Annotated in this window: 59 protein-coding genes (2 of these 59 running past the window's edge); 31 read left to right on the forward strand and 28 right to left on the reverse strand. The window is 64.9% G+C overall.

The window, feature by feature from the left end; translation table 11 throughout:
- The 3 genes from mnmE to hemJ form a co-directional block, all read right to left on the reverse strand.
- On the reverse strand, nt 1–1,050 hold the 5' portion of the coding sequence (gene mnmE / locus JQ580_RS09505; protein WP_212279616.1) for a tRNA uridine-5-carboxymethylaminomethyl(34) synthesis GTPase MnmE. It extends 303 nt beyond the left edge of the window; the window shows 1,050 of its 1,353 coding nt (coding positions 1–1,050); its start codon is at nt 1,048–1,050; its stop codon lies beyond the left edge, outside the window.
- A gap of 315 nt (nt 1,051–1,365) precedes the next feature.
- Nucleotides 1,366–2,631, reverse strand: a complete 1,266-nt coding sequence (rho, locus tag JQ580_RS09510) for a transcription termination factor Rho (protein ID WP_008133567.1) — start codon at nt 2,629–2,631, stop codon at nt 1,366–1,368.
- A 247-nt stretch (nt 2,632–2,878) separates the two neighbouring features.
- The gene (hemJ, locus tag JQ580_RS09515) at nt 2,879–3,313 is read right to left on the reverse strand and encodes a protoporphyrinogen oxidase HemJ (protein WP_212279618.1); all 435 of its coding nucleotides are present in this window, start codon (nt 3,311–3,313) and stop codon (nt 2,879–2,881) included.
- A 457-nt stretch (nt 3,314–3,770) separates the two neighbouring features.
- On the opposite strand from hemJ, the gene JQ580_RS09520 reads away from it, so the two are divergent.
- From JQ580_RS09520 to dnaQ, 4 genes are read left to right on the forward strand one after another with little or no spacing between them, the layout of a single operon-like run.
- A complete protein-coding gene (locus JQ580_RS09520; protein ID WP_212279621.1) occupies nt 3,771–4,610 on the forward strand; it encodes a pyruvate, water dikinase regulatory protein in 840 nt (279 codons plus the stop codon).
- A gap of 8 nt (nt 4,611–4,618) precedes the next feature.
- Nucleotides 4,619–5,227 (forward strand): Maf family nucleotide pyrophosphatase, encoded by a 609-nt coding sequence (locus tag JQ580_RS09525; protein WP_212279622.1) that lies wholly within the window; start codon nt 4,619–4,621, stop codon nt 5,225–5,227.
- Nucleotides 5,228–5,250: 23 nt separating this feature from the next.
- A complete protein-coding gene (gene coaE, locus JQ580_RS09530; protein ID WP_212280222.1) occupies nt 5,251–5,850 on the forward strand; it encodes a dephospho-CoA kinase in 600 nt (199 codons plus the stop codon).
- 27 nt (nt 5,851–5,877) lie between these two features.
- Nucleotides 5,878–6,591: a DNA polymerase III subunit epsilon gene (gene dnaQ / locus JQ580_RS09535; RefSeq protein WP_212279624.1), complete on the forward strand. Its 714-nt coding sequence runs from the start codon at nt 5,878–5,880 to the stop codon at nt 6,589–6,591.
- Here the strand turns inward: dnaQ and secB are convergent.
- Entirely contained in the window at nt 6,588–7,070 is a 483-nt protein-coding gene (secB, locus tag JQ580_RS09540; RefSeq protein ID WP_212279626.1) for a protein-export chaperone SecB, read from the reverse strand. The two genes, dnaQ and secB, sit on opposite strands and share 4 nt — an antisense overlap.
- Before the next feature lie 423 nt (nt 7,071–7,493).
- Here secB and JQ580_RS09545 point away from each other — a divergent pair, with 423 nt between their 5' ends.
- The 3 genes from JQ580_RS09545 to JQ580_RS09555 are packed head-to-tail and all read left to right on the forward strand — an operon-like array spanning nt 7,494 to nt 10,316.
- Nucleotides 7,494–8,201 carry a Tim44/TimA family putative adaptor protein gene (locus JQ580_RS09545; RefSeq protein ID WP_212279628.1) on the forward strand — a complete coding sequence of 236 codons (708 nt, stop codon included), beginning with the start codon at nt 7,494–7,496 and terminating at the stop codon, nt 8,199–8,201.
- Nucleotides 8,179–9,729 (forward strand): murein transglycosylase A, encoded by a 1,551-nt coding sequence (gene mltA / locus JQ580_RS09550; protein WP_212279630.1) that lies wholly within the window; start codon nt 8,179–8,181, stop codon nt 9,727–9,729. The genes JQ580_RS09545 and mltA overlap by 23 nt, the downstream gene beginning before the upstream one ends.
- Nucleotides 9,726–10,316: a Smr/MutS family protein gene (locus JQ580_RS09555; protein WP_212279632.1), complete on the forward strand. Its 591-nt coding sequence runs from the start codon at nt 9,726–9,728 to the stop codon at nt 10,314–10,316. The genes mltA and JQ580_RS09555 overlap by 4 nt, the downstream gene beginning before the upstream one ends.
- On the opposite strand, the gene JQ580_RS09560 is transcribed toward JQ580_RS09555, so the two are convergent.
- From JQ580_RS09560 to hslV, 5 genes are read right to left on the reverse strand one after another with little or no spacing between them, the layout of a single operon-like run.
- Nucleotides 10,313–11,437: a hypothetical protein gene (locus JQ580_RS09560; protein WP_212279634.1), complete on the reverse strand. Its 1,125-nt coding sequence runs from the start codon at nt 11,435–11,437 to the stop codon at nt 10,313–10,315. The genes JQ580_RS09555 and JQ580_RS09560 overlap by 4 nt on opposite strands.
- Before the next feature lie 28 nt (nt 11,438–11,465).
- The gene (gene hslU, locus JQ580_RS09565; RefSeq protein WP_212279636.1) at nt 11,466–12,770 is read right to left on the reverse strand and encodes an ATP-dependent protease ATPase subunit HslU; all 1,305 of its coding nucleotides are present in this window, start codon (nt 12,768–12,770) and stop codon (nt 11,466–11,468) included.
- Nucleotides 12,771–12,819: 49 nt separating this feature from the next.
- On the reverse strand, nt 12,820–13,437 hold the full coding sequence (locus tag JQ580_RS09570; protein WP_212279638.1) for a DUF2585 domain-containing protein: 618 nt from the start codon (nt 13,435–13,437) through the stop codon (nt 12,820–12,822).
- Nucleotides 13,434–13,916, reverse strand: coding sequence for a GNAT family N-acetyltransferase (locus JQ580_RS09575; RefSeq protein ID WP_212279640.1), 483 nt, complete (start codon nt 13,914–13,916; stop codon nt 13,434–13,436). Before JQ580_RS09575 ends, JQ580_RS09570 begins: the two co-directional genes overlap by 4 nt.
- 3 nt (nt 13,917–13,919) lie before the next feature.
- A complete protein-coding gene (gene hslV, locus JQ580_RS09580) occupies nt 13,920–14,480 on the reverse strand; it encodes an ATP-dependent protease subunit HslV (RefSeq protein WP_212279642.1) in 561 nt (186 codons plus the stop codon).
- A 190-nt stretch (nt 14,481–14,670) separates the two neighbouring features.
- Here hslV and hisB point away from each other — a divergent pair, with 190 nt between their 5' ends.
- The 8 genes from hisB (at nt 14,671) to JQ580_RS09620 (ending at nt 19,746) form a co-directional block, all read left to right on the forward strand.
- Complete coding sequence (gene hisB, locus JQ580_RS09585) at nt 14,671–15,264, forward strand: imidazoleglycerol-phosphate dehydratase HisB (protein WP_212279644.1); 594 nt, start codon at nt 14,671–14,673, stop codon at nt 15,262–15,264.
- Nucleotides 15,265–15,329: 65 nt separating this feature from the next.
- The gene (locus JQ580_RS09590) at nt 15,330–15,860 is read left to right on the forward strand and encodes a DUF2628 domain-containing protein (RefSeq protein WP_212279646.1); all 531 of its coding nucleotides are present in this window, start codon (nt 15,330–15,332) and stop codon (nt 15,858–15,860) included.
- Nucleotides 15,857–16,507 carry an imidazole glycerol phosphate synthase subunit HisH gene (gene hisH, locus JQ580_RS09595; protein WP_212279647.1) on the forward strand — a complete coding sequence of 217 codons (651 nt, stop codon included), beginning with the start codon at nt 15,857–15,859 and terminating at the stop codon, nt 16,505–16,507. The genes JQ580_RS09590 and hisH overlap by 4 nt, the downstream gene beginning before the upstream one ends.
- A complete protein-coding gene (gene hisA / locus JQ580_RS09600) occupies nt 16,504–17,247 on the forward strand; it encodes a 1-(5-phosphoribosyl)-5-[(5-phosphoribosylamino)methylideneamino]imidazole-4-carboxamide isomerase (protein WP_212280223.1) in 744 nt (247 codons plus the stop codon). Before hisH ends, hisA begins: the two co-directional genes overlap by 4 nt.
- 2 nt (nt 17,248–17,249) lie before the next feature.
- Nucleotides 17,250–18,026: an imidazole glycerol phosphate synthase subunit HisF gene (gene hisF, locus JQ580_RS09605; RefSeq protein WP_212279649.1), complete on the forward strand. Its 777-nt coding sequence runs from the start codon at nt 17,250–17,252 to the stop codon at nt 18,024–18,026.
- A 76-nt stretch (nt 18,027–18,102) separates the two neighbouring features.
- Nucleotides 18,103–18,423: a phosphoribosyl-ATP diphosphatase gene (locus JQ580_RS09610; RefSeq protein WP_212279651.1), complete on the forward strand. Its 321-nt coding sequence runs from the start codon at nt 18,103–18,105 to the stop codon at nt 18,421–18,423.
- A 28-nt stretch (nt 18,424–18,451) separates the two neighbouring features.
- A complete protein-coding gene (gene coaA / locus JQ580_RS09615; protein WP_063198763.1) occupies nt 18,452–19,408 on the forward strand; it encodes a type I pantothenate kinase in 957 nt (318 codons plus the stop codon).
- A gap of 98 nt (nt 19,409–19,506) precedes the next feature.
- On the forward strand, nt 19,507–19,746 hold the full coding sequence (locus tag JQ580_RS09620) for a hypothetical protein (RefSeq protein WP_212279653.1): 240 nt from the start codon (nt 19,507–19,509) through the stop codon (nt 19,744–19,746).
- A gap of 4 nt (nt 19,747–19,750) precedes the next feature.
- Here the strand turns inward: JQ580_RS09620 and JQ580_RS09625 are convergent, their stop codons facing one another.
- From JQ580_RS09625 to JQ580_RS09645, 5 genes are all read right to left on the reverse strand, one after another.
- Nucleotides 19,751–20,767 carry an AI-2E family transporter gene (locus JQ580_RS09625; RefSeq protein ID WP_249134072.1) on the reverse strand — a complete coding sequence of 339 codons (1,017 nt, stop codon included), beginning with the start codon at nt 20,765–20,767 and terminating at the stop codon, nt 19,751–19,753.
- A gap of 156 nt (nt 20,768–20,923) precedes the next feature.
- A complete protein-coding gene (locus JQ580_RS09630) occupies nt 20,924–21,553 on the reverse strand; it encodes a histidine phosphatase family protein (protein WP_212279657.1) in 630 nt (209 codons plus the stop codon).
- A 108-nt stretch (nt 21,554–21,661) separates the two neighbouring features.
- The gene (locus JQ580_RS09635; RefSeq protein ID WP_249134073.1) at nt 21,662–23,893 is read right to left on the reverse strand and encodes a PAS domain-containing hybrid sensor histidine kinase/response regulator; all 2,232 of its coding nucleotides are present in this window, start codon (nt 23,891–23,893) and stop codon (nt 21,662–21,664) included.
- A 138-nt stretch (nt 23,894–24,031) separates the two neighbouring features.
- Nucleotides 24,032–24,505 carry a hypothetical protein gene (locus JQ580_RS09640; RefSeq protein ID WP_212279659.1) on the reverse strand — a complete coding sequence of 158 codons (474 nt, stop codon included), beginning with the start codon at nt 24,503–24,505 and terminating at the stop codon, nt 24,032–24,034.
- Between the two features lie 98 nt (nt 24,506–24,603).
- Nucleotides 24,604–26,142 carry a YifB family Mg chelatase-like AAA ATPase gene (locus tag JQ580_RS09645; protein WP_212279661.1) on the reverse strand — a complete coding sequence of 513 codons (1,539 nt, stop codon included), beginning with the start codon at nt 26,140–26,142 and terminating at the stop codon, nt 24,604–24,606.
- A gap of 228 nt (nt 26,143–26,370) precedes the next feature.
- Between JQ580_RS09645 and JQ580_RS09650 the strand changes: the two genes are divergently transcribed.
- On the forward strand, nt 26,371–26,616 hold the full coding sequence (locus tag JQ580_RS09650; RefSeq protein ID WP_091965316.1) for a PilZ domain-containing protein: 246 nt from the start codon (nt 26,371–26,373) through the stop codon (nt 26,614–26,616).
- 72 nt (nt 26,617–26,688) lie between these two features.
- Entirely contained in the window at nt 26,689–27,465 is a 777-nt protein-coding gene (locus tag JQ580_RS09655; protein ID WP_212279663.1) for a tetratricopeptide repeat protein, read from the forward strand.
- Nucleotides 27,466–27,486: 21 nt separating this feature from the next.
- Here the strand turns inward: JQ580_RS09655 and JQ580_RS09660 are convergent, their stop codons facing one another.
- The 7 genes from JQ580_RS09660 to rsmI all read right to left on the reverse strand — a co-directional run bounded on the left by JQ580_RS09660 (nt 27,487) and on the right by rsmI (nt 34,510).
- The gene (locus JQ580_RS09660; protein ID WP_212279665.1) at nt 27,487–28,776 is read right to left on the reverse strand and encodes a CpaE/TadZ family protein; all 1,290 of its coding nucleotides are present in this window, start codon (nt 28,774–28,776) and stop codon (nt 27,487–27,489) included.
- The gene (locus JQ580_RS09665; RefSeq protein ID WP_212279667.1) at nt 28,773–29,507 is read right to left on the reverse strand and encodes a CpaD family pilus assembly protein; all 735 of its coding nucleotides are present in this window, start codon (nt 29,505–29,507) and stop codon (nt 28,773–28,775) included. Before JQ580_RS09665 ends, JQ580_RS09660 begins: the two co-directional genes overlap by 4 nt.
- 53 nt (nt 29,508–29,560) lie before the next feature.
- A complete protein-coding gene (locus tag JQ580_RS09670) occupies nt 29,561–31,078 on the reverse strand; it encodes a type II and III secretion system protein family protein (protein WP_212279669.1) in 1,518 nt (505 codons plus the stop codon).
- A gap of 13 nt (nt 31,079–31,091) precedes the next feature.
- Nucleotides 31,092–31,916, reverse strand: coding sequence for a Flp pilus assembly protein CpaB (gene cpaB / locus JQ580_RS09675; protein WP_212279671.1), 825 nt, complete (start codon nt 31,914–31,916; stop codon nt 31,092–31,094).
- A 300-nt stretch (nt 31,917–32,216) separates the two neighbouring features.
- Nucleotides 32,217–33,161: a glutathione synthase gene (gshB, locus tag JQ580_RS09680; RefSeq protein WP_212279673.1), complete on the reverse strand. Its 945-nt coding sequence runs from the start codon at nt 33,159–33,161 to the stop codon at nt 32,217–32,219.
- A gap of 10 nt (nt 33,162–33,171) precedes the next feature.
- On the reverse strand, nt 33,172–33,573 hold the full coding sequence (locus tag JQ580_RS09685; RefSeq protein ID WP_212279675.1) for a YraN family protein: 402 nt from the start codon (nt 33,571–33,573) through the stop codon (nt 33,172–33,174).
- Nucleotides 33,560–34,510, reverse strand: a complete 951-nt coding sequence (gene rsmI, locus JQ580_RS09690) for a 16S rRNA (cytidine(1402)-2'-O)-methyltransferase (RefSeq protein WP_212279677.1) — start codon at nt 34,508–34,510, stop codon at nt 33,560–33,562. Before rsmI ends, JQ580_RS09685 begins: the two co-directional genes overlap by 14 nt.
- A gap of 338 nt (nt 34,511–34,848) precedes the next feature.
- Here rsmI and JQ580_RS09695 point away from each other — a divergent pair, with 338 nt between their 5' ends.
- Nucleotides 34,849–36,081: a penicillin-binding protein activator gene (locus JQ580_RS09695; protein WP_212279679.1), complete on the forward strand. Its 1,233-nt coding sequence runs from the start codon at nt 34,849–34,851 to the stop codon at nt 36,079–36,081.
- Between the two features lie 18 nt (nt 36,082–36,099).
- Here the strand turns inward: JQ580_RS09695 and hemW are convergent, their stop codons facing one another.
- From hemW to rph, 3 genes are read right to left on the reverse strand one after another with little or no spacing between them, the layout of a single operon-like run.
- Complete coding sequence (gene hemW, locus JQ580_RS09700; protein ID WP_212280225.1) at nt 36,100–37,284, reverse strand: radical SAM family heme chaperone HemW; 1,185 nt, start codon at nt 37,282–37,284, stop codon at nt 36,100–36,102.
- 16 nt (nt 37,285–37,300) lie between these two features.
- Nucleotides 37,301–37,936, reverse strand: a complete 636-nt coding sequence (gene rdgB, locus JQ580_RS09705) for an RdgB/HAM1 family non-canonical purine NTP pyrophosphatase (RefSeq protein ID WP_212279681.1) — start codon at nt 37,934–37,936, stop codon at nt 37,301–37,303.
- 10 nt (nt 37,937–37,946) lie between these two features.
- Complete coding sequence (rph, locus tag JQ580_RS09710) at nt 37,947–38,660, reverse strand: ribonuclease PH (protein ID WP_106947322.1); 714 nt, start codon at nt 38,658–38,660, stop codon at nt 37,947–37,949.
- 182 nt (nt 38,661–38,842) lie between these two features.
- Here rph and hrcA point away from each other — a divergent pair, with 182 nt between their 5' ends.
- Nucleotides 38,843–39,931 (forward strand): heat-inducible transcriptional repressor HrcA, encoded by a 1,089-nt coding sequence (gene hrcA / locus JQ580_RS09715; protein WP_094976015.1) that lies wholly within the window; start codon nt 38,843–38,845, stop codon nt 39,929–39,931.
- A 51-nt stretch (nt 39,932–39,982) separates the two neighbouring features.
- On the forward strand, nt 39,983–40,660 hold the full coding sequence (gene grpE / locus JQ580_RS09720; protein WP_311982446.1) for a nucleotide exchange factor GrpE: 678 nt from the start codon (nt 39,983–39,985) through the stop codon (nt 40,658–40,660).
- 134 nt (nt 40,661–40,794) lie between these two features.
- On the opposite strand, the gene pncA is transcribed toward grpE, so the two are convergent.
- Both pncA and JQ580_RS09730 read right to left on the reverse strand, forming a co-directional pair.
- Nucleotides 40,795–41,517: a bifunctional nicotinamidase/pyrazinamidase gene (gene pncA, locus JQ580_RS09725; protein ID WP_212279683.1), complete on the reverse strand. Its 723-nt coding sequence runs from the start codon at nt 41,515–41,517 to the stop codon at nt 40,795–40,797.
- Nucleotides 41,518–41,795: 278 nt separating this feature from the next.
- Nucleotides 41,796–42,737 (reverse strand): hypothetical protein, encoded by a 942-nt coding sequence (locus JQ580_RS09730; RefSeq protein ID WP_212279685.1) that lies wholly within the window; start codon nt 42,735–42,737, stop codon nt 41,796–41,798.
- A gap of 394 nt (nt 42,738–43,131) precedes the next feature.
- Between JQ580_RS09730 and dnaK the strand changes: the two genes are divergently transcribed.
- The 8 genes from dnaK (at nt 43,132) to JQ580_RS09770 (ending at nt 50,536) form a co-directional block, all read left to right on the forward strand.
- Complete coding sequence (gene dnaK, locus JQ580_RS09735) at nt 43,132–45,033, forward strand: molecular chaperone DnaK (protein ID WP_094976019.1); 1,902 nt, start codon at nt 43,132–43,134, stop codon at nt 45,031–45,033.
- A gap of 244 nt (nt 45,034–45,277) precedes the next feature.
- A complete protein-coding gene (gene dnaJ / locus JQ580_RS09740) occupies nt 45,278–46,408 on the forward strand; it encodes a molecular chaperone DnaJ (RefSeq protein WP_106947326.1) in 1,131 nt (376 codons plus the stop codon).
- A gap of 88 nt (nt 46,409–46,496) precedes the next feature.
- The gene (locus tag JQ580_RS09745; RefSeq protein WP_027534962.1) at nt 46,497–47,096 is read left to right on the forward strand and encodes a class I SAM-dependent methyltransferase; all 600 of its coding nucleotides are present in this window, start codon (nt 46,497–46,499) and stop codon (nt 47,094–47,096) included.
- A gap of 57 nt (nt 47,097–47,153) precedes the next feature.
- Nucleotides 47,154–47,732, forward strand: coding sequence for an NADPH-dependent FMN reductase (locus tag JQ580_RS09750; RefSeq protein WP_212279686.1), 579 nt, complete (start codon nt 47,154–47,156; stop codon nt 47,730–47,732).
- Nucleotides 47,733–47,738: 6 nt separating this feature from the next.
- Complete coding sequence (pyrF, locus tag JQ580_RS09755; RefSeq protein ID WP_212279688.1) at nt 47,739–48,449, forward strand: orotidine-5'-phosphate decarboxylase; 711 nt, start codon at nt 47,739–47,741, stop codon at nt 48,447–48,449.
- Between the two features lie 21 nt (nt 48,450–48,470).
- On the forward strand, nt 48,471–48,782 hold the full coding sequence (locus JQ580_RS09760; RefSeq protein WP_106947328.1) for a DUF1330 domain-containing protein: 312 nt from the start codon (nt 48,471–48,473) through the stop codon (nt 48,780–48,782).
- A 234-nt stretch (nt 48,783–49,016) separates the two neighbouring features.
- Complete coding sequence (dapB, locus tag JQ580_RS09765; RefSeq protein ID WP_212279690.1) at nt 49,017–49,832, forward strand: 4-hydroxy-tetrahydrodipicolinate reductase; 816 nt, start codon at nt 49,017–49,019, stop codon at nt 49,830–49,832.
- Nucleotides 49,833–49,912: 80 nt separating this feature from the next.
- The gene (locus tag JQ580_RS09770; protein ID WP_212279692.1) at nt 49,913–50,536 is read left to right on the forward strand and encodes a 2,3-bisphosphoglycerate-dependent phosphoglycerate mutase; all 624 of its coding nucleotides are present in this window, start codon (nt 49,913–49,915) and stop codon (nt 50,534–50,536) included.
- A 117-nt stretch (nt 50,537–50,653) separates the two neighbouring features.
- Here the strand turns inward: JQ580_RS09770 and JQ580_RS09775 are convergent, their stop codons facing one another.
- Complete coding sequence (locus tag JQ580_RS09775) at nt 50,654–51,550, reverse strand: methylated-DNA--[protein]-cysteine S-methyltransferase (protein ID WP_212279694.1); 897 nt, start codon at nt 51,548–51,550, stop codon at nt 50,654–50,656.
- 54 nt (nt 51,551–51,604) lie between these two features.
- The gene (locus JQ580_RS09780; RefSeq protein WP_212279696.1) at nt 51,605–52,135 is read right to left on the reverse strand and encodes a DUF2244 domain-containing protein; all 531 of its coding nucleotides are present in this window, start codon (nt 52,133–52,135) and stop codon (nt 51,605–51,607) included.
- 22 nt (nt 52,136–52,157) lie between these two features.
- On the opposite strand from JQ580_RS09780, the gene nth reads away from it, so the two are divergent.
- The 3 genes in view from nth to JQ580_RS09795 are tightly spaced (at most 34 nt apart) and all read left to right on the forward strand, a layout consistent with a single transcriptional unit that may run on beyond the window.
- A complete protein-coding gene (gene nth, locus JQ580_RS09785) occupies nt 52,158–52,910 on the forward strand; it encodes an endonuclease III (RefSeq protein ID WP_212279698.1) in 753 nt (250 codons plus the stop codon).
- Between the two features lie 34 nt (nt 52,911–52,944).
- A complete protein-coding gene (locus JQ580_RS09790; protein WP_212279700.1) occupies nt 52,945–54,081 on the forward strand; it encodes an HlyD family secretion protein in 1,137 nt (378 codons plus the stop codon).
- Nucleotides 54,068–55,067, forward strand: partial view of an MFS transporter gene (locus JQ580_RS09795; RefSeq protein WP_212279702.1) — the 5' portion only. The gene runs 629 nt beyond the window's last position; 1,000 of the gene's 1,629 nt are visible here — the first part of the coding sequence; its start codon is at nt 54,068–54,070; its stop codon lies off the right edge, out of view. Before JQ580_RS09790 ends, JQ580_RS09795 begins: the two co-directional genes overlap by 14 nt.

Raw genomic sequence — 55,067 nt, forward strand, 5'->3', positions numbered from 1 at the left:
ACCACTCGGTCCTGTAGCGCCGGCTCCGAGATCGATCTTGTTGCGGACGATCCAGACCGAGCCCCCTGGCCCGTCCCCGTCTTCGGATTTCCGAAGGCAACGCAGCGCGCCCGGATCGACGGCCTGTTCCCCCTCCACCAGCCACAGCACGAGGTCGGCAGCCTCGGCTCGGGCCCGCGCACGGCGCACGCCCTCCTGCTCGACCGGATCGTCCGTCTCGCGAATACCCGCGGTGTCGATCACCGTGACGGGATAGCCATCGAGATCGAGCTGGACCTCGATCACGTCACGCGTGGTGCCGGCATGCGGCGACACGATCGCGACCTCGCGGCGTGCCAGCTGATTGATCAATGTCGACTTGCCGACATTGGGCTCGCCGGCGATGGCAACCACGATGCCCTCCCGCAGGCGTTCAGAATGTCCCTGTACCGCAAGGACTTCTGCGATTTCACCATGCAGCGCTTCGATCGCCTTGATCGCCGGCGCCCTCAGCTGGGCCGGCACGTCGCCCTCATCGGAAAAATCGATGCCGGCTTCGATCAGCGCCGACGCCTCGATGATGCGCTCACGCCAGTCGCGTGCACGATCGCCGAGCAGCCCTTGCAGCTGCCGCAACGCCTGGCGGCGCTGGCGGTCCGTATCGGCGTGGATGAGATCGTCGAGGCCCTCGGCCTCGGTGAGGTCGAGCTTGCCGTTCTCAAAGGCGCGCCGCGTGAACTCGCCTGGCTCGGCGGCTCGGATATTCGGAATTACAGCAATTTCGCCAAACAGCGCCGAGAGCACGGCGCGGCCGCCGTGAACGTGGAATTCGGCGACGTCCTCGCCGGTCGCACTGGCCGGCCCCGGAAACCACAGCACCACCGCATCGTCGATGGGCTGGCCCGCACCGTCGCGAAGCAGCCGGCGACTGGCCTGCCTCGGCGCCGGCAGCTTCTCCGCCAGAGTCGTCAGCGCCAGGCCGGCTTGCGGACCCGAGACGCGCACCACGGCGATCGCACTCGGCGCCCGGCCGGACGACAGCGCAAAGATGGTCTGGTCCCGTGGATGCATGGCCTATTTGTCCGGCCACCAGGGAAAAGGCAAACACCGTTTGCAGGTGACCCGTCCGGATGGTTTCGCTGCATCATTCCCCGCAGCAAAATTTCTTGTTGCATCGCAACATGGCAATACCCTTTTGTTCGCAGAAGTCTTTCCGCCTCAGCGAAAAGACCTGCCTGAAGTCAACTATTATTCAGCTTTATCAAAGCCTTACGTGGATTTACATCGGGGTCGCAACTTCGCAGTATGCTGCACCTTCGCTGCAACAAGGTTGCACAAAAAGAAAGGGCGCCCGAAGGCGCCCTTGAATCCTTTGCTGCACTGCACTCAGGTGTTCATGGAATCGAAGAACTCCGAATTGCTCTTGGTCGAGCGCAGCTTGTCGAGCAGGAAGTCGATCGCGTCCATCGTGCCCATCGGGTTGAGGATGCGGCGGAGCACGTACATCTTCTTGAGCACTTGCGGATCGGTGATGAGCTCCTCCTTGCGGGTGCCGGAGCGCGAGATGTCGATCGCCGGGAAGGTGCGCTTGTCCGAGACCTTGCGGTCCAGGATCAGCTCCGAGTTACCGGTGCCCTTGAACTCTTCGAAGATGACTTCGTCCATGCGGCTGCCGGTATCGACCAGCGCGGTCGCGATGATGGTCAGCGAGCCGCCCTCCTCGATGTTGCGGGCGGCACCGAAGAAACGCTTCGGCCGCTGCAACGCATTGGCGTCGACACCGCCCGTCAGCACCTTGCCGGATGAGGGAACCACGGTGTTGTAGGCGCGGCCGAGGCGGGTGATCGAATCGAGCAGGATCACGACGTCGCGGCCGTGCTCGACCAGGCGCTTGGCCTTTTCGATCACCATTTCGGCGACCTGGACGTGACGCACCGCGGGTTCGTCGAAGGTCGAGGATACGACCTCGCCCTTCACCGAGCGCTGCATGTCCGTGACTTCTTCCGGACGTTCGTCGATCAGCAGCACGATCAGATAGCATTCGGGATGGTTGTGCGTGATCGAGTGCGCGATGTTCTGCATCAGCACGGTTTTACCCGTGCGCGGCGGCGCCACGATCAGCGCGCGCTGGCCCTTGCCGATCGGCGCGACGATGTCGATCACCCTTGCAGAAAGGTCTTTCCGCGTCGGGTCGTCGATCTCCATGCGGAAACGCTGGTTCGGAAACAGCGGCGTGAGGTTGTCGAAATTGACCTTGTGCTTGGCCTTTTCCGGGTCCTCGAAATTGAGTGTGTTGACCTTCAGCAGCGCGAAATAGCGTTCGCCCTCTTTCGGGCTGCGGATGTGGCCTTCGATGGTGTCGCCGGTGCGCAGGCCGAAACGGCGGATCTGCGACGGCGAAACGTAGATATCATCAGGGCCCGGCAGATAGTTCGCATCGGGCGAGCGCAAAAAGCCGAAGCCGTCGGAGAGCACCTCGACGACACCCTGGCCGACAATGTCGGTCTCGGCGAGCGCGAGCTGTTTGAGGATGGCGAACAGCAGTTCCTGCTTGCGCATCGTGCTGGCATTCTCGACCCCATTCTCCTCCGCGAACGAGACGAGCTCGGCCGGCGTCTTGGACTTGAGGTCTTCGAGTTTAATTTCCCGCATTGGGGTGGTCCTGTGGGGTAACCTTGGGAGGGGGCTGCGAGGAGGCTCTGAAATGCGGACGTGAGAAGATAAGGTCCGCAGGTCTGGCAAGGTTAAGTGCCGATGAGGCTTCAAACCTGATGCGGTGTCCGGCCTCTGGAAAGCTCAGACACAACCACATCCGCCTGCGTTGGGTGGGATGTCGACAATATAGAAAATCGCCCGCCACTCCGCAAGCCGAAGCACTGAGCGTTTCGTCGCGCTCTGCCTAGAACGGCTTCACGATCACCATGATGACGATGATGATCATCAAAATCGTCGGCACCTCATTGATAATCCGATAGAATTTCTGGGTTCGCAGACGCCGGTCGGCGGCGAAGTCCTTGACCCAGCGGGAAAAAAAGCCGTGGACCGCCGACATCGCCAGGACCATTGCCAGTTTTACGTGCAGCCAGCCGAATGAAAACCAGTGGCCGGACCAGGCAAGGTAGAGCCCGGCGAGCCAAGTGACGATCATGGCGGGGTTGATGATCGCCTTGAACAGCCGGCGTTCCATGATCTTGAACGTTTCCGACTGCTTCGAGCCAATTTCAGCCTCGCAGTGATAAACGAACAGCCGCGGCAGATAGAGCATGCCGGCCATCCAGGCGATGACCGCGATCACATGCAGCGCCTTGATCCAGAGATAGACGTCTTCGAACATGTTTCGCGCCCGGGATTTCCGCCAGAGAATGGAACTGGGGATAGTAAGAACTCGTTAAGGTCTCACCTGCACACATAGTCCATCTGGAGCGCACCTTCTCCTATAAAGAATCTTAGATTCTTAAGGTTTGAGTCTATGTGACCGTGAATTGGACTCACAAGAATCCGTCCGCACGTTTCCGATCGTTTGTTCACATCCATCAACATATCCCCGGCAGCTCTGGTGACTTCCGAGAAGTCGACCAGCTTCAAAGGCTTGCGCGTGTCTGTCGGCAGCTTATCAAGGGGTTGTCTGAGGAATCCCATGTTTGCTTTTGCGGGGCATCGAACTTGTTCAGAGGGGCAGTGGTGTGAACAAAATTGGCAGTTCTCCCGCCCCCGGTGTCGCGCAACCCTTTCCGAGGGGTTAAGGTCCACAGAAATCCACAAACCACACCGTCCTCATACAAAGAGTTTTTGTGCCGACCTCGAACAATTATTTCCATCTGCACCTCGTGTCCGACTCGACCGGCGAGACACTGATTACGGTGGCGCGCGCCGTCGCTGCGCAATACGCGAACGTCACCCCCGTCGAGCATGTCTATCCGCTGGTGCGCAGCCAGAAGCAGCTCGACCGCGTGCTCGACGAGATCGAGGAGGCGCCGGGGATCGTGCTGTTCACGCTACTGGAGAAGGATCTGGTCTCCAGGCTCGAGGACAAGTGCAAGGGAATCAATGTTCCGAGCCTGTCGATCATCGGGCCGGTGATGCAGCTGTTCGAAGCCTATCTCGGAGCTGCGACGACCGGCCGCGTCGGCGCCCAGCACGTCCTCAACGCGGAATATTTCAAGCGCATCGACGCACTGAACTACACCATGATCCATGACGACGGTCAGCATGTCGAAGGCCTCGACGATGCCGACGTCGTCCTGGTCGGCGTGTCCCGCACTTCGAAGACGCCGACGTCGATCTATCTCGCCAATCGCGGCATCCGCACGGCCAACGTGCCGCTGGTCCCCGGCATCCCGGTGCCATCGCAATTGGAGACGCTGACGCGGCCGCTGGTGGTGAGCCTGCATGCGACGCCGGAACGCCTGATTCAGGTTCGTACGAACCGTCTTCTCTCGATGGGCGCCGATTCCAGCAGCGACACCTATACCGACAAACAGTCGGTCGCCGAGGAGGTTGCATTCGCCCGCAAGCTGAGCGCGAAGCACGACTGGCCGCTGCTCGACGTCACGCGGCGCTCGATCGAGGAAACCGCGGCGGCGATCATGAAGCTCTACAGTGACCGCCAGCGCAACCGGCCTTCCGGATAGCCTTTGCGATGGGTCTGTGGCTCGGCAAACATCCGTTGATCCTGGCCTCGCAAAGCAGCGCCCGCAAAATGCTGCTGGCCAATGCCGGGCTGGAGTTCAAGGCTGTCACCGCCGATATCGACGAGCGCGGCATTCAATCGGCTTCGGCGCTTTCAAATCCGCGCGAGATCGCTCTGCTGCTGGCCCGCGAAAAGGCCAAATCGGTCTCGGCCGGTACTCCCGGCAGTTACGTGATCGGGGCCGATCAGACCCTGGCGCTTGGCAACCGTCTTTTCAACAAGCCGGCGGGCCGTGCGCAGGCATTGGCGCAATTGCGCGATCTCGCCGGCAGCAGCCACGAGCTGAATTCCGCGGTAGCCGTGGCGCGTGATGGCCAGATCGTTTTCGAAGACGTCTCGATTGCCCGCATGACCATGCGCGAGCTGAGCGACGACAAGCTTTCAGCCTATCTAGACGCTGCCGGCGACGCCGTCACCACCAGCGTGGGCGCCTATCAGCTCGAAGGCCTGGGCATCCATCTGTTCGAGCGGATCGAGGGCGATCATTTCACCATTCTCGGCCTGCCGCTGCTGCCGCTGCTTGCGTTCCTGCGACGCGAACGGCTAGTTGCCGTGTGACTGACAGACAGGGCTGGGCGCTGATGCGGATCCTCGGACTGACCGGCTCGATCGGGATGGGAAAATCCACCACCGCGAAACTGTTCGCGGAGGCAGGTGTGCCTGTGTACGATGCCGACGCCGCCGTGCATCAGCTCTATGAGGGCGAAGCGGCACCCGCGATCGAGGCCGCCTTCCCCGGCACCACCGTGAATGGCAGGGTGGACCGACCTAAATTATCGGCGCGCGTCGTGCATGATCCCGCCGCCATCAAGCAGCTCGAGCAGATCGTCCATCCGATGCTCGGCGCGTCCCGGCAGAAGTTCTTCGCCGAGGCGGAAGCTGCCAAGGCGCCGGTCGTGGTGCTCGACATTCCGCTGCTGTTCGAAACCGGTGGCGAGAAGCGCGTGGACGCCGTGGTGGTGGTCTCGACCTCGCCGGAACTCCAGCGCGAGCGGGTGCTGGCGCGCGGCACCATGGACGAAGCCAAGCTCGACGCCATCATCGCCAAGCAGACGCCCGATGCCGAGAAGCGCAAGCGTGCTGATTTCGTGGTGGATACGTCGCACGGACTTGAACCGGTGCGCGCGCAAATCGCCCACATCTTGGCCGAGGTGGTTAAGATGCCGCAGCGGCGGACCTGATTCGCCGTCTCACTCGGCCTCCCGACCATGCGCGAAATCGTTCTCGATACCGAAACCACTGGCCTCGATCCGCTTCGCGGCGATCGTCTGGTCGAGATCGGCTGCGTCGAGATGCTTAACCGCATGCCGACGGGACAGACCTACCACGTCTATATCAATCCTGAACGGGACATGCCGGCGGAAGCCTTCGCGGTGCATGGGCTGTCGGCCGAATTTCTGTCGACCAAGCCGCTGTTCCACGAGGTCGCCGATGCGTTTCTGGAGTTCATCGGCGATGCGCCGCTGGTGATCCACAACGCCTCGTTCGACATCGGCTTCATCAACGCCGAGCTCGACAGGATCAAGCGCGCGGCGATCCCGCGCGAACGGCTGGTCGATACGCTTCTGCTGGCGCGCCGCAAGCATCCCGGCGTGTCCAACCGGCTCGACGATCTCTGCTCGCGCTATGCGATCGACAACTCACGCCGCACCAAGCACGGCGCGCTGCTGGACGCCGAGTTGCTGGCCGAGGTCTATGTGGATCTGGTCGGGGCGCGGCAGTCGCAGCTGCTGCTGGCGTCGGACGCTCAAGAGATTCGCGTCAATGCGGCTGGCGATGCGCCGCGGCGGCAGCGGCTGGTGCCGCTTGCGCCGCGGGTTTCAGATGCCGAGCGTGAGGCCCACCGGGCCTTCATCGCGACGCTCGGCGACAAGGCGATCTGGAACGAGTTTTTGGCCGCTCCAGTTTCTCCCCCCGTTTAGGCCTGGCCGCTCGGCTGGGCGGCCATTTGCCGCTCCACGTTCTGACGATAGAGACCGACGAAGTCGACGGGATCCAGCATCAGGGGCGGGAACCCGCCGTCGCGCACCGCCGTCGCGATGATCTCGCGGGCGAACGGGAACAGCAGACGGGGGCACTCGATCATGACCAGCGGATGCAGATTTTCCTTCGGCACGTTCGCAATGCGGAACACGCCGGCATAGGCGAGCTCGAACGAGAACATGATCTTGCCCGCGGTCTCGGCCTTGCCCTCGACCGACAACGTCACCTCGAACTCCTGTTCGCTGAGGTTGTTGGCGCTGACATTGATCTGGATGTTGATCTGGGGGGGCTGGCTCTGCTGCTGGAGCGAAGTGGGCGCGTTCGGATTCTCGAACGACAGGTCCTTGGTATATTGTGCCAGTACGTTGAGCTGGGGAGCCTGGGCCGCCTCGGGAGGGGTGCCGTTACCGTTGGTCATGAGAGTCTCTCCTTACCCGATTTGGGCTGAATTTCGCGGCGGTTGGCTAACATAGGGCCGGCTCATTCCACAAGGACGAACGGTCCTGGCGGGGGGGTTCCGGCGGCGCCGCAGCTGCCGCGTCGGTCCGGCCTTTTCCGTCAAACTGCGCCTTAAACGATTGAAGATGCGCGATTTCCGGGCAGGATCGGGTTTCCCCTTAAGCATAAAACGCGCTACACTCGGTGCTGTGCCAAATGGCGCCATTGGCCGGGCAAGATTTCGTGCCTACATCCCACGGACCTGACGTGGACCTAAAATGGTGATGTAGACTTGCCGTTCCCGTATGGAACGGTCTACTGGCCGGATTGATTTCCCCGGCGACGACCTCAAAGACCCGACGACTTCAAAGACCCAGAGCAAAGACCAGAAAGCGAATCCGACGTGGACATCTACACCATCATCTTCCTGGCGCTGGCGGTCTTCATCTTTCTGCGGCTGCGCAGCGTGCTCGGGCAGCGGACCGGCAACGAGCGGCCGCCGTTCGATCGAACCGCCGCCCGCAATGCGCTCGGGGGTGCCCAGGACAACAATGTCGTGACCATGCCGGGCAAGGTGATTGACCAGGCCCCGCTGGCGCCGACAGCCGAGCCGACCCCGCCCTCCGATCGCTGGAAGGGCCTGACCGAGCCGGGCACGGCGCTGGCGCAGGGCCTGGACGCCATCGTCGAGAAGGATTCCACGTTCGACCCGCGTCATTTCATCTCTGGTGCCCGCGGCGCCTATGAGATGATCGTGCTGGCCTTTGCCAATGGCGACCGCCGCGCGCTGCGCGACCTGTTGTCGCCGGACGTCTATGAAAGCTTCGAGGCCGCCATCAAGGAACGCGAGACGAAAGAGCAGAAGACCGAGACCCGCTTCGTCTCGATCGACAAGGCCGAACTCGTCGGCGCCGAGCTGCGCGACCGCACCGCCCAGCTTACGATCCGCTTCGTCTCGCAGATGATTTCGGCCACACGAGACAAGGCCGGCAACATCGTCGACGGCAGCGCCGACACGGTTGCCGACATCACCGACATCTGGACTTTCGCCCGCGACATCACCTCCCGCGATCCGAACTGGAAGCTGGTTGGCACCGGAAGCGCGAATTAAGGTCTTTCTGAAGACCGGCGCGACGGCGCTTTGCGCAGGCGTCGTCGCGCTGTCCTCGTTTTCGCTCGGCGCCGAAGCGGCGCGGCGCCATTATCGCAGCCATCACCATCATACCCCGCCATTGCCCGCTGCTCCGGCGCGGGCCTTGCCCTATCCGCAGCTCCCGCTGCCGTTCGAAATTCCCGGCGCGCAATATCTGCCGCTGGCCTGGGCGGACGTGAAGGGCTGGAGCGATGACAATCACCTCGCGGCCTACAAGACGTTTCGCGCCAGCTGCAGGCCGATCAACGCACAAAACGGCGCGACTGAGCCGAAGACCGAATCAAAAGCGATTGGAGGCTCGCTGAGCGAACCTTGCCGGGCGGCGAAGTCGCTCGAGCTCGCCGACGACGCCACGGCAAAAGCGTTTTTCGAGGAGCACTTCGCGCCGCTGCGGATCTCGCGCCTCGGCGAGCCCGACGGTTTCGTCACCGGCTATTACGAGCCTGTGCTGGAGGGATCGCGCACGCAGACCGATATCTACAACGTTCCGGTCTATCGCCGCCCCTCGAACCTGTTCGTGCGCGGCTACAAGCAGGATTCGGTGAGCCTGCCCAACAAGGGTCCGGTTTATCGCAAGATCGGCCGCCGCAAGCTGGTGCCCTATTACGACCGCGGCGAGATCGAGGACGGCAAGATCGCCGGCCGCGGGCTCGAGATCGCCTGGCTGAAGGATCCGACCGATCTGCTGTTCGCGCAGATCCAGGGCTCGGCGCGGATCAAGTTCGACGACGGCAGCTCGGTCCGGCTCAACTACGACGCCTATAACGGCTATCCCTACACCGCCGTCGGTCGCATCCTGATCGAGCGCGGCATCATCCCCCGGGAAGAGATGTCGATGCAGAAGATCAGGGAATGGATGACGCAGAATCCTGATGGCGCCAAGGAGCTGCGCCGCGCGAACCGCGCCTACATCTTCTTCCGAGAGGTCAACCTCTCCGACAAGGACGAAGCGGTGGGCGCGCAAGGCATTCCGCTGACCGCGGGACGCTCCATCGCCGTCGACAAGTCGCTGCACGTCTACGGCACGCCGTTCTTCATCGAGGGCGAGTTGCCGATCGAATCCGATCGCGCCAAGACGCCGTTCCATCGGCTGATGATCGCGCAGGACACCGGCTCGGCCATCATTGGACCTGCGCGCGCCGACCTCTTTTTCGGCGCCGGGCAGGAAGCCGGTCGCATCTCCGGTCGGTTGCGCCACCCCATGCATTTCGTGATGCTGGTCCCGAAGGGCCTCGATCCGTCGGCGCGAGCTGCGCGGCTGCCGGTGCCCGACCCGCGTCCCTCGGAGAAGATCGCAAAGCTGTTTCCGCAAACCGATCCCGGGAAGGAAACCACGAAGCCCACCGCTGCTGCCGGCCCCGCGGACACCAAGAGCGACACGGTCGCCATCGCGGGTCCGGTCCCGCTGCCGGCGCCGCGTCCGGTGATCGAGGCCGATCGCGAACCGCAGCGGCCAGCGAAGAAACGTCCCCATCGGCAGCAATGAAGCGATCGTCTCGTCCGCCCGTGCTGGAGCCTCGCCCCTCGCCGCGCCGCCGCGCGCTGAGCGAGGAAGAGCGCGAGCTGTGGGATATGGTCGCAAAGCAGGTCAAGCCGCTGAAGAAGCATCGCGCTGGAAAGGCCTCTGCCTCGCCGCGCGCCGAGCCTTCACCCGCAGTGCCGGTGGTGAGATCAGTTTCGTCTTCCCGTCCGATTGCCGCTGCGCCAACGCCGCGCGTCGCCAAACCGGCCGTCCCGCCGCTGGCGCCGCTTGGCAAGCGCGAGCGGACAAAACTGTCGCGCGGCCGCAGTGAGATCGAGGCGCGGCTCGATCTGCACGGCATGACCCAGACCCGCGCGCATCGCGCCTTGACCGGCTTCCTGCACCGCGCCCATCACGACGGCCTGACCTTCGTGCTCGTCATCACCGGCAAGGGCCGCAGCGGCGGCGAAAGCGGCGTACTGCGCCGTCAGGTGCCGGAATGGCTGAGCCTGCCGGAATTCCGCAGCTTCGTCGTCGGCTTCGAGACGGCCCATATCGGCCATGGCGGCGAAGGCGCGCTGTATGTGCGGATCAGGCGGGCGAGGTTCTAGAATGGCCGAATGATTCCGACGCGCGGGATCACCGTGAGGATCAGGCCGAAGATGTTGGTGTTCCGATCCTCGGCCGGGATCAGCGGGGCTTCATGTTTGGCCGGCAGCATCTTCACCGCGTGCAGGATCAGGAACATGCAGACCGCCCAGTTCGAGATCCAGCGCGAATAGTCGAACACCATCGCGAACATCACGAGATAAGCGAGACTGATGCCGATCAGAGCCGCGAGCACGAGCCGGCGGTGCGTCTCGCTTGCGAGCGCGCCGATCAGGTTTGCGAAGAAGCGCCACAGCGGCGTGTGCAGCCAGATCAGCAACGCGAACACGGGCACGCCGAGGATGTTGTGCGGCAGGCGGCCCCAGGTGTCCGAAATCTCCTTCGCCAGCGGCTGGTACCAGATATAGGCGAATTGCAAGAGATCCGTGCGGGACGGATCGGCCATCCGCGTTTTCAGGTACGCAACGAAGTCGGCTTCAGGGACCGGCATCGTCCCCAAAAACTGCGCCGCAAAGAACAGCGCTGCGACGATGGCGAGGGCGACGATGCCGAACGCGACATTGCCGCGATTGAGTCCGCAAGCGAGATAGTGCCTGATCACGACGATGGTGATGATCGTCGGCACATACATGAGCAGATGAATGTGGTGGATCAGGACGAGCACGATCGAGAACAGTGCTGCCGTTGCCACGAACAGCAATGAGCCAGCCGGCATCAGCATCAGGATGATCGCCAGCGCACAGCCATAGATGTCGAAATGGCCGAGCGTGTGCATGAAATTCTTCAGGAAGAACGGCGAGCCCGCCATGAAGACGAACAGCGGCAGCGTTTTCGCGGTGAAGCCAAAGCTCTTCTGAAACAGCCTTGCATAGAGACCCAGCGTCACCAGCCACGTCACCCCGCCGATCGCGAACACCGACCAGACCGGCACCTTGTCCGTGAACAGCGCGACGATGGCCCCGATCAGTGCGCGCTTGATAAAGCCGAAATGGTAGTCGACCAGCAGATGGATATAGGGGACGTAAGGCGGCAGCTGGATCTTATGGGTGAACACGCCGACGATGACCGCCGCGTTGATCGCGAGCAGGAGCCGCCAGGGATTTTGCAGGATGCGTACGGTCACGCCGCATCAATAGCGTGACCGCTCCAAATTACAAAATGAACCGGCTCAGATCCGCGTTCTTGGCGAGGTCGCCGACGTGCCTCTGCACGAAATCCGCATCGACCTTGACGGTCTCGCCGCTGCGGTCGGGGGCGGTGAACGAGATCTCGTCCAGCACCCGCTCCATCACGGTCTGCAGCCGCCGCGCGCCGATGTTCTCGACGGTGGAATTGACGGCGACCGCGACGTCGGCGAGCGCGTCGATGGCGCCGTCGGTGATATCGAGTGTCACGCCCTCGGTCTGCATCAAGGCGACATATTGCTTGATCAGAGAGGCCTCGGGCTCGGTCAGGATGCGGCGCATGTCGTCGCGGGTCAGCGCCTGCAATTCGACGCGGATCGGCAGGCGGCCCTGCAATTCCGGCAGCAGGTCCGACGGCTTGGCGACGTGGAAGGCGCCGGAAGCGATGAACAGGATGTGGTCGGTCTTGACCGCGCCGTGCTTGGTCGAGACGGTGGTGCCCTCGATCAAGGGCAACAGATCGCGCTGCACGCCTTCGCGCGAGACGTCGCCGCCGGCACGGCCTTCGCGCGCGCAGATCTTGTCGATCTCGTCGAGGAACACGATGCCGTTGTTCTCGACCGCGTTGATCGCCTCCAGCGTCAGCTGATCGGTGTCCAGCAGCTTGTCGGACTCCTCGTTGACGAGGATCTCGTGCGAGCCCTCCACCGTCAGCCGCCGCGTCTTGCTGCGGCCGCCGAGCTTGCCGAAGATATCGCCGATCGAAATCGCGCCCATCTGCGCGCCCGGCATGCCGGGGATTTCGAACATCGGCATGCCGCTGCCGGACGACTGTGTCTCGACCTCGATTTCCTTGTCGTTGAGCTCGCCGGCGCGCAGCTTCTTGCGGAAGGATTCGCGCGTCGCGGAAGAGGCGTTTGCGCCGACCAGCGCATCGAGCACCCGCTCTTCGGCGGCGAGCTGCGCGCGGGCGTGCACGTCCTTGCGCTTCTTCTCGCGAATCTGGGCGATCGCCACCTCGACGAGGTCGCGCACGATCTGCTCGACGTCGCGGCCGACATAACCGACCTCGGTGAATTTGGTCGCTTCCACCTTGAGGAACGGCGCATTCGCGAGCTTGGCGAGCCGCCGCGCAATTTCCGTCTTGCCGACGCCGGTCGGGCCGATCATCAGGATGTTCTTCGGCAGCACCTCTTCGCGCAAGGAGCCGGTGAGCTGCTGCCGCCGCCAGCGGTTGCGCAGCGCGATCGAGACGGCGCGCTTGGCATCGGCCTGGCCGACGATGAAACGGTCGAGTTCGGAAACGATTTCGCGGGGAGAGAAGTCTGTCATGGGACCTTAGCTAGGGTCAGATGCGGGGTAGGACAAGCCGGATTTTGCGTCAGATGATGGGCGGGCCGGATTGCCATTGCTTCACGGCCTCGATTGGATGGATCAGCATCAGGATGTTGAGCGTCAGATTGTCGCGAATGTGCAGCGCCAGCATGAGCTCGAAGGCGAGGCCGATCAGGATCGTCGCTGATACGGGCAGCACGCGCGCAGCGAGGAACCCGAGTATCATGGACAAATTGTCAGAGACCGAATTGACGATGCTGTCGCCGAAATAATCCAGCGAGATCGTACCGGCGCGGTAGCGCTCGATGATGAAGGGCGAGTTTTCGACGATCTCCCAGGCGCCTTCGATCAGCATGGCGATGATCAGTCGCGCCGGCCAGGAGAGAGAGACGAACGGCAGGCGCACGAACAGCAGCCATGTCAGGCCATAGAACAGGAAGCCGTGCAGTACGTGCGAGAAGGTGTACCAGTCGGCGATGTGCTGGGAATTCTCAGAGCTGTTCAACACGCCATGCCACAGCTTGATGGTGCCGCAGGTGCAGATCGGAACCCGCCCCATCGCGAACAGGATCGCGGCCTGCAGCGCCAGCAGCAGCAGCGCGATGCCGACCCAGGCAAGCGGCGGAAAAGTGGTCTTGGCGGCAGGCGTCGCGGCGAGCGTCATGGGTCTCGGATCATCAGGAGTGCAGGACCGTCGGGTGTGACAATGGCATGCTGTGGCACAAATCCGGCCTTCTCATAGGCACGGATCGCACGGGCATTGGCGGGATTCGGATCGATCACGATGCGCGGTACGCCGCCCGCGAATAGCTCGTCGATGAATGCGCAGATGAAAGCGGAGCCGTGGCCGCGTCCGAGCATGTCGGCCTCGCCGATGAATTGATCGAGACCGCGTGCTCCGATCGGCTGCGGACCGAAGCTCAGGTGCCATTCGCCGAGCCGATAGCACTGCAGATAGGCCAAGGGCCGACCGTCCAGGCTGACGATGAACTGCGCGAGGTCAGGATGATCGAGATCGCCGCCGACGAACTCCAGCGACTCCGGATCATGCCACCATTCGGCGACATGCGGCGCGTCCAGCCACCGCCGGATCAGCGGCATGTCAGCCCTGATCATCGGGCGGAAGGTGTAGGCATGCGCCATGGCCTAGCCCGTCGCCAGGCTTTCGATCGTCAAATTCCGGTTGGTGTAGACGCAGATGTCGGCGGCGATGTCGAGGGAGCGGCGGACGATGGCCTCGGCGTCCTTGTCGGTGTCGAGCAGCGCGCGTGCCGCGGCCAGCGCGTAATTGCCGCCGGAGCCGATCGCCATGACGCCGGCCTCGGGTTCGAGCACGTCGCCGGTGCCTGTCAGAACCAGGGAGACGTCCTTGTCGGCCACGATCATCATGGCCTCCAGCCGCCGCAGATAGCGGTCGGTTCGCCAGTCTTTGGCAAGCTCGACCGCGGCCCGGGTCAGCTGCCCCGGATATTGCTCGAGCTTGGCCTCCAGCCGCTCAAACAGGGTGAAGGCGTCGGCCGTCGCGCCGGCAAAGCCGCCGATCACGTCGCCCTTGCCGAGTTTCCGGACCTTTTTGGCATTGGACTTGATGACCGTCTGGCCGATCGAGACCTGGCCGTCGCCGCCAACCACCACCTTGCCGCCCTTGCGGACCGTCAAGATCGTGGTGCCGTGCCAGCCCGGCGAGCTGTTCTGGGAAGCCTGCATGAATGATCCTCGCTATCCGCCTGATTTAGGCGGTCCGGCGCAGGCGCACAACGGGCCGTTCCGGGCCGGATTTCGCTCACCATAGGTGGAAGTGCCGGCCTGCCAAGGCGATCCCGCGGTAGCGAAGGCGTCATTTGGCTGTTAAAAGACCGGCGTTTTCGGCCCCGAGCCAGGATGAAAGCTAGTTTCAATGCGCACCGCGACGATCAAGCGCAAGACCAAGGAAACCGAGATCGAGGTCACCGTGAACCTCGATGGCACCGGTGCGGCCGATATCGCGACCGGCATCGGCTTTTTCGACCATATGCTCGATCTCCTCGCCCGCCATTCCCGCATCGACCTCACGGTCAAGGCGGTGGGCGATTTGCACATTGATTATCACCATACCACCGAAGACACCGGCATCGCGCTCGGCCAGGCGGTCAGGCAGGCGCTCGGCAACATGGCCGGCATTACCCGCTATGCCGGCGTGCATATGCCGATGGACGAGACGCTGTCGCGCGTGGTCATCGACATCTCGGGCCGCCCGTTCCTGGTGTTCAAGGCCGACTTTCCCCGCAACAAGATCGGCGAGTTCGACACCGAGCTGGTGCGCGAGTGGTTCCAGGCCTTTGCCATGAATGCCGGCGTGACTCTGCACGTCGAGACCCTATATGGCGATAACAGCCACCATATCGCCGAGTCCTGCTTCAAGGGCTTGGCGCGGGCGCTGCGCACCGCGGTCGCGATCGATCCGAAAGCGGCGGGAGAGATCCCGTCCACCAAGGGCTCGCTCGGCGGCTGACGTCTTTCGGCCGGCGGCACGCGCCGCTTGCGGTATCACTGAATTCTTGGGAACGGGGCATCACCATGCCTGTCTATACAGTTCATGCTCCCTCGCCCGCTGGAGCCGATCTGCGCGCGACCGACAAGTTCGTGTTCGTGCGCGACGGATTCCATTTCTGGGCCATGATCTTCGGTCCGCTCTGGCTGCTGTGGAACAGGCTGTGGCTGGCGCTGATCGGCTTTCTGGTGTTCGTCGCGGCGTTCAATGCCGGACTGTCGAGCCTTGGCGTCGGGCGTGGTTCGATCTTCTTCGCAGATCTCATCGTCGCGCTCCTGATGGGCCTCGAAGCCTCGAGCCTGCGCCGCTGGACGCTGTCGCGCGGAAAATGGCGGCAGCTCGACGTGGTTGTTGCGGACGACGAGGACACCGCCGAGCGCCGCTTCTTCGAGCGTTGGAGCCAGAAGCAGCACGGCATCGTCAACGATCAATGGGCCGTCGATCGCGGTGGCCCGCCGCCGACCCGCAGCGTGCCGGGTCAGCAATTCTCGAACCCGCCGCCGATTCCGGCCGGCGGCATCATCGGGTTGTTTCCAGAACCGGGAGGGTCAAGATGAGCGTCGCCATCATCGATTACGGTTCCGGGAATCTGCATTCCGCCGCCAAGGCATTCGAACGCGCCGCCCGCAGCCTCGAAAATCCGCAAAAGGTCTTCGTCACCAGCGACCCCGACCAGGCCTACGAGGCCGATCGTCTGGTGCTGCCGGGCGTCGGCGCCTTCGCCGATTGCCGGCGCGGGCTGGATGCCGTCAACGGCATGGTCGAAGCGATCACCGAAGCGGTGCGCGTCAAGGCGCGGCCGTTCTTCGGCATCTGCGTCGGCATGCAGCTGATGGCGAGCCGCGGCAAGGAGCATGTCATCACCGATGGCCTGAACTGGATCGGCGGCGACGTCGAGAAGATCACGCCGCGTGACGAGAGCCTGAAGATCCCGCACATGGGCTGGAACACGCTCGACCTGTTGCAGGAACATCCGGTGCTGAACAAGCTGCCGCTCGGCCCGAAAGGCCAGCACGCTTATTTCGTGCACTCCTACCACCTCAACGCCGTTAACGAGGCGGACGTGCTCGCGCGCGCCGACTACGGCGGGCCGGTGACCGCCATCGTCGGCAAGGACACCGCCATCGGCACGCAGTTTCACCCCGAGAAGAGCCAGCGCTTCGGCCTCGCTTTGATCTCGAACTTTTTGCGATGGAAACCGTGATTCTCTTCCCCGCGATAGATCTCAAGAACGGCCAGTGCGTGCGCCTCGAGCAAGGCGACATGGCGCGCGCGACCGTGTTCAACCTCAATCCGGCCGCACAGGCGCAGAGCTTTGTCGAGCAGGGTTTCGAGTATCTCCACGTCGTCGACCTCGACGGTGCCTTCGCCGGCAAGCCGGTGAATGCGCAAGCCGTCGAGGCGATGCTGAAGACGATCAGGATTCCGGTGCAGCTCGGCGGCGGCATTCGCGATCTCAAGACCGTCGAAGCCTGGCTCGACAAGGGCATCACCCGCGTCATCATCGGCACCGCCGCGGTGCGCGATCCGGAGTTGGTGAAGGCTGCGGCGAAGAAATTCCCCGGCCGCGTCGCGGTCGGGCTGGACGCGCGCGACGGCAAGGTCGCGGTCGAGGGCTGGGCCGAGACTTCGCAAGTTACAGTGCTGGAGATCGCGCAACGCTTCGAGGATGCCGGCGTTGCTGCCATCATCTTCACCGACATCGCGCGCGACGGCCTGCTCAAGGGCCTGAACCTCGATGCGACCATTGCGCTGGCCGACGCCATCACAATTCCCGTGATTGCCTCCGGCGGCCTCGCCTCGATCGAGGACGTCAAGGCGATGCTGACACCGCGCGCCAAAAAGCTGGCCGGCGCGATTGCCGGCCGCGCGCTCTATGACGGCCGGCTCGATCCCGCCGCCGCCCTCACCTTGATCCGCAACGCGCGTGCGCCTGGGAGCTGAAGATGTTCAAGGTGCGCGTAATCCCCTGCCTCGACGTCAAGGACGGCCGCGTCGTCAAGGGCGTCAACTTCGTCGATCTCAGGGATGCCGGCGACCCCGTCGAAGCCGCGATCGCCTATGACGCCGCCGGCGCCGACGAGCTCACCTTCCTCGATATCACCGCGACCCATGAGAACCGCGGCATCATGCTGGACGTCGTCCGTCGCACCGCTGAGGCGTGCTTCATGCCGGTAACCGTCGGCGGCGGCGTGCGCGAGGTCAACGACATCAAGACGCTGCTGCGCGCCGGCGCCGACAAGGTCTCGATCAACAGCGCCGCGGTATCCCGTCGCGAGTTCGTCAAGGAAGCAGCCGAAAAATTCGGCGAGCAATGCGTGGTGGTTGCGATCGACGCCAAGCGGGTCAAGCGTGCCGGCGGTGGCGAGCGCTGGGAGATCTTCACCCATGGCGGCCGCAACTCGACCGGCATCGATGCCATCGAATATGCTCAGGAGGTGGTCTCGCTCGGCGCCGGTGAGATCCTGCTGACCTCGATGGATCGCGACGGCACGCGGCAGGGATTCGACATCCCGCTGACCCGGGCAATCGCCGACAGCGTTGCCGTGCCCGTGATCGCCTCGGGCGGCGTCGGCAATCTCGACCACCTCGTCGACGGCATCCGCGACGGCCACGCCACGGCCGTGCTCGCCGCCTCGATCTTCCATTTCGGGGAATTCACCATTCGTGAAGCCAAGGAGCACATGGCGCGGCGCGGGTTACCCATGCGCCTGGATGCCTGACGACTCCGCTTCATAAAAATGCTACAGTGGCCGCCGGGGATGGGCCTCTGGCTTTGTGTGTTTTCGAGTAATTCCGATGCCGCGTTTCACGATCCACGATCTGGCCGAGACGATCGACGCCCGCGCGGCGGCCGGTGGCGAAGCGTCCTATACCCGAAAGCTTCTCGACAAGGGTGCCGAGCATTGCGCCAAGAAGTTCGGTGAGGAGGCAGTCGAAACCGTAATCGCAGCAGTCGAAAACGATCGCGCGCATCTGATCGCTGAGAGTGCCGATCTGCTCTATCACTTCCTTGTGCTGCTCAAGTCCCGCGGCATAAAGCTGGAAGAGGTGGAAGCCACGCTCGACAAGCGTACGAACATGTCGGGGTTGGAAGAGAAAGCGTCGCGTAAGGGCTGACATAAGCCTCAACGGAGAAGGTTGCGTCATGGATATCCGCGCACCCGAGCAGCAGTATAATCCGTACCGCATCTATTCGCGCGAGGAGTGGGCGCGTCTGCGCGACGACACGCCGATGACGCTGGAGCCGGGGGAGTTCGACCGGCTGCGCTCGCTCCATGACCGCCTCGATCTCAAGGAAGTCGAGGACATCTATCTTCCGCTGTCGCGCCTGCTCTCGATCTATGTCGATGCGATGCAGCGCCTGTATTACGCGGAGCGCCAGTTTCTCAACATCCGCGATCGCAAGATGCCCTACATCATCGGCGTCGCCGGTTCGGTCGCGGTCGGAAAATCCACCACCGCCCGCGTGCTCCAGGCGCTGCTGGCGCGCTGGTCGCCGCGTCCGAAGGTCGAACTGATCACCACCGACGGATTTCTCTACCCGAAGGCCCTGCTCGAACAGCAGGGCATCCTGCAGAAGAAGGGCTTTCCGGAAAGCTACGACCTGCCGCTGCTGCTCAATTTTCTGTCCGACATCAAGTCGGGACGCCGCCATGTCCGCTCGCCGGTCTATTCACATCTGACCTACGACATCGTGCCGAACGAATGGGCCGAAATCGACCAACCCGACATCCTGATCGTTGAGGGCGTCAACGTGCTGCAGACCGGCAAGCTGCCGCGCGACGGGAAGGCGGTGCCGGTGGTCTCCGACTTCTTCGATTTCTCGGTCTATATCGATGCCGACGAGGCGGCGCTGCGACGCTGGTACATCAAGCGCTTCCTGGCGCTGCGCGACACCGCGTTCACCAACCCGAAATCCTACTTCAACCGCTATGCGCTGCTGTCGGACGAGGAAGCCACCGCCACCGCGACCGCGATCTGGGAGCGCACCAACCTCGCCAATCTCGAGGACAACATCCTGCCGACCCGCCCCCGCGCGACGCTGATCCTGAAGAAGGGTGCCGATCACGCGGTGGAGAGCGTCGCGCTCCGACGGCTGTAACCGGAGCGGGCCACGGTGCTGCGCTTTTCGGGCAAGGTATCTTTTGTTGCAGACCGGAAATAGGTATTCGGCTATGACCTTCGGAACGCGAGGGCTCCATGGTTGATCGTCTGAGAAGCGCCGCGGAGCAGCTCGAAGCGCCGACCTGCCCCGATTGCCATATCGAGATGAGGTGGTACCGCTCGGAACTGCTCGCGGACGAGCCGGTTCCGATCATCACGCATCTGTTCGTCTGCCCGCACTGCAAACGCGCCGGGCAGACCGACACGATCTTCAGGGGCGACCTTGGGTCTCCTGGCAAGCTGTCCGCGCCCCGCTTCATCGCGTACGCCGCTTAATGGTTTACGTCCCCACGTCCCGGCGTTCTTTCGCGCTGACAAAGATGTGCCACGCCGTCAGAAACATTGCGGCGACGAGCGGGCCGATGACGAAGCCGTTCGCTCCGAAGGCTGCGAGGCCGCCCACGGTGGCGAGCAGCACAACATAGCTCGGCATCTGAATCGACTGTCCTACCAGGATGGGGCGGAGGAAATTGTCGGCCAAGCCGATCACGAAGATCCCGAAGGCGAGCAGAATGATTCCCTTCGTGACAGCGCCCGTCATTAGCAAATAGAGGGCGGCCGGAACCCAGACCAGGGCGGAGCCGAGCACGGGAAGAAGCGAAAGGAGCGCCATGATGGCACCCGCCAGCAGCGGCGCAGTGAGGCCTAGGAGCCAAAAGATCACCCCGCCAAGCGCGCCCTGGATCAGCGCAACCAGGATGATCCCCTTGATGGTGCCACGAACCGCCAGCGTAAACGCATCCAGGATCTCGGCGGTGTGGCTCGCGCGCAGCGGCAGCGCATTGCGGATGCGCAGGTTCAGGTCGTCGCCGTCGCGCAGCAGGAAGAACAGCACGTAGAGCATGACGAGGACGCTCGCGACAAACTCAGCCGTGAACTGACCTATGTTGAGCGCGTGCCCCGCCAGCTGCTGGCCGGCCGGGACCACCAGGCTCGATAGGCGTTCTTTCAGGGATGTCAGATCGATGCCGGCGAGCCGATCCGACATCGACACGGCCCAGTCCGGCAGCGCGGCTTTCAGCTGCTGTAGCGGATGAGTCAGATCGATCTCGCCGGTCTGAACGCGCTGAACCACCTCGCCCCCCTGGTCGACGAGCGAAGCGATCACGACCCCGATGGGGATCAGGACCATGACGACCACGACGATCACGGTGAAAAGCGCGGCGAGATTGTGCCATCCCGGCAATGTTCCCAGGCACCGTCGGTAGAAGGGCGCAAAAATGATCGCCAGCAGCGTGGCCCACAGCAATGCGCCGGAAAACGGCCAAAGCACCCAGCCGAACGCGAGGGAGATCATGACAAGCCAGACTAGGAACGAGCGGTCTTCTGATGTTCTCACGTGTCAACGGCCCTTCAGTCGCTGCTTCCGGGACGTTGGTAGCACAGGACGGAGGCGGAGCGGCAAGTCACGCTCCGTCTCCGTCGCATCGGCCGCCGCGTTCGATGCAGTCAGTCACTTGCCGGTTTTCATGGTCCAATCGGCGAATTTGATGCGTCCTGCAAAGGTTGCGGAGCCCGAGGGACCGGCCTTGTAGACGAAAGCTTCGCCTTCCTGCACGTCGCCGGCCTCCTTACCGAAGGCATCGGCGATGTTGGTCTTGTGGGTGACCAGGAAGGTGTTGGTTCCGGCACGCGGCGGCGCGTCGACGAGCTGACGCATGGCCTGTCCGGCCTTTGCGTTGGCGCCGGTCGGGTTCGCCATCCCCGATGCGCTGGCGTTGCTGCTGTCCGTCAAGGCGTCAATCGGCTTGACCTCCCGGCCGGTGATCAGCTTGCCGGCCTCGATCGCGCGATTGAGCCGGCTGGTATAGACATCGCCGATCGGGATCGCATGCTCCTTCACGGCCGCCCCGATCTGCCGTGCCATATCCCTGCCCTTGTCGCTGAGCTGGCGCTGCGCGCTCATGTCGTCGAACTTGAAGGGGTAGACGTCCTTCTGGCTGTCGTCGGTGGCGGTGTGCCGAAAGATCAGGACAAAGCCGCCTTGCTTGAGCGAGGCGATGAGCTCCGGCGTATCGGCTGCGGCCGGGCGGGATATTCCCGCGAGACAAACAACGAGTGCGAGGCGGCAAAGCACGTTCATGCGCAAAGTCCTTCGCTGCAAAACGCCCCTTGGCCATGGTGACGCGCAATGCGGCCGACTTCAATTATCGATTGAAGCCGCGATGAAGGTTCCCGCGCAATTGCGGGATCAGACGGCCAGCCGCCGTGACGCCGCAAGCCCCGCCAGCGCTTCGTCCAGCTTGTCGCGATCGAGCGGCTTGATCAGGAATCCGGTCATGCCAGCCTCAAAGCAGGCATAGCGATCCTCCACCAGCGTATTGGCGGTGAGCGCGAGGATCGGCGTGTGCTGGCCGCCCGTCGCGGCCTCATGCGCGCGGATGCGCTTCGTCGCCTCGATGCCGTCGAGCTGCGGCATCTGGATGTCCATCAGCACGAGATCATAGGGCGTGCCGGCCGATGAAGCAGCGAGCCAAGACTCCAGCGCGGCCTCGCCGTGCACGGCGATGACGACGCGATGGCCGAGCTTCGTCAGCAATGAGCGCATCAACAGCGCGTTGATCTCATTGTCCTCGGCGACGAGGATCGACATGCCTTTGGCAGCGGTCGTTCCGGCGGCGTCAGCCGGAGGTTCCGGCGCAAGATCGGGCGAGGCGACCTCCGGCGTCAGCGCAAGGCGCGCAGCGAGAGAGGCCGCCCGCAGCGGCTTCACAAGAAAGCCGGTGAAGGCCGGCGACAGCTTTTCGTGACGCGAGCTGGAGGTCAGCAGCACGAGACGCTGCAGCGCATGCGCGCGGGCTTTTTCGCCGAGCTGGTCGGCTGCGGCGGGGCCAACCGCACGATCGATCAGCACCGCGTGCCATGAGCGTTCCGGCAGCAGCGCTTCGGCGACCGCCACATCCGCAACCATGCAGGTCTGGCCACCCCAGCGCTCGAGGCGCCGCGCGATCAGCGAGGCCTCGATGCCGTCGGCGACGAGGAGCAACGACTTGCCCGCGAGGTCAGGGCTTGGAAAGGCCGTCTGTCCCGCGCTGGCTTGCGACGGCGGAAGCGGCACCGCGATCTCGAAGGTCGAACCTTTGCCCGGCTCGCTCACGAGCGTGATCCGGCCGCCCATGCGCTTGACGATGCGCTCGCTGATGGAAAGGCCAAGGCCGGTGCCGCCGTAGGTGCGGGCGACGCGCTCGTCGGCCTGCTCGAATTCGCGGAAGATGCGCTGCTGCGCCTCCGGCGCAATGCCGATTCCGGTGTCCCGGACCAGGAAGCTGATCTCGTTCGGCCAGATGCCGGGCTCGACGATCAATGCGACGCCGCCGGTGCTCGTGAATTTGATGGCGTTGCCCGCGAGATTGAGCAGCACCTGGCGCAGCCGCGCGGCATCGCCGACCACCTCCAGCGGCAGGCGTTCGTCGACATAGGCGGCAATCTCGAGCGACTTGGCCTGCGCACGGGGCGCGAGCAGCTCGGTGATCTCCTCGATCAGGGTCGAGAGCGCGAAGGGACGCTGTTCGAGATCGAGCTTGCCGGCCTCGATCTTGGAATAATCGAGCAACTCCTCGATCAGCGCCATCAGGGCCTCGCCCGAGGTCTTCACTGCTTTGGCATACGTCGCCTGCTCCGGGGTCAGCGTGGTGTCGAGCAGGAGGCCGCCCATGCCGATGATGCCGTTCAGGGGGGTGCGGATTTCGTGCGAGGCCATCGCGAGGAAGCGCGATTTGGCGCGGTTGGCGGCGTCGGCCTGGTCGCGCGCGTCGGACAAAGCGCGCTCGGTCTCGGTGCGGTCGGTGACGTCGCGTCCCACGCTCTGCAGTTCGGCGGGCTGTCCGGCATCGAGGCGGACATAGCCTTCGCGCCAGGCGATCCAGCGCGCGCCGAGCGGGGTTGCGATCTTCTGGTCGTGAATGCGTGTGCCGCTGCTCTCGCGGGCGCTGTCGCCCTGCTCCAGCACGTCGAAATCGAAACGCGTGCCGACCAGCGCGCTGCGCGGCTGTGCTGCGAGCGCGCAATAGGCTTCGTTGGCAAAAGTGATGCGGCCATCGGGAGCGCGCAGCACGATGAGGTCGCCCTGCTGCTCGAACAGGCTGCGGGCGCGCTCTTCGGCTTCCTTCAGCTCCCAATTGCGATCGATCAGCGCCTCGTTGTGCGCGGCGAGCGTACGCATCCGCTTGTTCACGAAGCGCAGGCGCATGCTCAGCGTCGCCAGGCCGAGGCAGGCGAGTGCGAACAAGAAGCTCGCGCCGATCGCGAAGGTGTAGGGATCGTAGCCGGAATTCTCGGACCGGCTGCCGGACACGAAGCCATAGGCGCCGCCGAAGGTCGCCGAGAAGATCATGAAGGAGCGGATCGCGAAGGCGATGCGGGGATGCTGTCGCCTGAAGCGGCGCATGCGCACCTTGATCCGGAACGTCCGACCCATCGCCATCGACCCCGACTCTTTCTCGAAATCCCGCCACCCGCCGGCTGCGACGATGTCGCGCCGACCTTGCGAACAGCTTGAGGCTATGGCGTCGCCTCCAAACAGGGTTGACGAGGTGTTAACGCCTCGGGATCCCGTCGCGCGTCAGAGCGAGGCGGCCTGGAGCGGGAGCGGGCGATGGCCGCCATGGGCGCCGACGATCAGAGCCGCGGCCTCGCGCTGCGAAAATGATTTCGAGCGCACATAGATGCGGTAATCCGCGGGACCTTCGTCGGAGAGATAGATCACCTGGCCGCCATCGACGGGCTGCGCGGCAATCGAGACGAGGCGCGTTGCGGGATTGGCCTGGCAGGACGCCGGCTCGGAACCGGGACCGTCGTCGACCACGACGAAGTCCGCAGCGTCGGCATCGTCGGTGATCTGAACCCGCACCGTGGCCAGGGCGGGATCTTCGGTGAAGGCGACATGGACGCCGGCGGTCCAGAACAGCGAGGTGAGCTCGACCGAGGTCTCGCCGAGGGCGATGCAGGGATGTGAGACCGATCCGATCTCCGCGCGGGCGAACACCGCAGCCGCCAACAGGGGAATAACCGAGGCCAGGATCTTGAAACGCAACATGACGCTCTACTCGCCGGGCCCGGTACGGGACTTTGTGGGCCTTATGGTTTGCAGAGCGTAAAGGAAACTCGTTACCGCCGGGTTGATGCGTGAAATGATCAAGCCGGCTGCCGCACATCCTCCGCGAGTGCGCGGTAAGACAGCGCTTCGGCCAGATGCAGCCGGCCGATCTTGTCGGCGCGATCGAGGTCGGCGAGCGTGCGCGCCACCCGCAGCACGCGGTGATAGCCGCGCGCCGACAGCCGCATGGTTTCGGCGGCGGCGCGCAGCAGCTTCTGGCCTTGCGCGTCCGGCTTTGCGATCTCTTCCAGCACGGAGGCCGGGGCCTCGGCATTGGTGCGAACCTTGGGCAGGCCGGCATCGGCGTAACGCGCAAGCTGGATGTCGCGCGCGGCCGCCACACGGGCGGCGACTTCGGCGGAGCCTTCCGCCGGTGACGGCAGGATCAGATCGGCCGCGGTCACGGCTGGAACTTCGATGCGCAGATCGATCCGGTCCATCAGCGGGCCGGAGATGCGCGCCTGGTAGTCGCCGGTGCAGCGGTCGACGCGGCCGCGCTTGCAGGCATAGCCGGGCTCGAACGCGTTGCCGCAGCGGCACGGATTCATCGCGGCGACCAGCATGAAGCGCGCCGGGTAGGTCACGCGATGATTGGCGCGCGACACCGCGACCTCGCCGTTTTCCAGCGGCTGCCGCAGCGAATCCAGCACGCGCGGATCGAACTCCGGCAATTCGTCGAGGAACAGCACGCCCTGATGCGCCAGCGAAATCTCGCCGGGCTTTGCGCGCATGCCGCCGCCGGTAAGCGCGGCCATGCTCGCGGAATGATGCGGCGAGCGAAACGGCCGCCGCGCGGTCAGCGCGCCGCCTTCGATCTCCCCGGCAACGGAGGCGATCATCGAAACTTCCAGCAACTCGCTCGGCGACAGCGGCGGCAGGATCGAGGGTAGTCGCGCCGCCAGCATCGATTTGCCGGCGCCGGGCGCGCCGATCATGAGCAGATGATGGCCGCCGGCGGCCGCGATCTCCAGTGCGCGCTTGGCGCTTTCCTGGCCCTTGATATCGCGCAAATCGAGTGTAGAGGCGGCAGACTCGTGGACCTTTGGCGACGGCCGCGACAGCACCTGCGTGCCCTTGAAGTGGTTGGCGATCTGGATCAGCGAGCTTGCTGCGATGATCTGGATGTCCGGGCTCGCCCACGCTGCTTCGGAGCCGCACGAGGCCGGGCAGATCAATCCTTCCTCGCGTAGATTGGCGCCGAACGCGGCGGGAAGAACGCCGGCCACGGGCGCGATCGAGCCGTCGAGGCCGAGTTCGCCGAGCACGGTGAAGCCGGTGAGCGCATCCGGCGGGATCGCGCCGATCGCCGCCATCAGCCCGAGCGCAATCGGAAGATCGTAATGGCTGCCTTCCTTCGGGAGGTCGGCCGGCGCCAGATTGACGATGATCCGCCGCGCCGGCAACGCGAGTCCCGAGGCGATCAACGCCGAGCGCACCCGCTCGCGCGCCTCCGACACCGCCTTGTCCGGCAGGCCGACGATCGCGAATGCCGGCAAACCAGGCGCGACCTGCACCTGCACGTCGACCGCACGGGCCTCGATCCCCTCAAAGGCGACGGTGGAAACCCGCTGAACCATGCTCAAACCAGCCTGCCCCTTTTCACAATTAGGGGTAGCAGAGCCGGGCGACTTTCGCAAGAACAATACGGGAACAATGCTGTGGCCGGGAAGCAAATCCTAACCGACCGTCAACACCGAACCGACACTACGCCTCGAATGCAACCGGCTGCGCTCAGCACATCCCAACACATGTCAGCTACTCCTACGCTTGCGGGATGGGCCGTGGTCAACGGGTGAACAGTTCAAATGCTTGCAAATCGCCGGAGAAGCGAACGTCGGATGTGCAGCCGGCTCGCCAAGATCCATTTTGGCGCGGGCTCGCTGCCGCGGGACTGCACGATCACCGATATTTCGGATGGCGGCGTGAAGGTGGTGGCGGAATTCCTGGAAGTGCCGCCGCAATTCACCATCATCTTCGCCCCCGACTATTCCCGCCAGTGCCGCCTGCGGTGGCGCATCGGCTGCGAATTCGGTGCCGAGTTCACCGACTGAGGTCGCAGGTCCTTAACGGGACTTTAGCGTTAATCGGTAAGCATCTCTGATCAGTTGCCGAGTGATCAGAGTATGCCCAAGCGTTCGCCCCTCGCCTCTCCTCCGGCGAGATTGCTGCTTCCCGCCTTTCTAGCGCTCGCGCTCGGCGGCTGTCAGACCGCGGGCATCGAGGATGTGACCGGCGCGCTCGGCGCCCGATCGGAAACGGCGGTCAAGGCCGACGCCAGGCCCGAATTGGACGCGTTGCGCGAGCGCTATCGCGCCAAGCCCAGTGACCCCAACGTGGCGCTCGCCTACGGCAAGGCGCTGCGCGAGAGCGGTCAGCGTGCGCAGGCGGTTGCGGTCATGGAGCAGGCGGTGCTCGCCCATCCCAGCAACAAGGCGCTGCTCGCCGGCTACGGCCGCGCGCTCGCCGACAGCGGCAGCTTCCAGCAGGCCTTCGACGTCCTCAGCCGCGCGCATACGCCCGAGGATCCGGATTGGCGCATCCTGTCGGCGCAGGGCGCGGCGCTCGATCAGCTCGGCCGCAACGAGGAAGCGCAGCAGTATTATGCCGCGGCGTTGAAGATCGTGCCGGACGAGCCGACCGTGCTGTCCAACCTCGGCCTGTCCTACATGCTGCAAAACAATCTGACGAGGGCCGAGCAGGTGCTCGGCCGCGCCTATCAGCGCAATCAGAACGATGCGCGGATCCGCGCCAATCTCGCGCTCGTGCTGGGATTGCAGGGCCGCGAGGGCGAGGCCGAAATCCTCGTGAAGGCGGATTTGCCGCCGGATCAGGCCGCCGCCAAGGTCGCGGCGCTCCGGCAGCTGCTGGCGAAGAAGCAGCAGCAGCGGGCGGACAAGTAATCCGCCCCTCTCGTAGTACGCCTATGACGCCTTGCGATGCGGCGCGGAGTTGCGTCCCGACCTGCCCTTCAGCTTCTTCAGCAGCGGCCCGAGCAGCGAGCGCTTCGGCTTCTTGACCTCGCCGCGGCCGGCGAGGCGGTTGGCCATGTTCTGGAAGAGCTCGGTGGTGCGATGGCTCTTGGAGACCTCCGCGATCATCTGGCCGTTATTGGCCGCGGTCGAGAACAGTTTCGAATCGAACGGGATCACCGCGATCGGCTGGCTTTCCATGGTCTTGGCGAACGACTTGACGTCGATCTCCGCGCGCTTGTGCATGCCGACCTGGTTGATGCAATACAGCGGCGGCCGATCGTTCGGCCGCGCCGCCTTGAGCACGCTCAGCATGTTCTTGGTGTTGCGCAAATTGGCAAGATCCGGCTCGGCCACGATGAGGATGTCGTCGGCATTCACCAGCGCGCGCCGCGTCCAGCCGGACCATTGGTGGGGCACGTCGAGCACGATGCAGGGCGTGGTCATGCGCAGCGTGTCGAACACGGCGTCGAAGGCTTCGGCGCCGAAATCATAGACGCGGTCGAGCGTGGCGGGGGCTGCGAGCAGGCTGAGGCGCTCGGTGCATTTGGAGAGCAGGCGCTCCATCAGCGCGGTGTCCGGCCGGTCCTGCGACAGCACCGCGTTGGCGATGCCTTGCACCGGGTCCTGGTTGTAGTCGAGGCCGGCGGTGCCGAAGGCGAGGTCGAGGTCGATCACGACGGAATCGAGCGCGAGGTCACGCGCGATGGTCCAGGCCAAATTGTGCGAGACGGTGGAGGCGCCGACGCCGCCCTTGGCGCCGACCACCGCGATGACACGGCCGGTGATGATGGCCTCGGAGGCCGAGAACAGGCTGCAGATCGAGCGGACCACGTCGAGGGTTTCGACCGGTCCCACCACATAATCGTTGACGCCGCGGCGCACCAGCTCGCGATAGGGCGCGGTGTCGTTGGGATTGCCGATCACGACAACCCGGGTGCCGGGGTCGCAGACGCCGGCGAGGTCATCGAGTCCCTTGAGGATGTCGCGGGTGCCGTCGGATTCGATCACGATCACGTTCGGCGTCGGCATCGTTTCGTAGACTTCGATCGCCGCAGCAAGGCCACCGTCCCTGGCGGTGAGGTGCGCCTTGGCGAGCCGACGATCCTGCCCCGCCGCGGTCACCGCGGCGAGCGTCTTCTCGGTCTCGCAAAACGCCTGCACAGAGATGCGGGGAACCGGCGCAATGTGTTCCTCGGGGTGGCCTGGGTCGTCCGCGTCTTCGTCGTGGATCACGGTCATTTGCCTGTGTCGCTGAGCTTGGCCTTGTCGGCTTCGGAATTGGGAGTCGAGATCGCAGTGCCCTTGCGATAGCGGTCAAAAGCAATGTCGCGCCGCGCGGTATAGGCCGGCGTCTCGGATCGCGGCTGCTCGAGGTCGGCCGGATTGTCGATCATCGCGGCGAGATTGCGCTGGCTGGCGCAGCCCAGATTGAAGTAGGGGCGGTTCTCGTTGTAGCCGGGATCGAGGATCGAGGGGCCGAGGTCTTCCGGCCACAGCCCGCAGGGGCCGGCCACCGCGGCCATCTTCGAATAGCTCAGGCGGATGGTGGGCAGCAGCCCGGGATCCTCAGGGCGATAAGGATGTTGAACGATGGCACGCGGCGGCACGCCGCCGGATGCGAGCACGGAACGGATTTCCTGATAGGTCGCGGCCGCCGCGCGCGCATTCGCGCTATCGACGGGAACGTCGACGACAACGGAACCGGTGCCCTCGCGCACCCAGTCCCGGGCGATGCCCGCGACGTCCGAATGCTGCGCGGGCGACAGGCCACCCCTCGCCTTGCCGACGAAGATCACGATCGACTTCTTGCCTTCCTGCACCGCGATCGGGTGACGCTGGCGATAGTCGGTCGGCACCGTCTGGGTGACGATCTCGCCGGTGGTGTTGCAGGCGCCGAGCATGACGGAGAGCCCTGTCAGTGCCAGCGCGATCTGCAGCTTGCGACGTCGATCGGCTGATGTTGTCGTCATCGCCTTATCCCCTCTTGCCCGAATCCTGCCCGTTCCCCAGCCGTCCGTTCGCCTCAGTCGATGATGAAGCCAAAATCGCCCGGCGTGCCGGCAATCGGATCGACGCGGCGCGCGACGCCGTAGAGACGGTTCATGCGGCCGAGCAGTGCGGTCTGCGCGTCCGATGCCGGCGCGAAGCCGTCGTCGGGCCGCGACAATTCCTTCTGGGCGACCGCGCGCACCACGTAGGGCGTCACGATCACCATCAGTTCGGTCTCGTTGTTGACGAAGTCCTGGCTGCGGAACAGCGCACCGATGATCGGCACCTGGTCGATGCCGGGAAGGCCGTTGATCGCCTGTTTGGTCTGCTGCTGGATCAGGCCGGCCATCGCCATCGAGCCGCCGGAGGGAATCTCCAGCGTCGTCTCGGCGCGGCGGGTCTGGATCGAGGGGATGGTGATCGAGTTGCTCGAGGTCGAGGACACCGCCTGCGTCAAGGTGATCGAATTCGTATTCGACAGCTCCGAGACCTCGGTCATCACGCGCAGGCTGATGCGGCCTTCGCTGAGCACGACCGGGGTGAAGTTCAGCGAGATGCCGAACTTCTTGTAGGTGATCTGGGTGGTACAGACGTGGGTGACGGGATCGCAGGAATAGCCCGCCGGAATCGGGAATTCGCCGCCGGCGATGAAGGTGGCGGATTCGCCCGAGATCGCGGTCAGGCTCGGTTCGGCGAGCGTGCGCATGACGCCGGCGCTTTCCATCGCGCGCATGGTGGCGTTGACGGTGGCGATGCCCTTGGTGAGGCCGCCGACGCCGAGCCCGTTGCTGCCGACGATCGGCCCGCCCGAAACCGAGAACGGGTTGGAATTGTTGAAATTCACCACCGCGGTGCCGGCGTTCAGGCTGGCGCTCAGATCGACGCCGAGCTGCTTGACGATGTCGCGGCGCACTTCGCCGACGACGACCTTGAGCATCACCTGGTCGCGGCCGCGCACGACGATGTTGTTGACGACCTTGTCCGAGCCGCCGACCAGTTTCGCGGCGACGTCGCCGGCCTGCTGGGCCTCGACCGGGCTCGACACCGATCCGGTCAGCATCACGCTGTCGCCGACGCCTTCAATTTGAACGCCCGGCAGCGACTGGCGCAGCGCCGCGCGCATGCCGTTGAGGTCGCGCTTGACGGCGATGTCATAGGCGGCGACCTGCTGGCCGTCGGCGGTGAAGAACACGACGTTGGTCTGGCCGACCTGACCGCCGATGATATAGGCGCGCTGGGCCGAGCGGATGACTGCATTGGCGATCTTGGGATCGGCCACCAGCACGTCCTTGACCTCGCGCGGCAGGTCGATGACGACGGATTTGCCCACGCCAAGCGAGAGAAAACGCGTCCTCGCCGATGCGATCGTGGCAACCGACGACACGCCGAGATCCGGCGCCTGCATCGGCGCCTGGTCGCCCACCGGCGCATCCGCCGCGCTGACGACGTCGGGCGCTGCGAGCAGCCCAAGCAGCAGCATCGTCCCCGTCCAGAACGAGCGCGTGCGCTTCCCCCGAAGGCGCAGCCCCGTCCGATTTTCCCCGTAGTTCATGCGATCCCCACCATCACTTCTGTGACGTCAATTGCCTTGCCTGCACCCCGTAACGGATCACGTTGACGCCGCCCGCGCGCTTGGCCCCCTGGTCTTCAGGCGTGCCGTCGACGGCGTTGGCATCGACGATGCTCCGCAGCGCGAGCTGGAGCGTGCCGCCCTGGCGCGCGGCCGCGAGCACTGCGACCTGGTCAGGCCGGAGCTCGAGCGTGACGGTCTTGCCGACGACGGCATTCTGGCCGTCCTTCTCCTTCGGCGCCTGGTCGATCGCGAGCACGCGGATATTGGTCAGGATGACCTCGGACAGGACGAGGTCGTTGCCGCCGGTCGGACCATTGTTGTTGTTGGCGCCGTCGGGGTTCTTCAGGCGGCGGGTCAGAACGATGTCGACGCGGTCATTCGGAAGGATGAAGCCGCCGGCCGCAGTCTCGGCTGAAATCTCGGTGGAAACGGCGCGCATCCCGGCGGGCAGGATCGCCGCCATGAAGCCGGAGCCGTCGGCCTTGACCAGCTTCTGCTCGCGGATCGGTTCGCCCTGCATCAGCGGGACGCGGGCGATCGAGCCGGCGATCTGGGTCTGCGCCTCGGGCCTGCTGTCGCGGCGGATGAAGGCGCTGCTCGCGGTCGCTGCCGGCCAGGCCTGCCATTGCAAATCCTCCGGCTTCACGGCCTGGCCGAGCCCGATGTCGGACTTGGCGACGAGGACCTCGACGGTCGGCAGCTTCTCGGCGGCGGGCAGGACGGGCGCGGGCTTGTTGTCGAAGCCGCTCGCCAGATACGCCGCGACGCCGCCGGCGCCCAGCGCGATGACGAGAACGACGATACGTGCGGTGTTCATACGCTTCTACTCATACGCGGGGCACTCGAACCGCACCTGGCGTGTTCCCCCGTGTCGATGAGTAGGCAGTAAAAGTATAAGGGGTGTTGCGAGGCCGAACGCGCCGGCCGGCCGGGATGCTGGTTCTCCGCAGATGGTGAACGGCGCGTTATTGGGTCGGCCAGCGGCCCCGTAGATTCACGCAGTGCGAGGCGTTCGTTCGCATGACAGGCGCCGCGTCATGGTGAACGGGTGGTTAGCGATGTGTCTGGCGACGCGGGGAGAGTTCGCGCTCTTCCCAACGTCATCATTGCAGAGCGCTTACTTCGTTCGCTTCTGCTCGATCACGTCCCACACCTTCGCTGCAACATCGGGCCCGCCAAGGCGCGCGATGGCGCGGATGCCGGTGGGAGAGGTCACGTTGATCTCGGTGAGGTTGCCGTTGATGACGTCGATGCCGACGAACAGGAGGCCGCGCTCGCGCAGCGCCGGGCCGACGGTGGCGCAGATCTCGCGCTCGCGCGGGGTGAGTTCGGTCTCCTGCGCCGCGCCGCCGCGCACCATGTTGGAGCGGAGGTCGTCGGCGGCCGGCACGCGGTTGACCGCGCCGGCGAACTCGCCGTTGACCAGGATGATGCGCTTGTCGCCGTGCCTCACCTCGGGGATGAATTGCTGGATCACCCAGGGCTCCCGGAACGTCACCGAGAACATGTCGTACAGCGAGCCGAAATTCATGTCCTGCGGCATCACGCGGAACACCGCCGCGCCGCCATGGCCATGCAGCGGCTTCATCACGACGGCGCCGTGCTTATCGCGGAAAGCGTTGATCTCGTCGAGGTCGCGCGAGATCAGGGTCGGCGGCATCAGCTGCGGAAAGTTCATCACGAACAGCTTCTCGGGTGCGTTGCGCACCGAGGCGGGATCGTTGACCACCAGCGTCTTCGGGTGGATGCGCTCCAAGAGATGCGTCGACGTGATGTAGGCGAGGTCGAACGGCGGGTCCTGGCGCAGCAGCACCACGTCAAAGCCGTTCAGGGCCTCGCGCCTGGGCTCACCGAGCGTGAAGTGGTTGCCGGGTTCGTCGCGAACGGTCAGGAGCTGAACCGGCGCCACGATCTCCTCGCCGACCATCGAGAGCTTGTCGGGCGTGTAATAGGACAGGCCATGGCCGCGCTTCTGCGCCTCCAGAAGCAGCGCAAAGGTGGAATCGCCCTTGATGTTGATGCGGGCGATGGGGTCCATCTGGACGGCGACGTTCAGTTTCATGGTCTGCCTTTCAGGTCGAGGCGTCGAATGCCGCCAACACATGGCGCGGAAGTCGCTTCGGCGCAATCAGCATGGCGTCGAATCGCAATTCGAATTCGGCATGCTCGGGATGCGCGACGAGCCAGCCTTGCGCGGCGTCGATGATGCGCTGCTGCTGGCGCGGCGTCACGGCGAAGGCGGCGTCATCCAGCGTGGCGCGCGCCTTGACCTCGACGAAGGCGATCAGATTGCGGCGGCGCGCTACGATGTCGATCTCGCCATGCGGGGTGCGGTAGCGCTTGGCGAGGATACGGTAGCCCTTGGCCATCAGATAGGCGGCGGCGCGACTCTCCGCCGAGATGCCGGTGTGGAACGCGGCGACGCGCTCGGGCGAGGCGACTTTCGGTTCCGCCGGGACCTCAGTCTTCGCCATCGAAGCCCCTCAGGTCCTTGGCGAGCTCGAGCGCGCGGGCATAGACCTCGCGGCGCGGCCGGCCTGAGAGTGCCACCGCATGCGCCACGGCATCCTTGACGCTGTGCGCGGTAAGCTGCTCACGCAACAGATCGTCCAGCGCATCCGATGTCAGCATCTCGGCATCGGCCGCCGGCGGTGCGATCACCAGAACGAACTCGCCGCGTGTCTCCAGCGTATCGGCCTCGCGCGCCAGCTGGCTCAGCGGTGCGCGCGAAATCTCCTCGTGCAGCTTGGTCAGCTCGCGGCAGATCGCGGCCTCGCGGGTGCCCATGATCTCGGCGAGCTCTGCGAGCGTGTCCTGCACGCGGTTGCCGGAGTCGAACATCACCAGCGTGGCGTCGATGCGCGCAAGCTCCGCCAGGCGCGCCTTTCGCGCGGCTGACTTCGCAGGCAGAAACCCCTCGAAAAAGAACCGGTCGGTCGGCAGTGCCGCGACCGACAGCGCCGCCAGCACCGAGGACGGGCCGGGCAGGGCATACACCGCATGGCCGGCGGCGCAGACCTCGCGGACCAGCTTGAAGCCGGGGTCCGAGACCAGCGGCGTGCCGGCGTCGGAGACCAGTGCAATCGAGCCACCCTGAGCCAGCGCCTCCAGGATTCTCGGACGCGCGGCTTCCGCATTGTGCTCGTGATATTGCTTGAGCTGCGCTGCAATGGCGTAGCGCTCGGTCAGGCGCCGGGTGATGCGGGTGTCCTCGCACGCGATGACGTCGACGCCGGCGAGGGTCTGCAGCGCCCGCACCGTGATGTCGCCGAGATTGCCGATGGGGGTTGCGACCAGATGCAGGCCCGGTGCCGCCTTCGGCGCCGCAAGGCGATGGGCATCGATGGAGAAACCGCGCGAGGCGGCGTCTTGAGCTTCAGGCGTATTTATCGGGGCCGGCTTTGCGCGCATAATGAAGTCAACTTAGGCACGATCCGCAGGGCTGGGAACCGGCTCGCCGAAAAAGATCGTGCCGAGGTGAGGGGCGAGGAACGGACGGGAATGTGATCGATTCCGGATCACGTCGCGGGGCGTGGAAGGCTCTCGCGCCATATTCGCGACTGAAACACCGCCTTGATGCTGAATGAGTGAGGGCAAACAGCTGGTTGAACCGGAAGGCGGCCGCGTTAAGGGGCTATTATCCTTTTGTTTCGGTTAACTATTTGCCGACAATATGCCTGAATCCGCGGCTTGTGTCGTGGAAAGAATATCGTCACCGGCCGGCGCCGGCGGGTCAGAGAGAAGCTGCCATGGTGGGCCCGCGTTATCCAAAGTCTCCCGTTTCGGAGCCCCTGATGTCAGGGGCGACCCGCCGGAGCGCGCTCGGCCTGCTGATCGGCGCCCCCCTGCTGTCGGCCTGCGCCGGCGTGCAGCAGAGCCTGAGCCAGTTCTCCAGCCCGTTCTCGAGCGCGACGCCACCGGCTCAGCCCGCAGGTCCCCCGCAGCAGGCAACGACCGCCGGCACCGGCGGCGTGAAGGTCGCCGTGATCCTGCCGCTCTCGGCCGCCGGCAATGCCGGCCTGGCCGCGCAATCCATGCGCAACGCCGCCGAGATGGCGCTGGCCGAGTTCCAGAACCCGAACATCCAGCTGCTGATCAAGGACGACAATGGCAGCCCGCAAGGTGCGCAGGCGGCCGCGCAGCAGGCCGTCGACGAAGGCGCCGAGATCATTCTGGGACCGCTGTTCGCGCAATCGGTGCCGGCGGTGGCGCAGGTCGCACGCACGCGCGGTATCTCGGTGATCGCGTTCTCGACCGATTCCAGCATCGCCGGCCGCGGCGTCTATCTGCTGTCCTTCCTGCCGGAGTCCGACGTCAACCGCATCATCGAATATTCCGCCAGCGTCGGAAAGCGCTCCGTCGCCGTGCTGGTCCCCGACAATGCCTATGGCAACGTCGTCGAGGCCGCGGTAAAGGCCGCCGTGCCGCGCCGTGGCGGACGCATCGTCGCCTTCGAGAAATACGGCGCCGATCGCGCCGCGCCGGCGCGCACCGTGGCGCAGCAGCTCGGCAGCGCCGATGCGCTGTTCATCGCCGATGACGGCGATGCCGTGGTGTCGGTGGCAGATGCGATGACGGCGGCGGGCGCCAACTTACGCAACATCCAGCTGCTCGGCACCGGCCTGTGGGACAATCCGCGCGTCTATGCCAATGCCAGCCTGCAGGGGGGCCTCTACGCCGCGCCCGATCCGGCCGGCTTTCGCGCGTTCTCCGGCCGCTATCGCACGAAATATGGCGCGGAGCCGATCCGCACCGCGACGCTGGCCTATGATGCGGTCGCCCTCGTCGCCGCGCTGGCGCGCACGCAAGGCACCACCCGCTTCTCGCCGGATGTACTCACCAATCCCTCTGGCTTCGCCGGCATCGACGGCCTGTTCCGCTTCCGCGCCGACGGCACCAACGAGCGCGGGCTTGCCGTGATGAAGGTGACGCAGGGTGGCGGCGTTGCCGTGGCGGGATCGCCGAAGAGTTTTGGGGCGTAGTTCGACGACGGCAGCGCGTTACGCCGCGAGATCCGCGACCACCGCATCGAGCACTGGAAACCCACTGCTGGTCACGCGCAGGCGGCCCGTCGCATCGACCGTGATCGCGCCTTCCTCGCGCAGCAGCGCGATGCGCTTGGGGTCGAGCGGGCGGCCGGAGAGAGCTCTGTAGCGCTCGGGGTCGATGCCCTCGGCCAAACGCAATCCCATCAGCAGGAATTCGTCGGCGCGCTCTTCGCTGTTGAGGAGATCGTCGGTGACGACACCATGACCGTTGGTCTCGACCCGCATCAGCCAGGCCTCGGGACGCTTCTCGGTGGCGATGGCGTGCCTGATGCCGTCGATGTCGAGCCGGCCGTGGGCGCCCGGGCCGACGCCGGCATATTCCTCGCCGCGCCAGTAAACCAGATTGTGCCGGCACTCGGCGCCGTGCCGCGCGTGGTTGGAGATCTCGTAGGCGGTCAGACCGAGCTTGTCACAGGTCTCCTGCGTGACGTCGTAGAGCGCGCGCGCGACCGCTTCGTCCGGCGTCTTCAGCTTGCCGGCCTGGTGCAGGCCGAAGAACGGCGTGCCTTCCTCGATCGTCAATTGATAGAGTGATAGATGCTCGGCGGCTTCACCGATCGCGAGCTTGAGTTCGTCGGCCCACATCGCCGGCGTCTGGTCGGGGCGGGCGTAGATCAGGTCGAACGAATAGCGGTCGAACGAGCGGCGCGCGATGGCGACGGCGTCGAGCGCCTCGCGCGCGCTGTGCATGCGGCCGAGCGCCTTCAACGAGGCATCGTCGAGCGCCTGCACACCGAGCGAGACGCGGTTGACGCCGGCTGCGCGATAGCCGGCAAACCGCGTGGCCTCGACGCTGGTCGGGTTCGCCTCGAGCGTCACTTCGACGTCGCCTGCGACGTTCCAGTGCTTGCCGATGGCATCGAGCACCGCGCCGACGGTTGCCGGCTGCATCAGCGACGGCGTGCCGCCGCCGAGAAAGATCGAGGTGACCTTCCGGCCCGGCGAGCGCTGCGCGGTCGTTTCAATCTCGCGTGCGAAGGCGGAAGCGAAGCGTACCTCGTCGATGGCAGCGTGGCGGACATGGCTGTTGAAATCGCAATAGGGGCACTTCGACAGGCAGAACGGCCAGTGCACGTAGACGCCGAAAGCTTCGGAGTCTTGTCGTGACGCGTTTTCCTGGCGCGATCCGGTATTCACGTCGCTCGAAAACGCTCTAGCGCGGCTCAAGGCAGATCTCCGCCAGTTTCACGAAGGCGCGGGCGCGATGCGACAGGCCGAGGCCGAGCGGCGGCAGGCCGTGCTTCTCGATGCTTTCCATCTCGCCGAAGGTGCGGCTGTGGCCGTCGGGCAAGAACATGGGGTCATAGCCGAAGCCGGCGGTGCCGCGCGGCGGCCAGACCAGCGTGCCGTCGACGCGCGCCTCGACCTCTTCGAGATGATCGTCGGGCCAGGCGACGCAGAGCGCGGAGACGAAGTGGGCCTTGCGCCTGTCCGGTGTGGTCGCGCCGCGCTCCTGCAACAGCCGCTCGATCTGCGCCATCGCCGCGTTGAAATCCTTGCTCGGGCCGGCCCAGCGTGCGCTGTAGATTCCGGGCGCGCCGTCGAGCGCGTCGACCACGATGCCGGAATCGTCAGCAAAGGCCGGAAGCCTGGTCGCCTGCGCCGCCGCGATCGCCTTGATCGCGGCATTGCTGCGGAAATCGTTGCCGGTCTCGTCGGGCTCGTCCAGGCCGAGTTCACCCGCGGACACCGCCTCGATGCCGTAAGGCGCCAAAAGCTCGCGCATCTCGGCGAGCTTGCCGGGATTATGGGTGGCGATGACGAGCTTTCCGGTGATTCGGCGGTGCATGGCTTATTGACTACGCGACAGCCAGTTTCTGCAAGTCCACCAGACGCGCAATGCCCTTCTGGGCCAGCGCCATCAGCGCCAGGAATTCATCCTGCGTGAACGGTTCGCGTTCCGCGGTGCCCTGCACCTCGATGATGCGGCCATCGCCGGTCATGACGAAATTGGCGTCGGTCTGGGCTTCCGAATCCTCGGCATAGTCGAGATCGAGCACCGGCGTGCCGTTGTAGATGCCGCAGGAGATCGCAGCGACGTTGTCGCGCATCACCTTGGCCTTGATCATGTTGCGCGCCTTCATCCAGGCGATGCAATCGGCGAGCGCGACCCAGGCGCCGGTGATCGAGGCCGTGCGGGTGCCGCCGTCGGCCTGCAGCACGTCGCAATCGACCGTGATCTGACGCTCGCCGAGCGCTTCGAGATCGACGATAGTGCGAAGCGAGCGGCCGATCAGGCGCTGGATCTCGACGGTGCGGCCGCTCTGCTTGCCGGCGGCGGCCTCGCGGCGCGTGCGTTCCGAGGTCGCGCGCGGCAGCATGCCGTATTCGGCGGTGACCCAGCCGCGGCCCTGGCCCTTCAGCCACGGCGGCAGGCGATCTTCCAGCGTGGCGGTGACCAACACATGGGTGTCGCCGAATTTCACCAGGCAGGACCCTTCCGCATATTTGACCACCCCGCGCTCCAGCGTCACGGGGCGCAATTCGTCGGGCGCACGGCGGCTTGGCCGCATGGTAAATCCTCCAAAACTCGTCGGTGCAGGGCTGTTCGCGGTGCTTGTAGGTGGGGTGAGGGTATGCGGCAAGGGGAAAGGACGAGGCTTTTCCGGCCGCGGTTTGCCGCCCTGCAAACGCGACGCTTGTCATAACCCTCCCGGATGGACAAATTACATGGGTCTGACAGGAGTTACCGTCTGTGGCCCATCACGATCCGATCCATCTGATCGCGCCGCGCGCGGGGCTCGCCCAGCTCAACGAGCGTTCTCGCGACATCTTTCGTCAAATTGTCGAAAGCTATCTCGCGACCGGTGAGCCCGTCGGTTCGCGCAATATCTCGCGCCTGATCGCCATGCCGCTGTCGCCGGCCTCGGTCCGCAACGTCATGGCCGATCTGGAACAGCTCGGCCTGATCTATGCGCCCCACACCTCCGCCGGCCGGCTGCCGACGGAACTCGGCCTGCGCTTCTTCGTCGACGCCCTGATGCAGGTCGGCGACCTCAACGAGGCCGAGCGGCAGTCGATCCAGAGCCAGCTCACCTCCGTCGGCCAGGCGCACTCGGTCGAGGCGGCGCTGGACCAAGCGCTGACGCGGCTGTCGGGCCTGACCCGCGCCGCCGCGGTGGTGCTGACGCCGAAATCCAATGCCCGGCTGAAGCACATCGAATTCGTTCGCCTGGAACCGGAAAAGGCGCTGGTGATCCTGGTGGGCGAGGACGGACAGGTCGAAAATCGCGTGCTGTCGCTGCCGCCCGGAGTTCCCTCATCGGCGATCACCGAGGCCGGCAATTTCCTAAATGCGCGCATCCGCGGCCGTACCTTGGCCGAGGCCCGGCTCGAGCTCGAGACGGCGCTTGGAGAGGCCCGCGCCGAGCTCGATCAGTTGGCGCAGAAGGTCATATCCGCCGGGATCGCCAGCTGGTCTGGCGGCGAGACCGAGGACCGCCAGCTCATCGTCCGCGGCCACGCCAATCTGCTCGAAGACCTGCACGCGCTGGAGGATCTGGAGCGGGTTCGGCTGTTGTTCGACGATCTCGAGACCAAGCGCGGCGTGATCGACCTGCTGGGGCGCGCCGAAACCGCCGAGGGCGTGCGCATCTTCATCGGCAGCGAGAACAAGCTGTTTTCGCTGTCGGGGTCCTCCACCATCATCTCACCCTATCGGGATGCCGCCGGCCATATCGTCGGTGTTTTGGGTGTGATCGGGCCGACGCGGCTGAATTATGCCCGCGTGATCCCGACCGTGGACTACGCCGCCCGCATCGTCAGTCGCCTGCTGGGAGGCTGACCGGCGTTTTGATCCGTTCACGGGCGCTTGATTTTCGGCGTCCGAAGCACGATATCCGGGCCAGAAAACTCCCACGCGACTTCAAACCAGACCAGTTCGAGAAATGAGCCGATGACCGATCGAGACCGGCAACCCGAAGACACGACTGCTGCGACCGGCGAGCCCGTGGTGTCGAAGCCCTACATCATGCCCGACGATCCCGAGCCCGGCTCGGTCGAGACGTTGCAGAAGGAAGCCGCCGAGGCGCGCGACCGCATGCTGCGGACGCTGGCCGAGATGGAGAATTTGCGCAAGCGCACCACCAAGGAGGTCGCCGACGCCCGCCTCTACGGCATCACCGGCTTTGCCCGCGACGTGCTCGACATCGCCGACAATCTCCAGCGCGCGCTCGATGCCGTTCCAGCCGAGGCTCGCGCCACGGCCGATCCGGGCCTGACCGCGCTGATCGAGGGTGTCGAGCTCACCGAGCGCTCGCTGCACAGCGCGCTCGAAAAGCACGGCGTGAAGAAGCTCGATCCGCAGGGCCAGAAGTTCGACCCGAACTTCCACCAGGCGATGTACGAAGTGCCTGATGCGTCGGTGCCGTCGGGCACCGTGGTGCAGATCATGCAGGCCGGCTACACGATCGGCGATCGCGTGCTGCGCCCGGCTCTGGTCGGCGTTGCCAAGGGCGGCGCGAAGCCCGCGCCGGCCGCCAACACCAACGAGCCGAACAGCGCGGCGAACTGATCGATTTTCATGGTGAGGGAGCGCGGTCGGCGCTCTCTCGCACCATGCAGTGCTGCCGCAGCGGGGCCTTCATCCTTCGAGGCGCGCGCGAAAAAGCGCGCTCCCCGTAAGCGTCTTGCAGACGTTCGCGCCGCTTACGCGCTCGCCGCGATATCCGCAGACTGAATTCGCTTGACGCCGGCCTTGGCCATATCGGCCCAGGCTTTGGCGAGCGATCCCTGATTGTCGATGCCGCGGCAGGCGTCCTCCACCACATAGACCTCGAAGCCCGCCTTGCGCGCGTCGAGCGCGGTCCAGGCGACGCAGAAGTCCGTCGCGAGGCCCGCGACGAAGACGCGCTTGATCTTGCGGCCCTTGAGATAGCCGGCAAGGCCCGTCGAGGTCTTGCCGTCGGCTTCGAGGAAGGCCGAATAGCTGTCGACGTCCTTGTGAAAGCCCTTGCGGATGATCAGCTCGGCATGCGGGATCGCGAGGTCCTTCGACAGCGAAGCGCCGTCGGTGCCCTGCACGCAATGGTCGGGCCACAGCACCTGCTTGCCGTAGGGAAGATCAACGGTCTCGAACGGCTTCTTGCCGGAATGCACCGACGCAAACGAGACGTGGCCCGGCGTATGCCAGTCCTGCGTCATCACCACGTTGGCAAACGCCTTCGAGATCTTGTTGATGACGGGCACCACCTGCTCGCCCTCTTTCACCGCGAGGCTGCCGCCGGGCAGGAAGCAGTTCTGCACGTCGATCACGAGCAGCGCGGATGCATCGTCCGGCTTGATCGATGCCGCTGCAAAGAGTGCGGTTGGCGCGAGAGTCGCAAGCGCCGTCGTTCCAAGCATTGCGAGGATTTGCCGTCGATCCAGCATCGTTCGCCTCCCTCCAGGATGATCCAACGGGAGGCAAGCCTAGTTCCGTTCGTACACGAACAGAAGCCCGAAAATGCGGCCGGCCTTGGCGAGGGGTTGGGCTGACAAGCCCACGCACCGTCATTCCGGGGCGCGCAAAGCGCGAGCCCGGAATTCATAAGCACAGGGAAGAGTTTGGCGATACCTTCTGCAACCGCGAGATCACGCGGTATGGGTCCCCGCCCCCGTGCGCAATAGCGTACTAGGCGAGGATGACACCGAATGCGGTGCGTAGCGCCTCAGCCCTTCGGCTGAATCCCGTCGCGCACGGCGCGGAAGCGGGTGAAGGCGGCCGGCCACTGGTCGCGGGGAGCGCTGGCGACGATGCGCAGCGAGGCGCCGCCGGTCGAGAAGCGGATCCACTGCACCACGGTGACCGGCACCTTGTCCTTGCCGCTGACGCCGTCGATCCGGGTCTCGAAGCCCTGCTGGCCGTTGATGCGGATCGGCTCGGACATGGTGACCCGCGATTCCCGCACGCCGGGGATCTGCAGCGCCGCCTCCTGGGCGAAGCGGGCACGGTCGTCGGCCTGCTGCGGCGTGGCGCCGATCAGGCCGAGGATCATGAACGGCTTCGACTCATAGCCGGAGCTCTCGTCGCCGTCGGCCAGGATGATGCTCGAGCCCGGCGCCAGCGTGCGGATGTCCTTGAACTCGGCGAGGTCGGTGATCTTGAACGGCATCAAGCCGATCTGCTCCTCTGCCGAGACCTGCTTGCGGGTGGTGGTGCTCGCAAACATCTGCCGCACCGCTTCATCCGTGTAGATCTTGGTCGCATTCTCCGGCACCTGCACCGCGACATAGCCGGAGAAGCCGGCGCCCGGCACGATCATCGAATAGCGCTTCACCGGCGTGTCGCCGGCCTTGCCGCTCTCGGTGGTGAAATAGGCGAGGCCCGCGGGCGTCTCGATCTTGTCCTGCTTGACGCCGCCCGTGCCAGCCGGATTGGAATTGAAGGCGCTCACGACCTCGCCATAGGCCGCCGGCGGCAGCTCGGTGATCAGCACCTTGACGTTGCCGTCCTCGCTCTCGAAGCCGGGAAAGGTTTTTGCCGTGCTGAGTCCGACCAGCGGCACCATGCCGAGGCGCAAGCCGGGTGGAAACACGACGTCGGCGGCGAGGGCCGGAAACGCGGAGGCAATCAGCAGGGCGAGCGCGGCGAGGGGACGGATCAGCTTCATGGGCACTCTGATTGGTTCACATTGAGGCCGTTCGATGGTCGGCGACCGGGCCGCATTGTCGCGCGAGGCAGCCGTGGCGGCGGTCCGGCCGGTCCGCCTTTTACCGGGTTTGGGCTTGCGGCAACAGGGCGGGCGGGCTTGCGGTAGCGGGGGCTTGCTGATGCCTGAACCTGTTAATAATTCCTCACCCGCAAGGGCGGTGAAGCCCGGATATCATCATCCAAAACCCAATGTTTTCGCGGCAGAAACCTAGCTGCGGTCCTTGCGGGCCCCTCCCCCCCTCCTATATGAGCGTCAACCATCGCAATATCGCGAATGTTTGATCTTAGGGGGTTGCGGTTCGGGTGCCTTCTGGGCCCAGCCAACCTGCCGCAAAAAGAAGGATATCAGGACCATGGGAAAGGTCATTGGAATCGACCTCGGCACCACGAATTCGTGCGTCGCCGTGATGGATGGCAAGAACGCCAAAGTCATCGAGAATTCCGAAGGCATGCGCACGACGCCCTCGATCGTCGCCGTGACGGACGACGGTGAGCGCCTCGTCGGCCAGCCGGCCAAGCGCCAGGCCGTTACCAATCCCGAGCGCACCTTCTTCGCAGTGAAGCGCCTCATCGGCCGCCGCTACGACGACCCGATGGTCGAGAAGGACAAGAAGCTCGTCCCCTACAAGATCGTGAAGGCTTCCAACGGCGACGCCTGGGTCGAGGCCGACGGCCAGACCTACTCGCCCTCACAGGTCTCGGCGTTCATCCTGCAGAAGATGAAGGAGACCGCGGAAGCCCATCTCGGCCAGAAGGTCGACCAGGCCGTCATCACCGTTCCCGCCTACTTCAACGACGCCCAGCGCCAGGCGACCAAGGACGCCGGCAAGATCGCGGGCCTCGAAGTGCTGCGCATCATCAACGAGCCGACCGCGGCTGCGCTGGCCTATGGCCTCGACAAGACCAAGGCCGGCACGATCGCGGTGTACGATCTCGGCGGCGGCACGTTCGATATCTCCATTCTCGAAATCGGCGACGGCGTGTTCGAGGTGAAGTCGACCAACGGCGACACCTTTCTCGGCGGCGAAGACTTCGACATGCGTCTGGTCGGCTATCTCGCCGACGAATTCCAGAAGGAGCAGGGCATCAACCTGCGCAACGACAAGCTCGCGTTGCAGCGCCTGAAGGAAGCCGCTGAAAAGGCCAAGATCGAGCTGTCCTCGACGACGCAGACCGAGATCAACCTGCCCTTCATCACTGCGGACCAGACCGGCCCGAAGCATCTGACGATGAAGCTCACCCGCGCCAAGTTCGAAGCGCTGGTCGACGACCTCGTCCAGAAGACAGTCGAGCCCTGCCGCAAGGCGATCAAGGACGCCGGCCTCACCGCCGGTGAGATCGGCGAAGTGGTTCTGGTCGGCGGCATGTCGCGCATGCCGAAGGTCCAGGAAGTCGTGAAGCAGCTGTTCGGCAAGGAGCCGCACAAGGGCGTCAACCCGGACGAAGTCGTGGCGATCGGCGCTGCGATCCAGGCCGGCGTGCTCCAGGGCGACGTCAAGGACGTGCTGCTGCTCGACGTCACCCCGCTGTCGCTGGGCATCGAGACGCTGGGTGGCGTGTTCACCCGCATCATCGAGCGCAACACCACGATCCCGACCAAGAAGAGCCAGGTGTTCTCGACCGCCGAGGACAGCCAGAACGCGGTGACCATCCGGGTCTTCCAGGGCGAGCGTGAAATGGCGGCCGACAACAAGATGCTCGGCCAGTTCGACCTGATGGGCATTCCGCCGGCTCCGCGTGGCATGCCGCAGATCGAGGTGACGTTCGACATCGACGCCAACGGCATCGTCAACGTCTCGGCCAAGGACAAGGCCACCGGCAAGGAGCAGCAGATCCGCATCCAGGCCTCCGGCGGCCTTTCGGAAGCCGACATCGAGAAGATGGTCAAGGACGCCGAGGCCAATGCCGAGGCGGACAAGAAGCGCCGCGAGGCCGTGACCGCCAAGAACGAGGCGGATGGTCTGGTGCATTCGACCGAGAAGGCTTTGGCCGAGCACGGTTCGAAGGTCGGCGAGACCGAGCGCCGCGCCATCGAGGATGCCGTCGGCGACCTCAAGGAAGCGCTGAAGGGTGACGATGCCGAGGCAATCAAGGCCAAGACCCAGACGCTGGCCCAGGCCTCGATGAAGCTCGGCGAGGCCATGTACACGCAGCAGGCCGAGGCCGACGCCAAGCGGGACGCGGCCAAGGACGACGTCGTCGACGCGGAATTCACCGAAGTCGACGACGACAAGAACAACAAGAAGTCCGCCTGATCCCGAGAGGGTCATGATGCGGACGGCTTGGACCCCACACGCTCTACCGGCCTCCCCCTTCGCGGGGGAGGCCGCCGTGTCGGGACGGGCGGGCGGTTCGCCCGTTACGATCGATCAATTCCCAGCCGTTATGCTCAACGCCGCCAGGCGGCTCTCTGCCGCCAGGCAGAAGGCCGCCTATATCTTCGCGTGGCGCCGTCGTTTTGCTCCGACTTGAATCGCGATTGGATAGACCGAGTCCCATATGTCCACGTCCACCAAGCGCTGCTATTACGAAACCCTCGAAGTCGAACGCGATGCCGACGAATCCGTCCTGAAATCGTCGTTTCGCAAGCTGGCCATGAAGTTTCACCCCGACCGCAATCCCGGGGACGACACCAGCGAAGTCAAGTTCAAGGAGATCAACGAGGCCTACGAGGTCCTCAAGGACAAGGACAAGCGCGCCGCGTATGACCGTTACGGCCATGCCGCCTTCGAACAGGGCGGCGGCGGTGGTGCCGGCTTCGGTGCGGGCTTCGCCTCGTCCTTCTCCGACATTTTCGAAGATCTGTTCGGCATGGCCGGGCAGCGCGGTCGCGGCGGCCGCGAGCGCGGCGCCGACCTGCGCTACAACATGGAAATCACGCTCGAGGAAGCCTTCGGCGGCAAAACCGCTCAGATCGAGATTCCGGTTTCGGTCACCTGCGAGGCCTGCTCGGGGATCGGCGCCAAGGCCGGGACCAAGCCGAAGACCTGTTCGACCTGCGGTGGCGCCGGCCGCGTGCGGCAGTCGCAGGGCTTCTTCACGCTGGAGCGGACCTGTCCGGGCTGCCAGGGCCGCGGCCAGATGATCGAGGATGCCTGCCCGTCCTGCTCGGGCCAGGGCCGCGTCACCCGCGAGCGTAATCTTTCGGTCAACATTCCCCCGGGCGTCGAGGACGGCACGAGGATCAGGCTCGCCGGCGAGGGCGAGGCCGGGGTCCGCGGTGGTCCGCCCGGCGACCTCTACATCTTCCTGTCGCTGACCCAGCACCAGTTCTTCCAGCGCGACGGCGCCGATCTGCATTGTCGTGTGCCGATCTCGATGGTGACAGCCGCCCTCGGCGGCGAATTCGAGGTGCCGACCATCGAAAAGGGCAAGACCAAGGTGAAGGTGCCGGCCGGGACCCAGTCGAACCGCCGATTCCGCATTGCATCAAAGGGCATGCCGGTGCTGCGGTCGCGCCAGATGGGCGACATGTATGTTCAGGTCGTGGTCGAGACCCCGCAGAACCTCACCAAGAAACAGCAGGAATTGCTGGCCGAGTTCGAAAAGCTGTCAAGCGGCAACACGCAGCCGGAGTCCGAGGGCTTCTTCGCCAAGGTTAAGGATTTCTTCGGTAATCGGGCGAGTTGACTCGGCTTGACCATGCCGCCTTCGGCCTATACGTCTTTATGACCATTTTCTGACACGCCGCGGTCCTGCGGTCCCGTTCGGTCCTGACATGCCATTGCCATCGTCCGCGCGTGCGTTGAAGAAGCCTCGTCTCGATGACGAGGTGCGCTTCCTCAGATCATGGATCGAAAAGCCCCTGCACATGGGCGCCGTGATGCCGTCGGGCAAGCTGCTGGCCCGGACCATGGCCCATTACGTCGATGTCGATTCAGACGCGCCCGTGGTCGAGCTCGGACCCGGCACCGGCGCCATCACCTCGGCGCTGGTCGAGCGCGGTGTCGATCAGAAGCGGCTCGTCCTCGTCGAATACAATCCTGGTTTCTGCGCGCTGCTGCGCGACCGCTATCCGCAGGCCAAGGTGGTGCAGGGCGATGCCTATCGCCTGCGTGACACGCTCTGGAACGTTCTGAGCGCGCCGGCCTCCGCGGTCGTCTCCGGTCTGCCGCTGGTTACAAAACCGATGCTGACGCGACTCCGGCTGATCCGCGACGCCTTCACGGCGCTTGCGCCCGGCGCTCCCTTCGTTCAGTTCACCTACGCGGTGGTGCCGCCGATCCCGAAATCGCTGCCCGGCGTGTCCACAGAGGCGTCGGAGCGGATCTGGATGAACCTTCCGCCCGCCCGCGTCTGGGTGTATCGCAAGGACTAATTCCGCCGGCTGTCTCTCATGCGCGGCGGGCTCGTTTCGCCGAACGCATGAAAACGGATGTCCGCACCCAAAATCCTGGTCATTCCCGGCTCGCTGCGCACCGGTTCGCACAATGCGAAGCTGGCGGCGGTCGCCGCCTATGAATTCGCCCGGGCCGGCGTCGACGTCACCCGCATCTCGCTCGCCGATTTTCCGCTGCCGATCTACGATGGCGATCTCCAGGCCAAGTCCGGGGTGCCCAAGCACGCGGTCAATCTCAAGCGCATGATCGGCACGCATCACGGCGTGCTGGTCGTCTCGCCCGAATACAACGCCTCGGTGCCGCCGCTGCTCAAGAACGCGATCGACTGGGTCAGCCGCGTGCAGGATCCGCACGAGGCGTGCGGCGAGGTGTTCCGCAACCGTGCCTTTGCCCTCGCCGGCGCCTCGCAGAGCCGGCTCGGCGCGGCCCGCGCGCTGCAGGCGCTCAGGCTGATCCTGACCTCCTGCCAGGCCAACGTGATTGCCAGCCAGCTCACGCTCGCCTTTGCCGACCAGGCCTATGACGATATGGACAGGCTCAAGAACGAGGCCGACATCGCCGCGATGAAGGAGCTGGTGGCGCAGTTGATCGACATTTCCCAACGCATGATGTGAGGTGACATGACGCCAGCCGAGATCGCCCCCAAGGACCGCCTGATCGTCGCGCTCGACCTGCCCAGCGTCGATGCCGCGGAGGCGACCATCAATCGTCTCGGCGACAGTGTCACCTTCTACAAGATCGGTTATCGGCTCGCTTATGCCGGCGGGTTGCCGCTGGTCGGCAAGCTCGCCGACAAGGGCAAGAAGGTGTTTCTCGATCTCAAGCTGCACGACATCGGCAACACCGTGATGCAGGGCGTCGAGAGCATCACGAGGCTCGGCGCCACCTTCCTCACCGTGCACGCCTATCCGCAGACCATGAAGGGCGCGGTCGAGGGCCGCGGCAATTCGAACCTGAAGATCCTCGCCGTCACGGTGCTGACCTCTTACAACGAGGACGATCTGCATGCGGCCGGCTATCGGCTCGGCATCTCCGAACTGGTCGAGGCGCGCGCGCAGCAGGCGCAGGTGCTTGGCATCGACGGCCTCGTCTGCTCGCCGGAGGAAGTCGGCAATTTGCGCAAGATCGTCGGTCACCAGATGAGCCTCGTCACCCCCGGCATCCGGCCGGCGGGTTCGGCGACCGGTGACCAGAAGCGCATCATGACGCCGAGCCGTGCGATCACGGCGGGCGCCGATTATCTCGTCGTCGGGCGGCCGGTGCTGGAAGCCGCCGACCCCAAGGCCGTCGCAGAGGCAATCCATGCCGAGATCGCGCAAGCGCTCGGTTGAGCAACAACAGGGAGAAGAACAATGGCAAAAGGCTACTGGATCGGACGGGTCGATGTGAGCAATGACGAGGGCTACAAGCCCTACGCCGTTGCCAACGGTCCGATCTTCAAGAAATGGGGCGGCCGCTTCGTCGTCCGCGCCGGCAAGTTCACCACCGTCGAAGGCGCCAGCCGCACCCGCAACGTCGTGATCGAATTCCCGGACTACGAGACCGCGATCGCCTGCTACAATTCTCCGGAATACCAGGCCAACATCAAGGTGCGCCAGCCGCACTCGATCGCCGACCTCATCATCATCGAGGGCTATGACGGCCCGCAGCCGTCGGACGGCTGAGGCACGATCTGCGCGCGCGCCTCGTCCTTCGAGACGCCCGCCTATGGCGGGCTCCTCAGGATGAGGCTAAGCGGCGGCGGTGCCCGTTGAACGCGTAGCCACATACTCCGACCTCATCCTGAGGGCCCGCCGCAGGCGGGCGTCTCGAAGGATGGCCGCAGGCGGCACTGCCTGATCCCCTCGGTTGCCGGAACTGCATCCCCCGGCTAAAACGGCCCCGGAGAGGATCACACCATGTCCGACATGCGCCTGATTGTTGCTGGAGCCGGTGGCCGGATGGGCCGCGCGCTGGTGCGGGCGATCGGCGAAAGCAAAGGCGCGGTGCTGGCGGGCGCGCTGGAGATGCCGGGCTCGGAGCTGCTCGGCAAGGACGCCGGTGTGCTCGCAGGCCTGCCGGCCAACGGCATCAAGCTCTCCGCCGACCTCTGGGCGATGTCGAAGGAGGCCGATGGCATCCTCGACTTCACCGTGCCGGCCGCGACCATCGCCAATGTCGCGATCGCCGCCGAGCGCGGTATCGTGCATGTCGTCGGCACCACCGGATTGTCCGGCTCCGACAATGCCGTGATCAAGAGCGTCACCAATCGCGCCATCGTGGTGCAATCAGGCAATATGAGCCTGGGCGTCAATCTGCTGGCGGCCGTGGTCAAGCGCGTTGCCAAGGCGCTCGACCAGAGTTTTGATATCGAGATCGTCGAGACCCATCATCGCATGAAGGTCGATGCGCCATCCGGCACGGCGCTGATGCTGGGACAGGCCGCTGCCAGCGGTCGCGGCGTCACCCTCGACGACCATTCCGAGCGCGGCCGTGACGGCATCACCGGCGCGCGCAGGCCGGGCAATATCGGCTTCGCCTCGTTGCGCGGCGGCACCGTCGCCGGCGATCACAGCGTCACCTTCCTCGGGCCGTTCGAGCGCCTGACGCTGTCGCATCAGGCCGAGGACCGCATGCTGTTCGCCCACGGCGCGCTGAAGGCGGCACTTTGGGCGCACGGCAAGAAGCCGGGGCATTACTCCATGGCCGACGTGCTCGGCTTGTCTGACATTTGAACGAGCATGATCCGGAAAAGTGTGAAGCGGTTTTCCGACAAGATCATGCTCAAAACAATAAACTAGATGGAAAGCAGTCGATGAGTGAACGTCTCCTCGTGCTCGTGCGCCACGGCCAGAGCGAATGGAATCTGAAGAACCTGTTCACGGGGTGGAAGGATCCCGATCTCACCGAGCTCGGCGTCAAGGAGGCCACGGAAGCCGGCCGCAAGCTGAAGGCGCAGGGGCTTCAGTTCGACGTCGCCTATACTTCGGTGCTGACGCGCGCGCAGCACACGCTCGATCTCATTCTCGGCGAGCTCGGCCAGAAGGGCCTGCCGACGATGAAGAACCTCGCGCTCAACGAGCGCGACTACGGCGATCTCTCCGGCCTCAACAAGGACGACGCCCGCAAGAAATGGGGCGAGGAGCAGGTGCTGATCTGGCGCCGCTCCTACGACGTGCCGCCGCCTGGCGGCGAAAGCCTGAAGGACACGCTGGCGCGGGCATTGCCGTACTATGTACAGGAGATCCTGCCCGGCGTGCTCAACGGCAAGCGCACGCTGGTCGCCGCCCACGGCAATTCGCTGCGCGCGCTGATCATGGTGTTGGAAAAGCTGTCGCCCGAGGGCATATTGAAGCGCGAGCTCGCCACGGGCGTGCCGATCATCTACCGCCTCAACGCGGATTCGACGGTGGCGTCGAAGCTGGATCTGGCGGGTTAGGCGAGATCTCGAGGGTGGCCAAGGCGTAGCGTGCCCCCGGAGCGTCAGCGACTTGAGACAGATCGTTGGCACGGCGCTACGCGCCTTTGCCGACCCTGCGGCAGTGTGCCTTTGCGCTCACTGCATCCCCAGCTGCCCGGCTTCCCAGCCCAGCATCGCCTGCTTCCTCGTGATGCCCCAGTGATAGCCCGTCAGTGTTCCGCTTTTGCCGAGCGCGCGGTGGCAGGGCACGACGAACGAGACCGGGTTCTTGCCGACGGCTGCACCGACGGCGCGTGAGGCCTTGGGGCTGTTGATGTTGCAGGCGATGTCGGAATAGGACACCGCGCGTCCCATCGGGATCTTCAGCAGCGTCTCCCACACCCGCACCTCGAAATCGGTGCCGATCATCACCACGCGCAGCGGCTGGTCGGGCCGCCACAGCCTGGTGTCGAACACCCGCGCTGCGAGCGGCGCGGTGCCCTCATGGTCTTCGACATAGGTGGCGTTTGGCCAGCGCCGGGTCATGTCGGCGAGCGCGACCTTCTCCTCACCGTGGTCGGCGAAGGCGAGGCCCGACAGGCCGCGGTCCGTCGCGATGACGATCGCAGTGCCGAACGGCGAGGGGTGGAAGCCGTAACGCAAGGTCAGGCCAGCGCCGCCGTTCTTCCATTCACCCGGCGACATCGCCTCGTGCGTGACGAAGAGATCGTGCAGCCGGCCCGGTCCCGACAATCCCGAGTCGAGCGCGGCGTCGAGGATGCTCGCGGAATCCCGCAGCAATCCCTTGGCATGATCGAGCGTGAGCGCCTGCATGAAAGCCTTTGGCGTGATCGAGGCCCAGCGGCGGAACAGATGGTGCAGCTCATCCGGCGTGACGCCGGCGGCATCCGCCATCGCCTCGATGGTCGGCTGCGCGCGCCAGTTTTCCGAAATGAAGGCGATCGCCCGGCGCACCGAATCGTAGTCGCGCAGCGCGGCGTTCTGGGGGCCCGGCTTGGTCAGGCGTTGATCATGTATGGCGAGTGTCATCATGACCGGAAATGTAGGGGAGGGGCGGTTGGGAAACCACCCGATTTCCGACTGCGCTCACGTCACCGGATTGTAGGTCGGGCCGCGCCGGGCGGCATTTAGGGCACCAACCAAGGCTTTGTAGAAACTCGCCTTTTCCTCAGGTCCGAGAAAGCCGGCGATGCGCAGCCGGCGGCGCCGCGAGATCAGATAGAGGTGCTCGATGCCGTATTCCTCGTCGACCTCCTGATCGAGCCGGACCCAGAGCGGATTGAAGGTCCATTCCGAGACCTGGCCGCGATGGCTGACGCGCCGCACCCGCAGCTCCGAGGGCGTGACCACGATCTCCTCGGTGGCGCGCGCCGCGCGAAAATTGGCCCTGAAGGCCCACCAGATCACGAGAACGTCGAGGCCGAAGAAGCCGAACACCGGCCAGGCACCCATCATCAGGAAGACGAGGCCCGTCACGAAGCTGACCACGCTCAGGAACAGCATCACGGCGAGGAAGCCGGTGCGATTCAGCGAACGATGCGGCGTCAGCAGCGCGGAGAAGATCTGCACGTCGCGCGGATCAGGATCGCTGCGTTCAATTTCGTTGCCTGTGCTCATCGTCCCTCAGTATATCCCGATCATGGCGAAAATCACCCGCAAGCCGGCCCCGCGCAAGGCGGATGTGCCGAAGAAAAAGGCAAAAGCGGTCGTCGCGAAGCCCAACGCGCTCGCCAGGAAGAGCCTCAGGGCGATGAAGCGCTGGACGCCCGCCGAGGTTCACGAAGCCTTCAGCCGCTTTCGCAAAGCCAATCCGGAGCCGAAGGGCGAGCTCGAGCACGTCAATCCGTTCACGCTGCTGGTCGCGGTAGTGCTGTCGGCGCAGGCAACCGATGCCGGCGTCAACAAGGCGACGCGCGCCTTGTTCGAGGTCGCCGATACCCCGCAGAAGATGATCGATCTCGGCGAGGAGCGCTTGCGCGAGTACATCAAGACCATCGGTCTTTACCGCACCAAGGCCCGGAACGTGATCGCGCTGTCGGCCAAGCTGATCAGCGAATTCGGCGGCGAGGTGCCGCGCACGCGTGCCGAGATCGAATCGTTGCCCGGTGCGGGACGCAAGACAGCCAACGTCGTGCTCAACATGGCCTTCGGCGAGCACACCATGGCGGTCGATACCCATGTCTTTCGCGTCGGCAACCGTACCGGGCTGGCGCCGGGCAAGACGCCGCTGGAGGTCGAACTCGGTCTCGAAAAGGTGATCCCGGCCGAGTTCATGCTCCATGCCCATCATTGGCTGATCCTGCACGGCCGCTATACTTGCCTCGCGCGCAAGCCGCGCTGCGAAGTTTGCCTGATCAACGATCTCTGCCGGTGGCCGGAGAAGACGGTGTGACGGCGGTGAGAGCAGAGCGTCTTGGGGTGATATCGTGAGTCAACAGGAGCAAGTCCCGCCTCCGGCTGTCGCCGCAACGCCGGCCCCGTCAGCGAAGCCGACGCAGCGGCCGGCCGCTTCGCTGTGGAGCCGGTTCGCGATCCCGCTGTTCGCGGTGATCGTCGCGCTCGGCTTCGTTGCGCTGGCGACGCTGCGCTTCGACGAATGGGTCGGCAATGCCGTGGTCCAGACCACCAATGATGCCTATGTGCGCGCCGAGCTGACGCGGCTGTCGAGCCGCGTCTCGGGGGAGGTTCTGACCGTCGCCGTCACCGACTTCCAGCGCGTCAAGGCCGGCGATCTCCTGATCCAGATCGATCCCGCCGATTACGAGGCTCAGGTCGCACAGGCCGACGCCAATGTCGCCGCCGCGCAGGCAACCCTCGACAATCTGGCCAACCAGATCGAGCTGCAATATGCGACGATCGCGCAGGCGCAGGCTGCCCGGCTTTCGGCCGAAGCCATGGAGGTCGAGGCGCGGCAGGAGCAGGAGCGCCAGCAATCGCTGTCGCAGACCGAATCCGGTACGCGGCAGAGGTTCGAGCAGGCCGTCGCGGCCTACGCCAAGGCGCAGGCCGACGTGCGGGCGAGCCGCGCCGTGATTGCAGCCCAGCAGCACCAGCTCGAGGTCCTGCAAGGCACCCGAAAGCAGCGCGCCGCCGACGTCGCGGCGGCCAAGGCGACGCTGGCGGGCGCCAAGCTCAAGCTCGGCTACACCCGGATCGCAGCGCCGTTCGACGGCGTCGTCGGCGAGCGTCAGGTTCAGCCCGGCGACTACGTCAATATCGGCACCAACCTCATCAACGTGGTGCCGCTGCCGCAGGTCTATGTGATCGCGAACTACAAGGAGACCCAGCTTACGCACGTCGCGCCCGGGCAGCCCGTCGAGATCACCGTCGACAGTTTCCCGCGCGAGACGCTGCGCGGCAAGGTCGAGCGCATCGCGCCGGCGACGGGCTCGCAGGTCGCGCTGCTGCCGCCTGACAACGCCACTGGCAATTTCACCAAGGTGGTGCAGCGTATCCCCGTGCGTATCCGGCTCGACGATGGCCAGCAGCTCACGGCGCGCCTGGTGCCGGGCATGTCGGTGGTCACCCGCATCGACACCAAGGCTGGCAATGGCGGAAAATGACGACGCCGATCGCGGACCGCTCTCGCGCGGCGGCGTCGCGCCACAGCCGATCTTTGCCGTGGCCGCAGTGCTGCTCGGCTCGTTCCTTGCCAATTTCGACAGCCGGCTGACCACGGTCGGCCTGCCCGACCTGCGCGGCGCGTTCTCGCTCTCGTTCGACGAGGGCGCCTGGCTTTCCACCGCCGGCATCGGCTCGCAGATCTTGATCGCGCCCGCGGTCGCCTGGCTCGCCACCGTGTTCGGCCTGCGGCGCGTGCTCGGCATTCCGAGCCTGGCCTATGCGCTGATCTCGCTGATCATTCCGTTCGTGCACGACTATCCGACCTTGATGGTCTTCAGCGTGGTGCACGGCCTCTTGCTCGGCACCTTCGTGCCGGCGACGCTGATGATCGTGTTCCGCAATCTGCCGATCCGCTGGTGGCTGCCGGCGATCTCGATCTATGCGATCCGCGTCGGTTTCGCCTTGGACACCTCAACCTCGCTGGTCGGCTTCTATGTCGAGCATCTCGGCTGGCAATGGCTCTACTGGCAGGGCGTGGTGATCGCGCCCTTGATGGGCCTGATGGTCTATCTCGGCACACCGAACGAGCCGGTGAACCGCGCGCTGCTGCGCGAGGCCGATTGGGGCGGCATGCTGCTGCTCGGCGCAGGGGTCGCGATGGTCTATGCCGGGCTCGATCAGGGCAACCGGCTGGACTGGCTGGGTTCAGGCACGGTGATGGCGTTGCTCGCGAGTGGCGCGGCCTTGCTCGCGGCCTTCCTGATCAACGAGTCGCTCGTGCGGCAGCCCTGGGCGCATGTGAGCGTCCTGTTCTCGCGCAATATCGGTTTGGGACTGGTCCTGATCCTGCTCTACACGCTGACCAGCCTGTCCAATGCATCGCTGGTACCGAACTTCCTGGCCACCATCACCCAGCTCAGGCCCGAGCAGAGCGGCATGCTGCTGCTCGCCTATGGCGCGCTGCCGATGTTCGTGCTGGTGCCGC

Source organism: Bradyrhizobium sp. SZCCT0148, assembly GCF_018129985.1.
Classification (GTDB): domain Bacteria; phylum Pseudomonadota; class Alphaproteobacteria; order Rhizobiales; family Xanthobacteraceae; genus Bradyrhizobium; species Bradyrhizobium japonicum_H.

Coding starts and splice junctions, on each gene's coding strand:
- JQ580_RS09775 (WP_212279694.1), bottom strand. CDS start 51,550: ATGATGACACTCGCCATACATGATCAACGCCTGACCAAGCCGGGCCCC.
- JQ580_RS09685 (WP_212279675.1), bottom strand. CDS start 33,573: ATGGCGAAGACTGAGGTCCCGGCGGAACCGAAAGTCGCCTCGCCCGAG.
- JQ580_RS09570 (WP_212279638.1), bottom strand. CDS start 13,437: ATGACGCTCGCCGCGACGCCTGCCGCCAAGACCACTTTTCCGCCGCTT.
- JQ580_RS09730 (WP_212279685.1), bottom strand. CDS start 42,737: ATGAAGCTGATCCGTCCCCTCGCCGCGCTCGCCCTGCTGATTGCCTCC.
- JQ580_RS09695 (WP_212279679.1), top strand. CDS start 34,849: ATGGTGGGCCCGCGTTATCCAAAGTCTCCCGTTTCGGAGCCCCTGATG.
- nth (WP_212279698.1), top strand. CDS start 52,158: ATGGCGAAAATCACCCGCAAGCCGGCCCCGCGCAAGGCGGATGTGCCG.
- secB (WP_212279626.1), bottom strand. CDS start 7,070: ATGACCAACGGTAACGGCACCCCTCCCGAGGCGGCCCAGGCTCCCCAG.
- rsmI (WP_212279677.1), bottom strand. CDS start 34,510: ATGCGCGCAAAGCCGGCCCCGATAAATACGCCTGAAGCTCAAGACGCC.
- coaE (WP_212280222.1), top strand. CDS start 5,251: ATGCGGATCCTCGGACTGACCGGCTCGATCGGGATGGGAAAATCCACC.
- coaA (WP_063198763.1), top strand. CDS start 18,452: ATGGATATCCGCGCACCCGAGCAGCAGTATAATCCGTACCGCATCTAT.
- hslU (WP_212279636.1), bottom strand. CDS start 12,770: ATGACAGACTTCTCTCCCCGCGAAATCGTTTCCGAACTCGACCGTTTC.
- JQ580_RS09770 (WP_212279692.1), top strand. CDS start 49,913: ATGAGTGAACGTCTCCTCGTGCTCGTGCGCCACGGCCAGAGCGAATGG.
- pyrF (WP_212279688.1), top strand. CDS start 47,739: ATGACGCCAGCCGAGATCGCCCCCAAGGACCGCCTGATCGTCGCGCTC.
- JQ580_RS09660 (WP_212279665.1), bottom strand. CDS start 28,776: ATGACCGTGATCCACGACGAAGACGCGGACGACCCAGGCCACCCCGAG.
- JQ580_RS09670 (WP_212279669.1), bottom strand. CDS start 31,078: ATGAACTACGGGGAAAATCGGACGGGGCTGCGCCTTCGGGGGAAGCGC.
- rph (WP_106947322.1), bottom strand. CDS start 38,660: ATGCGGCCAAGCCGCCGTGCGCCCGACGAATTGCGCCCCGTGACGCTG.
- JQ580_RS09640 (WP_212279659.1), bottom strand. CDS start 24,505: ATGTTGCGTTTCAAGATCCTGGCCTCGGTTATTCCCCTGTTGGCGGCT.
- JQ580_RS09780 (WP_212279696.1), bottom strand. CDS start 52,135: ATGAGCACAGGCAACGAAATTGAACGCAGCGATCCTGATCCGCGCGAC.
- JQ580_RS09750 (WP_212279686.1), top strand. CDS start 47,154: ATGTCCGCACCCAAAATCCTGGTCATTCCCGGCTCGCTGCGCACCGGT.
- JQ580_RS09645 (WP_212279661.1), bottom strand. CDS start 26,142: ATGGTTCAGCGGGTTTCCACCGTCGCCTTTGAGGGGATCGAGGCCCGT.
- gshB (WP_212279673.1), bottom strand. CDS start 33,161: ATGAAACTGAACGTCGCCGTCCAGATGGACCCCATCGCCCGCATCAAC.
- rdgB (WP_212279681.1), bottom strand. CDS start 37,936: ATGCACCGCCGAATCACCGGAAAGCTCGTCATCGCCACCCATAATCCC.
- pncA (WP_212279683.1), bottom strand. CDS start 41,517: ATGCTGGATCGACGGCAAATCCTCGCAATGCTTGGAACGACGGCGCTT.
- JQ580_RS09760 (WP_106947328.1), top strand. CDS start 48,471: ATGGCAAAAGGCTACTGGATCGGACGGGTCGATGTGAGCAATGACGAG.
- rho (WP_008133567.1), bottom strand. CDS start 2,631: ATGCGGGAAATTAAACTCGAAGACCTCAAGTCCAAGACGCCGGCCGAG.
- hisH (WP_212279647.1), top strand. CDS start 15,857: ATGAGCGTCGCCATCATCGATTACGGTTCCGGGAATCTGCATTCCGCC.
- JQ580_RS09525 (WP_212279622.1), top strand. CDS start 4,619: ATGGGTCTGTGGCTCGGCAAACATCCGTTGATCCTGGCCTCGCAAAGC.
- hisF (WP_212279649.1), top strand. CDS start 17,250: ATGTTCAAGGTGCGCGTAATCCCCTGCCTCGACGTCAAGGACGGCCGC.
- hisB (WP_212279644.1), top strand. CDS start 14,671: ATGCGCACCGCGACGATCAAGCGCAAGACCAAGGAAACCGAGATCGAG.
- dnaK (WP_094976019.1), top strand. CDS start 43,132: ATGGGAAAGGTCATTGGAATCGACCTCGGCACCACGAATTCGTGCGTC.
- JQ580_RS09635 (WP_249134073.1), bottom strand. CDS start 23,893: ATGGCGATGGGTCGGACGTTCCGGATCAAGGTGCGCATGCGCCGCTTC.
- JQ580_RS09620 (WP_212279653.1), top strand. CDS start 19,507: ATGGTTGATCGTCTGAGAAGCGCCGCGGAGCAGCTCGAAGCGCCGACC.
- JQ580_RS09630 (WP_212279657.1), bottom strand. CDS start 21,553: ATGAACGTGCTTTGCCGCCTCGCACTCGTTGTTTGTCTCGCGGGAATA.
- dnaQ (WP_212279624.1), top strand. CDS start 5,878: ATGCGCGAAATCGTTCTCGATACCGAAACCACTGGCCTCGATCCGCTT.
- JQ580_RS09610 (WP_212279651.1), top strand. CDS start 18,103: ATGCCGCGTTTCACGATCCACGATCTGGCCGAGACGATCGACGCCCGC.
- dnaJ (WP_106947326.1), top strand. CDS start 45,278: ATGTCCACGTCCACCAAGCGCTGCTATTACGAAACCCTCGAAGTCGAA.
- JQ580_RS09665 (WP_212279667.1), bottom strand. CDS start 29,507: ATGACGACAACATCAGCCGATCGACGTCGCAAGCTGCAGATCGCGCTG.
- JQ580_RS09745 (WP_027534962.1), top strand. CDS start 46,497: ATGCCATTGCCATCGTCCGCGCGTGCGTTGAAGAAGCCTCGTCTCGAT.
- cpaB (WP_212279671.1), bottom strand. CDS start 31,916: ATGAACACCGCACGTATCGTCGTTCTCGTCATCGCGCTGGGCGCCGGC.
- hslV (WP_212279642.1), bottom strand. CDS start 14,480: ATGCAGGCTTCCCAGAACAGCTCGCCGGGCTGGCACGGCACCACGATC.
- JQ580_RS09575 (WP_212279640.1), bottom strand. CDS start 13,916: ATGGCGCATGCCTACACCTTCCGCCCGATGATCAGGGCTGACATGCCG.
- JQ580_RS09650 (WP_091965316.1), top strand. CDS start 26,371: ATGCTTGCAAATCGCCGGAGAAGCGAACGTCGGATGTGCAGCCGGCTC.
- JQ580_RS09590 (WP_212279646.1), top strand. CDS start 15,330: ATGCCTGTCTATACAGTTCATGCTCCCTCGCCCGCTGGAGCCGATCTG.
- JQ580_RS09625 (WP_249134072.1), bottom strand. CDS start 20,767: ATGATCTCCCTCGCGTTCGGCTGGGTGCTTTGGCCGTTTTCCGGCGCA.
- dapB (WP_212279690.1), top strand. CDS start 49,017: ATGTCCGACATGCGCCTGATTGTTGCTGGAGCCGGTGGCCGGATGGGC.
- JQ580_RS09555 (WP_212279632.1), top strand. CDS start 9,726: ATGAAGCGATCGTCTCGTCCGCCCGTGCTGGAGCCTCGCCCCTCGCCG.
- hemJ (WP_212279618.1), bottom strand. CDS start 3,313: ATGTTCGAAGACGTCTATCTCTGGATCAAGGCGCTGCATGTGATCGCG.
- JQ580_RS09655 (WP_212279663.1), top strand. CDS start 26,689: ATGCCCAAGCGTTCGCCCCTCGCCTCTCCTCCGGCGAGATTGCTGCTT.